This window comes from Janibacter sp. CoH_79_TC_3 (genome assembly GCF_058197955.1).
Window position 1 is genome coordinate 57672 of record NZ_JBXWIV010000009.1, and the last position, 43733, is coordinate 101404.

The 43733-nt window shown below is 43.3% G+C and carries 32 protein-coding genes, 1 other RNA gene and 1 pseudogene; 13 read left to right on the plus strand and 21 right to left on the minus strand.

Going from position 1 to position 43733, the window contains the following annotated elements:
* Window positions 1-9: 9 nt before the first annotated feature.
* Both AC2FA3_RS09180 and AC2FA3_RS09185 read left to right on the plus strand, forming a co-directional pair.
* Complete coding sequence (locus AC2FA3_RS09180; protein WP_490509308.1) at window positions 10-2259, plus strand: neutral/alkaline non-lysosomal ceramidase N-terminal domain-containing protein; 2250 nt, start codon at window positions 10-12, stop codon at window positions 2257-2259.
* 338 nt (window positions 2260-2597) lie between these two features.
* Window positions 2598-4025, plus strand: coding sequence for an adenylate/guanylate cyclase domain-containing protein (locus AC2FA3_RS09185; RefSeq protein ID WP_490509309.1), 1428 nt, complete (start codon window positions 2598-2600; stop codon window positions 4023-4025).
* Between the two features lie 152 nt (window positions 4026-4177).
* Here AC2FA3_RS09185 and fdx read toward each other — a convergent pair whose 3' ends face one another.
* From fdx to AC2FA3_RS09225, 8 genes are all read right to left on the minus strand, one after another.
* On the minus strand, window positions 4178-4516 hold the full coding sequence (fdx, locus tag AC2FA3_RS09190) for an ISC system 2Fe-2S type ferredoxin (protein ID WP_490509310.1): 339 nt from the start codon (window positions 4514-4516) through the stop codon (window positions 4178-4180).
* 118 nt (window positions 4517-4634) lie between these two features.
* Window positions 4635-6512 carry a Fe-S protein assembly chaperone HscA gene (hscA, locus tag AC2FA3_RS09195; RefSeq protein ID WP_490509311.1) on the minus strand — a complete coding sequence of 626 codons (1878 nt, stop codon included), beginning with the start codon at window positions 6510-6512 and terminating at the stop codon, window positions 4635-4637.
* A gap of 268 nt (window positions 6513-6780) precedes the next feature.
* Window positions 6781-7374 carry a Fe-S protein assembly co-chaperone HscB gene (gene hscB / locus AC2FA3_RS09200; RefSeq protein ID WP_490509312.1) on the minus strand — a complete coding sequence of 198 codons (594 nt, stop codon included), beginning with the start codon at window positions 7372-7374 and terminating at the stop codon, window positions 6781-6783.
* A gap of 140 nt (window positions 7375-7514) precedes the next feature.
* The gene (iscA, locus tag AC2FA3_RS09205; protein ID WP_490509313.1) at window positions 7515-7835 is read right to left on the minus strand and encodes an iron-sulfur cluster assembly protein IscA; all 321 of its coding nucleotides are present in this window, start codon (window positions 7833-7835) and stop codon (window positions 7515-7517) included.
* Between the two features lie 303 nt (window positions 7836-8138).
* A complete protein-coding gene (gene iscU, locus AC2FA3_RS09210; protein WP_201609523.1) occupies window positions 8139-8549 on the minus strand; it encodes a Fe-S cluster assembly scaffold IscU in 411 nt (136 codons plus the stop codon).
* A 230-nt stretch (window positions 8550-8779) separates the two neighbouring features.
* Window positions 8780-10006: an IscS subfamily cysteine desulfurase gene (locus tag AC2FA3_RS09215; RefSeq protein WP_490509314.1), complete on the minus strand. Its 1227-nt coding sequence runs from the start codon at window positions 10004-10006 to the stop codon at window positions 8780-8782.
* Entirely contained in the window at window positions 10003-10515 is a 513-nt protein-coding gene (locus AC2FA3_RS09220; protein ID WP_490509315.1) for an Rrf2 family transcriptional regulator, read from the minus strand. The genes AC2FA3_RS09215 and AC2FA3_RS09220 overlap by 4 nt, the downstream gene beginning before the upstream one ends.
* 553 nt (window positions 10516-11068) lie before the next feature.
* Window positions 11069-11716, minus strand: a complete 648-nt coding sequence (locus tag AC2FA3_RS09225; protein ID WP_490509316.1) for a hypothetical protein — start codon at window positions 11714-11716, stop codon at window positions 11069-11071.
* Window positions 11717-12329: 613 nt separating this feature from the next.
* Here AC2FA3_RS09225 and AC2FA3_RS09230 point away from each other — a divergent pair.
* Both AC2FA3_RS09230 and AC2FA3_RS09235 read left to right on the plus strand, forming a co-directional pair.
* The gene (locus tag AC2FA3_RS09230; RefSeq protein ID WP_068404475.1) at window positions 12330-12602 is read left to right on the plus strand and encodes an HU family DNA-binding protein; all 273 of its coding nucleotides are present in this window, start codon (window positions 12330-12332) and stop codon (window positions 12600-12602) included.
* Window positions 12603-13079: 477 nt separating this feature from the next.
* Window positions 13080-14954, plus strand: a complete 1875-nt coding sequence (locus AC2FA3_RS09235) for a SurA N-terminal domain-containing protein (RefSeq protein WP_490509317.1) — start codon at window positions 13080-13082, stop codon at window positions 14952-14954.
* Window positions 14955-15108: 154 nt separating this feature from the next.
* On the opposite strand, the gene purH is transcribed toward AC2FA3_RS09235, so the two are convergent.
* The 6 genes from purH to mrcB form a co-directional block, all read right to left on the minus strand.
* Complete coding sequence (purH, locus tag AC2FA3_RS09240) at window positions 15109-16689, minus strand: bifunctional phosphoribosylaminoimidazolecarboxamide formyltransferase/IMP cyclohydrolase (protein ID WP_490509318.1); 1581 nt, start codon at window positions 16687-16689, stop codon at window positions 15109-15111.
* A 205-nt stretch (window positions 16690-16894) separates the two neighbouring features.
* A complete protein-coding gene (gene fis, locus AC2FA3_RS09245) occupies window positions 16895-17254 on the minus strand; it encodes a DNA-binding transcriptional regulator Fis (RefSeq protein ID WP_490509319.1) in 360 nt (119 codons plus the stop codon).
* A 273-nt stretch (window positions 17255-17527) separates the two neighbouring features.
* Window positions 17528-18967 (minus strand): MJ0042-type zinc finger domain-containing protein, encoded by a 1440-nt coding sequence (locus AC2FA3_RS09250; protein ID WP_490509320.1) that lies wholly within the window; start codon window positions 18965-18967, stop codon window positions 17528-17530.
* Window positions 18968-19051: 84 nt separating this feature from the next.
* Complete coding sequence (prmA, locus tag AC2FA3_RS09255; RefSeq protein ID WP_490509321.1) at window positions 19052-19978, minus strand: 50S ribosomal protein L11 methyltransferase; 927 nt, start codon at window positions 19976-19978, stop codon at window positions 19052-19054.
* 321 nt (window positions 19979-20299) lie between these two features.
* The gene (locus tag AC2FA3_RS09260; protein ID WP_490509322.1) at window positions 20300-21205 is read right to left on the minus strand and encodes a tetratricopeptide repeat protein; all 906 of its coding nucleotides are present in this window, start codon (window positions 21203-21205) and stop codon (window positions 20300-20302) included.
* 30 nt (window positions 21206-21235) lie between these two features.
* Window positions 21236-23725 (minus strand): penicillin-binding protein 1B, encoded by a 2490-nt coding sequence (mrcB, locus tag AC2FA3_RS09265; protein WP_490509323.1) that lies wholly within the window; start codon window positions 23723-23725, stop codon window positions 21236-21238.
* Between the two features lie 390 nt (window positions 23726-24115).
* Between mrcB and AC2FA3_RS09270 the strand changes: the two genes are divergently transcribed.
* Window positions 24116-26950, plus strand: coding sequence for a heavy metal translocating P-type ATPase (locus tag AC2FA3_RS09270; RefSeq protein WP_490509324.1), 2835 nt, complete (start codon window positions 24116-24118; stop codon window positions 26948-26950).
* A gap of 109 nt (window positions 26951-27059) precedes the next feature.
* Here the strand turns inward: AC2FA3_RS09270 and AC2FA3_RS09275 are convergent, their stop codons facing one another.
* Window positions 27060-27782 carry a Bax inhibitor-1/YccA family protein gene (locus tag AC2FA3_RS09275; protein ID WP_490509325.1) on the minus strand — a complete coding sequence of 241 codons (723 nt, stop codon included), beginning with the start codon at window positions 27780-27782 and terminating at the stop codon, window positions 27060-27062.
* A 318-nt stretch (window positions 27783-28100) separates the two neighbouring features.
* Between AC2FA3_RS09275 and AC2FA3_RS09280 the strand changes: the two genes are divergently transcribed.
* Window positions 28101-29102, plus strand: coding sequence for an NAD(+) kinase (locus tag AC2FA3_RS09280; RefSeq protein WP_490509326.1), 1002 nt, complete (start codon window positions 28101-28103; stop codon window positions 29100-29102).
* 63 nt (window positions 29103-29165) lie between these two features.
* A complete protein-coding gene (locus tag AC2FA3_RS09285) occupies window positions 29166-29477 on the plus strand; it encodes a YeaC family protein (protein WP_490509327.1) in 312 nt (103 codons plus the stop codon).
* A gap of 94 nt (window positions 29478-29571) precedes the next feature.
* On the opposite strand, the gene AC2FA3_RS09290 is transcribed toward AC2FA3_RS09285, so the two are convergent.
* From AC2FA3_RS09290 to AC2FA3_RS09310, 5 genes and pseudogenes are all read right to left on the minus strand, one after another.
* Entirely contained in the window at window positions 29572-29946 is a 375-nt protein-coding gene (locus AC2FA3_RS09290; protein WP_490509328.1) for a HopJ type III effector protein, read from the minus strand.
* A gap of 169 nt (window positions 29947-30115) precedes the next feature.
* Window positions 30116-30283: pseudogene (gene csrA / locus AC2FA3_RS09295) on the minus strand (carbon storage regulator CsrA); the annotation flags it as partial.
* Window positions 30284-30678: 395 nt separating this feature from the next.
* Complete coding sequence (locus AC2FA3_RS09300) at window positions 30679-31965, minus strand: aspartate kinase (RefSeq protein ID WP_490509329.1); 1287 nt, start codon at window positions 31963-31965, stop codon at window positions 30679-30681.
* 308 nt (window positions 31966-32273) lie between these two features.
* A complete protein-coding gene (gene alaS / locus AC2FA3_RS09305) occupies window positions 32274-34946 on the minus strand; it encodes an alanine--tRNA ligase (protein ID WP_490509330.1) in 2673 nt (890 codons plus the stop codon).
* A 260-nt stretch (window positions 34947-35206) separates the two neighbouring features.
* On the minus strand, window positions 35207-36793 hold the full coding sequence (locus AC2FA3_RS09310; RefSeq protein WP_490509331.1) for a DUF389 domain-containing protein: 1587 nt from the start codon (window positions 36791-36793) through the stop codon (window positions 35207-35209).
* 335 nt (window positions 36794-37128) lie between these two features.
* Between AC2FA3_RS09310 and AC2FA3_RS09315 the strand changes: the two genes are divergently transcribed.
* The gene (locus AC2FA3_RS09315) at window positions 37129-37347 is read left to right on the plus strand and encodes a hypothetical protein (protein WP_201543304.1); all 219 of its coding nucleotides are present in this window, start codon (window positions 37129-37131) and stop codon (window positions 37345-37347) included.
* 222 nt (window positions 37348-37569) lie between these two features.
* Here the strand turns inward: AC2FA3_RS09315 and AC2FA3_RS09320 are convergent, their stop codons facing one another.
* Window positions 37570-38946, minus strand: coding sequence for a L,D-transpeptidase family protein (locus AC2FA3_RS09320; RefSeq protein ID WP_490509332.1), 1377 nt, complete (start codon window positions 38944-38946; stop codon window positions 37570-37572).
* A gap of 442 nt (window positions 38947-39388) precedes the next feature.
* Here AC2FA3_RS09320 and prmB point away from each other — a divergent pair, with 442 nt between their 5' ends.
* The 5 genes from prmB to AC2FA3_RS09345 all read left to right on the plus strand — a co-directional run.
* Window positions 39389-40564: a 50S ribosomal protein L3 N(5)-glutamine methyltransferase gene (gene prmB, locus AC2FA3_RS09325; RefSeq protein WP_490509333.1), complete on the plus strand. Its 1176-nt coding sequence runs from the start codon at window positions 39389-39391 to the stop codon at window positions 40562-40564.
* 61 nt (window positions 40565-40625) lie between these two features.
* On the plus strand, window positions 40626-41729 hold the full coding sequence (gene aroC, locus AC2FA3_RS09330; RefSeq protein ID WP_490509334.1) for a chorismate synthase: 1104 nt from the start codon (window positions 40626-40628) through the stop codon (window positions 41727-41729).
* A 190-nt stretch (window positions 41730-41919) separates the two neighbouring features.
* Window positions 41920-42591 (plus strand): alpha/beta hydrolase, encoded by a 672-nt coding sequence (locus AC2FA3_RS09335; RefSeq protein ID WP_490509335.1) that lies wholly within the window; start codon window positions 41920-41922, stop codon window positions 42589-42591.
* Between the two features lie 85 nt (window positions 42592-42676).
* Window positions 42677-43055, plus strand: a transfer-messenger RNA (tmRNA) gene (gene ssrA / locus AC2FA3_RS09340).
* Between the two features lie 163 nt (window positions 43056-43218).
* The coding region (locus AC2FA3_RS09345; RefSeq protein ID WP_490509336.1) for a tyrosine-type recombinase/integrase at window positions 43219-43733 on the plus strand (515 nt) is incomplete at its 3' end.

Here is a 43733-nt window from a genome sequence, read left to right on the forward strand (position 1 = left end):
GGATAACAGATGGCTACTTCCTCTATTGCATCCCCATTACTACGACCTTCTATGTTACTCATCTCTATTTGTACCGCCGCTCTCGGTTTAACGGCCTGTGATACGGATTCCACTGAAGCTGCTTCATTACAGGCTGACTCAATACAGTCAGCATCCGTGCAATCCGATTCAGCGAAAACCATTACCGAAAATACAACCTCCTCATCGGACAGCTCTGTTACGTTAAATCATAGTGCCTCTGCCATGTCTATGAGAGTAACGCCGACAAGTCAGTATCTTGTGGGTAGCGGTAAGGCAGACATCACTGGTGCGGCTGCCGAAACTGGCATGTTTGGTTATGCTTCTGGTCAAGTGGTGCAAGGTATTAACGACCGCTTATACTCTCATGCTTTTATTATCGGCGAAGATGCGAATAGTCAAAATCAGGGCAAACGCGTCGTATATGTATCAGCGGATATGGGCGCGATGTTTACCGCGGTAAAGCTTGAGGTCATCAAACGCCTGCAAAAGAACTATGGCGAGCTATATAACGATGATAACATCATGCTTACCGCCACTCATACTCATGTGGGCAATGCCGGTTACTCGCATCAACAGCTTTATCAAATTGCCAGTACTGATGATACGCTATCAGGCTATAGCAGCCAAAACTTCAATGCTATTGTCAATGGCATTGTCACCTCGATTAAGCGTGCTCACGATACTCTAACGCTAGGAACGCTATCTTTGGCACAAGGCGAGCTAAAGGGTGCAACGCTCAATCGCTCAGAATTTGCCTATAACAACAATGTTGATGCAAAAGACTTTGATAGTAATGTCAATGAAACCATGACTCAGTTGCGTCTAAATGCTGCTGATGGCACGCCAGTGGGCTTGATTAATTGGTTTGCACTGCATCCAACCAGCTTTAGTAATCAATTTATGCATCTAAGCGCTGACAATAAAGGCTTTGCCCAGCGCGGCGCAGAAAAGATCTTTACTGGAAAATCAGACAAGCCGTTTGTCGCAGCTTTTGCCAATGCGGATGAGGGTGATGTACTGGCCGCAGGTGGCAATGCCAACTCAAAACCCGGCTATCAAGGTAGTGACAATGAGTGGGAAAATGTCAGGCGTGATGGGCAACTGCAGCTTGATAAGGCGGTCGAGCTTTGGAATCAAGGTGCGCCCGTTGCTGGTCCAGTAGACGTACGCGCGCGCTGGGTTGATTTAAAGGGCTACCAAGTCGATGGTAAATTCACCAATGGCGTGGGCAATAAAGTTCTATGTATGCCAGCTCGTGGTTATTCCTTTGCTGCTGGCGGCGAGAATGGCCCATCGAACATACCCGGTATGTATGAGGGCATGACACGAGAAAACTTCCGCATTAATGATGATATTAATAAAGTGGACCAATCCTTTTTAGGAAGCTTAACACGCGGCGCGTTCGGCATTGTTTCAACTGTCAGCCAAGATGACTGTCAGGCTGAAAAACAAGTATTATTGCCAACGGGTAGTTGGGGCTGGATTAATACTCAGCAACCTGTTCAGCTGATGCGTATCGGTAATATCGCCCTCGTTGCTATTCCTGGCGAGCCAACGACCATGGTAGGACGACGGATGCGCGCCGCGGTGTTAGCACAGCTAAAAGACTCAGGGGTCGATACCGTTATTATTAATGGTTTGGCGAATAATTATAGCGGCTATTTAAGTACGCGCGAAGAATTTGCCACCCAGCATTATGAAGGGGCGTCTACTGAGTATGGTCCTTATCAAGCCGCTGCTTATATACAAGAATATACGCAACTGGCCGAAGCGCTGCGTGATGGTATCGAGGTTTATGACGATGCCACACCGCCTGATCGCTCAGGTAAATCGTTTAATGAGCGCCCAGGCGTGGTATTTGACGATAAGCCTTTAAAACAAAGTTGGGGGCAAACCCTTACTCAGCCCAAAGTCAGTTATCAAAAAGGTCAGGTTGCCACAGCCGTATTCCGCGGCGCTCACCCTAAAAACAATCTACGCACCGAAGATAGTTTTTTAAAGGTGCAGCGTTTTGAGAATGGTCAGTGGGTCGATTATTTAAGTGATAGTGATTTTGATACCACCTATACTTGGAAGCGTGAAGGGGCGGCTTATAGTAAAGCCATTATTGATTGGCGAATCAGTAACGATACCCCAGCGGGTACTTATCGATTGATCCATCAAGGCGACTGGAAAAATGGTTGGACGCATAAAATCAAGCCGTATTCAGGCGTTTCTAATAGCTTTATCGTTCAGTAACCAATTTTTATAGCTTCATTTTCCATTTAATCTTTACATATAAAAAAGCCAGATAGCAATTATCTGGCTTTTTCATTTTTGTCACTGTTATTCGCTTAAATCATCTCTATTAACCGTTAACTTTAAACCGCTCTTCAAACCAATAAGCGACCAGTGGTATGCTTTTTCTTATCAGTAACCTAGGTTCGATGGGAATAAGGCAGTATAATGTATAGATTTACTATTTACTTATATTATCAATGGTTTATAAAGACAAGTATTGTCTAAAGCACGAATGATGATATAAACCTTATTTTTATTTAAATTCCTGACGGTTTTTCTTTAGGCGAATATCGACCATGGCACTTGTAGAAGCATCACGCCCAAAGACTCCTGTAAAGGATAGCGATAGTAATACCTATCAGTTCGATTATCCAGAAATCTTCGTTTTAATACTGACAGTCATCTTGCTCGCTGTGCATTTTAATTTTAGTGCAACTTCAATGGCGCTGGCTGTCATTGTCTGTCTGCCTAGTTTGATGATTTTAATTTATAACTATCGTCGCCAAAGCAGTTTTTGGACGTCTAATATTGTCATCATTTTATTGTCAGCGGTCATTGGTTCGATACAGTTCTGTGCTGTGATTGCACTCAGTCTAGCAGCACTCATTGGTCTGCGTGTTATTCTCAGTCGTCCTGAAAATCATCTAAAGCTTATTGCTGTCTCAGTAGTGACGATGATTGTTTTTTATTATGTCAGCGTCACGTTAAGTAGCGCGGAGATCGATTGTCACGACAGCTTAATCACGCCTGTCGTCTTATTGGCCAGCATGATTGTGATATTGTGTCATTTTCGCCACGTTTATCATGATTATATAAACTATGAAGCTCGAGCGCAGCAAGCGGTTGGGCGTCTAAACACTATGGTTTCTGTGATTAATAAATTGACGCGTTTTGTCCCGCCGCAAGTTTGGGAGCCAATCGTCAAATCTGATAGTCCCGTTAGCGTCGAAAATAAACGTGCCAAGCTGACGATTATGTTTTCAGATATTGTTGGCTTTACTGAATTGTCTGATAGTTTAAGCGCAGATAATTTGGCGGATATTTTAAATACTTATATGCACTGTATGACGTTAATTGCCAATAAACATGGAGCGGTACTGGATAAGTTTATTGGCGATGGTATGGTATGTTTTTTCGGTGAACCAAATAGCCGTGGACCGCGTCAAGATGCGCTGGACTGCGTAGCAATGGCGATAGATATGCGCCGTGAGATGCGTACCTTACGGCAAAAATGGCGTCTATTGGGCTTTGAGGGTTTGTATATCCGTATTGGTATTACCACTGGCTACTGTCATGTCGGTAACTTTGGTAGTAATAATCGTCTAAGCTATACGCTGATTGGTAAAGAGGCCAACCTTGCATCGAGGCTTGAGGCCGTTGCTGCTAAAGGGCAGATATTCATTAGCGAAAGCACCCATGACTATATATCGCACGATTATGACTGTGAATATGCGGGTGCTTTCCAGCTCAAGGGTTTCGATAATAAAGTAAGCGCATGGCAAGTACTTGACCCTGATGAAAACAAAGGTCATTTATCAAAGTGGGTTGACCATACGCTACCAGGTTTTAATTTGCACCTAAACTTTCGAGACATGCAAGATAACGATTATCAAGACATTCGAGATCGTCTAAATCTTGCGCTCGAACGTATCGAACAACAAGAGAAAGCAGTCGCGCTTGAGATAATAGCAGCAAGTAAGCAAGAAAATTCTAGTCATAATTAAGCAAAGATTGATTTCGACTTGGATGCATTTATAGAAAATGAACATTTAAAAAAGGCGAGTTAAAATTGCGCGCAGAATGTCACACTTGTAAAAAGAAAAATCCAGTTATGATGAATAACTGGATTTTTTAGTTTAGATTTATACGTTATTATTTAGTGATTTTCTTTAGCATGGTTTAATGTGTATTTAGGAATTTCGATAGTTAGGTCGTCATCCTCAAGTATCACTTGGCATGATAAGCGTGAATCAGGCTCTAAGCCCCAAGCACGATCTAGCAAATCGGCTTCGACATCGTCCATCTCATCTAAGGTGTTAAAGCCTTTACGGACCACGACATGACAGGTGGTACACGCTTTTGACATCTCGCAAGCGTGTTCAATTTTAATGCCTTTTTCTAGCAAAGCTTTACATAAGTTGCTGCCTGCTTCTAGCTCGACTTCGGTGCCTTCAGGGCAAATTTCATGATGGGGTAATATCGTAATTTTTGGCATAAGTTATCTGTCCGCTGCTAATCAATTAAAAAATAAAAAGGATAAAATTAGTACAGTTACTAAATAAGTTTCTTAAGCGTCCATGTTGCTTGAACGCACATAGTATCAACGCTATCTACTACCAATCTTGCGCACTGGTGCCTGCCATGCTGGCTTTGACACTTTGATTCATAATGCGGGCAGCAAAGGCATCACTATGTGGTTTCAATTTGGCTTGTTTGGCTTCTATTATGGCTAAATCGTCAGTGCTGAGCGCAGCTTGCAGCCCTTGCATAGTTTGCGCTAATGACTGCTGCTCTTCAGGTGAGATTAGCGCTGCAAACTCATTAAGCGCCGATTGTAGTGCCAATAATTCACGTTCTGCTTCTACCTTGGTCTCAATTAAAGAGCGCGCATTTTTATCTTCTTCAGCGTATTTAAAGCCAGCTATCAATAGCTGCTCTTTTTGTTCATCAGATAACCCATAAGACGGCACAATCTCGATTTTACTTTCAGTCTTAGTAGTGGTTTCTTGCGCACTGACGGTTAGCTGTCCATTAGCATCAATACTAAAGGTCACTTCGATACGTGCAAAGCCGGCTTTCATTGGTGGGATACCATAAAGCTCAAAGCGTCCAAGTGAGCGGCAGTTATCGACTGTTTCGCGCTCGCCTTGTACCACATGAATGACCATACCGGTTTGACCGTCTTGATAGGTGGTAAATACTTGGCGTTTTTTGACTGGAATAGGGGTATTGCGTGGAATAAGGACTTCAACCAACCCGCCCATGGTTTCTAGGCCGAGGGATAGCGGCGTGACGTCAAGCAATAATAAGCCATTGTCACTATCGCCATTGACCAATTGATGCGCAGTTTGTGCTGCCCCTAAAGCGACTACTTCATCTGGATTTAAACGGCAAAGCGGCTCTTTAGCAAAAAATTCTGTAACCACTTGCTGCACCGCAGGCATACGCGTAGAGCCACCGACCAAAATTACTTCATCTAAATCAGCGGCAGATAACTTGGCATCGCGCAGGACTTGCTCACAGACGCTCAATGTGCGACGACTGACAGGCTCTGCAATAGTCATCAAATCTTTAAGGTTTAAAACACCTTGATAAGATTGCCCATTGACGACAATATCGATATCAACTTGCTCAGCATCGGTCAATGCTTGCTTATAAGCTTTGGCTTGTTGGGCAAGTATTGATTTGTCATGCAGGCTTACGTCTTTAGGGTCGATGTTTAATTGCTTAATCAGCCAATTGGTTAATAAGCGATCAATATCATCACCGCCAAGCGCGCTATTGCCGCCCGTAGCCAATACTTCAAATACGCCATCGCTGAGTTTTAAAATAGACACATCAAAAGTACCACCACCTAAATCGTAGATTAAGTAGTAGTTTTCAGTATTGTCACCGGTAGGTTGGTCGAGACCGTAGGCGACGGCCGCAGCGGTAGGTTCATTTAATAGGCGCAATACATTGATACCGGCTGCCTGTGCCGCATCTTTAGTGGCTTGGCGCTGCGCTTCATCAAAGTACGCTGGCACAGTAATCACCGCGCCTTGTATGCTATCATCGGGCAAAGCACTTGCGGCACGTTGTTCTAACGCCGCTAAAATACGCGCTGAAACCTCAACAGGAGATACTTCCCCTTGCGCCGTCACAAACGCTGGCATCGCATCTTTGCTGCCACTTAATTCATAAGGATGGGAGAATTTAATATCTGCTTGGCTACGACCCATAAAGCGCTTAGCCGAGATAATCGTATTTTTTGGATCATCTGCTAAGTGGGCAAGTGCATCATAGCCAACCACTGGCTTGCCAGTGCTTGGATAGTAAACCACAGAAGGCAGTAAAGTATCTGTCTTTGTCGCTGCTTTCAAAACTTGCGCCTTGCCTGAGCGTACCACTGCAACCAGTGAGCGCGTGGTGCCAAGGTCAATTCCTAGACCAAAACGATGCTGGTGAGGTTGGGTACTTTGATTGGGTTCGGCAATTTGCAATAAAGACATAAGAAAACTCAAAGATAAAATGAATAAGTGAAATGGAACAAATACAATATAAAGATGACTATCATTTAACCGCTGTATTATTAATTGCTACTAATAATTAGAAATAATTGAACATCGGCGTTTGAAAATATATGGATTTAGCAAGCAAGAGTAAAAATGGTAAAAGCATTTAATATTCGCAATTATACGGGATAATAGCTGTTATTTTAACCATATCCTCATATAAACTCTTCAGTCTTAAAGTTAAACCGTTTTAATTAGCATGACGTTAAACATATAAATCATCGTCATCTGAATGTTCAGTAGAGGCCACTGTATCAAGCCCTGTGGTCACATCGGCATCTAACTTTACTAAGAATTTTAACTTTTGCGTGGCATCAATCGCGGTTTGCCAGTCTTGGCTTTGATAAGCGGTGTTAAAGCGCTCAGATTGTTTGGCTAAACGCTCAGTAATCTGCGGATGTAATTGCTTTAGCGTTGCTATGTCTTTACCACCAATAGCGTCGTCCAAATCTATACGCATTTCCATCGCATCTTCTAAAAAGTCTAAATCGGCAATAGAATGTTCTAAATTTTGGGCTTGACCTGCGATATCTAATAAGTAGCTGGCACGACTATCGGGCACACTTAGCGTTTGATAAGCTTGGTTAATAAGTGCTGATGCTTGTTCTGATTGCTGTTTAGCTTGCGCACTATCTGCCGCATTTTTAGGATTTGCTACCGATAGATTATCCGGATGATAGCGTTTTTGTAGCAGACGCAGCTGCTGATCAAGATGCTGTTGATTGACCGCAAATTGTACAGGCTGTTCAAATAGGGCAAAGAAGTTATCAAACTGTGCTTCTGAAGTGAGGTCTATCATATCGTCTGCCTTCATTTTTATTTATTATTGTCAGGACTTTACTGTTTTGATGGTTGCGTTAAATAGCGATTTTTAAAAAATCAGTACTTAAGCGCTAAGCGTTTGTATGTTAATCGTTTAGCGCACTCTCGTTTAAATTTTTAAACCGTAAACGATTCACCACAACCACATTCACCTTTTTGATTGGGATTAGTGAATTTGAAGCCTTCATTAAGACCTTCTTTTTCATAATCCATCAATAAGCCATCTAAATAGACCAAGCTTTTAGGGTCAATAAAAATATTAACGCCAAGACTTTCATAACGGGTATCATTTTCGTCAGGTGTGTCAACAAACTCTAGGACATAAGCCAAGCCTGAGCAACCCGCTGTGCGGATACCCACTCGAATGCCTTCACCTTTACCGCGATTGTCCAAAAAATCTTGAACATGCTGAGCGGCGCGTTCTGTCATTTCAATCATGCCAACTCCCATTGACTATCAAAAGTCGATAATAATAATTCACGTAAAATGCTTTTCTTGTATAAACCATGATACTAATAACATAGTGCTAATAAAGCGTTGTGAATAATATTCTGTAAATAAAGCATTAAAAAATAAATAAAAGGTGACAATTACATGAGCGTTATTGTCACCTTATTAGCGTTAGTAGCTTCTAACGTTACTGCTCATGGCTTTTGCTAAAATACTGCTATTAAAGTATTGCTACTAAAATTTGGCTACTAACGCTTATTACATTAATAAACGCATACGCTCTAAATTAGCTTAGCTGGTTGCTTCTTCTGTTACCGCAGCAGCGTTATGCTTACCTTTATAGTCGCTAATCGCGGCTTTAATGGCGTCTTCTGCAAGTACAGAGCAATGCACTTTTACTGGTGGCAATGCCAATTCTTCAGCAATGTGGCTGTTCTTAATCTCGCCAGCTTGATCCAAGCTTTTACCTTTTAGCCACTCGGTGACGAGTGAGCTTGATGCAATTGCTGAACCGCAGCCATAGGTTTTAAAGCGTGCATCTTCGATGATACCGTTATCATCGACTTGGATTTGTAGACGCATCACATCACCACAAGCTGGGGCTCCGACCATACCAGTACCAACGTTTTTGGCGTTTTTGTCAAGATTGCCGACGTTGCGTGGGTTTTCGTAATGATCAATAACTTGGTCACTATAGGCCATGGGGTTTTCTCCTAGTTAGGTGATGAGTAGGTAGTTAGACGATGAAAATGAATCAGTCACTTACTAACGCTAAATGGTTATCTACTCATCGATAATTGGGGTCAAACATGTCGTTCATAAAACTGTATTTATAAAAACTAAATGTATGATTGTCTAATTAATGGTTCAGCTAATGGTTATATGTGATAACCATTAGACGTTTTAACTATTAAAAGTTTTACTGGTAAATATTAATGCTCAGACCACTCTACCGAGTCTAAATCAACGCCTTCTTGATACATATCCCAAAGTGGTGATAGGGCACGTAGCTTATCAACCGCTTCATGCATCTGCTTGATAACTGTATCGATGTCTGCTTCAGTGGTATAACGACCAAAGCTAAAGCGGATTGAGCTATGCGCCAATTCATCTGGGCGACCAATAGCACGCAATACGTATGATGGCTCAAGCGTGGCTGAAGTACAGGCAGAGCCCGATGATACTGCTAAGTCTTTTAGCGACATCATGAGCGACTCGCCTTCAACGAAGTTAAAGCTGATATTTACAATATTTGGTACACTGTTTTCTAAATCACCGTTTAGATAAATCTCTTCGATATCTTGTAGACCGTCCCACAGCTTTTGACGTAATTTTGCCGCGTGAGCATGGTCTTCTTGATAGCGCTCATTTGCCAAAGCAAATGCCGCACCGAGACCAACGATTTGATGCGTCGGCAATGTACCTGAACGCATACCGCGCTCATGACCACCGCCATGCTGTTCCGCTTTTAGGCGAACACGTGGTTTACGGCTAACAAATAATGCGCCGATACCTTTAGGACCATAAGCTTTATGACCTGAGAAACTCATTAAGTCAATTTTCATCTCTTGGAGATCGACCAATACTTTACCAACTGACTGCGCACCATCGACATGGAAAATAACGCCCGCTTCGCGAGTAATCTCACCAATCGCCGTAACATCAGTAATGGTACCAAGCTCATTATTCACCATCATCAATGATACTAAAATCGTATCATCACGTAGGGCTTCTTTCACTTGCTCTGGTAAAATCAAACCCGTGCTTGGCTGCGGCTCAAGATAAGTAATCTCGAAACCTTCTTGCTCAAGCTCACGGCAGGTATCTAATACGGCTTTATGCTCAATCTTACTGGTAATAATATGCTTACCACGAGACTGATAAAAATGTGCTGCGCCTTTGATGGCTAAGTTATCTGATTCTGTCGCGCCAGAGGTAAAGACGATTTCGCGTGGATCCGCATTAATCGCTTCAGCCACTTGCTGACGAGCCGTTTCTACCGCTTCTTCCGCTTGCCAGCCATAGCCATGTGAGCGTGATGCTGGGTTACCAAAGATGCCGTCTACCGTCAGATATTCGCTCATCTTTGCAGCGACTGACTTAGCAACTGGCGTGGTGGCGGCATAATCTAAGTATATAAGGTTGTTATGTTGGCTCATGCTGGGTTTGCCTCGCTGGTCGATAGAGTAATAGTATTAATGTCTTTTGTAGAGATGTCTTTTGGAAAAGAAATATGCTGACGGTCTGAGACCGACTGCACGTGTTCCATGTCTAATAATTGCGCCAATGTTATATTTTTCAAGTACTGTTCGACATGATTTGAAAGGGCACACCATAAATCATGTGTTAGGCACATTGTACCACTTTGGCAATCGCCGCGTCCTTCGCACTGCATAGCATCCACAGATTCATCGACGGCAGAAATAATGCTCATCACATCGATTTCATTAAGTGGCTTAGCTAGGTGGTAACCGCCTGCTGCGCCGCGAATACTGGTGACTAAACCACGCTTACGAAGCTTTGAGAATAACTGTTCAAGATAAGAGATAGATATCGATTGCCGCTTAGCAATGTCTGATAAAGAGACGGCGCTGTCTTGTTGGCTGGTTTGCAAAGCCAAGTCAAGTAAAGCGGTCACGGCGTATCTGCCTCGAGTAGTCAAACGCATGTGTTATCTCCAAACCTTTTAAGGATAAATTTATTTAACAACGATCTTAGTCATGTCGTATTGTTAGAAGTGCATCGCTAGCGATAAATAATGAAAGTCTGTAAGTGCTTTATTAACCGCTGACCATTAGTAATTAATACTATTAAATAACTAACTGATATTGAATAACTAATGCTATCTACACTTCTATTAAGGGAAATCATCTATGGACTAAGTGGTGTCTTGTCGCTATTAAACAGCAGATGGTTTACCCGATGTGTGCAACGATAGAGTCATTATAATCAATCCTGAGTAATTTAGTCAAGATTAAAGTGTGGTTGAATGGTGAGTGCGACTGATTGCCGTTATTGATAAAAACAATGATAGGGAAAGTAGGCAGATGAGGAAAGTTAATACTTGAGTAAGAGCGCTGAGTTCGTGACTCTAGTTTATGACTTGAAGCGTTGATAAAAGCGTTGATAAAAGCGTTTAATAATTTTGAGTTTATTAAACGCCAGATAAATAATAGCAATGACTTTAAAAACACGTTACTAATGAATTGGGCCGCTATAAATCAGGTCATTATAAATAGAGCGATGATGGCAGCGATAGCGATAACAGCAGCAATAACTGTGGTAATCATAAAGGTCTTTTGCTTACTTTGTAACTCTTTTACCGTGGTTTCAAGCTCACGGTTTTTGATGGTCAAGGTAGTGATTTGAGTTTGCTGCTCTTTAATACGTAGCTTATAGCTCTCTTTTTTATCAGCCATTTCTGCTTCAGTAGGCTTGGGCTTGCTTTTGCCACCCTTAATCTTTTTAATCAAACCTTGAATTAAGCTACCAAGACCTAGCTGCATAATAAATTGCTTTACCAACTGCACTTGTATCGACTCGCCACGCATTTGCAGCTTATCAGTGGTTTCGCTGTCATGGGTGATGATGGCATTAATGACTTGAATACTATAAGCATTGATAACAACGTCAGGCTCAGTACGCCCGATAGGCAGGCGGTCATCCAACAATACGCCCTTGGTGCTAAAAGTAGCAAACACTTCTACATGCGGTAAGTACAACCTTAGCGCGACGACAGTCTCTTGCTTGGCAAGCGGATAAGCGGCTTTACGGAGTTCTGGGTCTAAGCGTAACAGCAGGGTCAGCGCCGACTCGATAAACACTAAGATGATATTAAGCAGAGAGTGAGACAACGTAGAACGCTTCATGTAAATAATCCGTTTTTATCGTGTAAGTAAAAGAGAAAAGGACAAGCAAGGATCAAAATCGACAATAGAATGGCGCTTATAGTAACGCCTTTATAATAAAAAGTAACGCCCGTTTCTGTCAGTTGGTAAATTATTACCTTACAATTTGCCAGTCAATAAAGACACTGGTATTTATGACTGACAATGTACTAGTATGGCTTGGCAGCTATTCATTATGGGAAAACCTGATTTTTAGGTAGCGAAGTTAGCAATTTACATTTCGTACTGAAGCCTATACTGAATATCTGATAATGCTGTCATGAACCTATATAGGTAAACCACCGATATAACGATACATAGCTAAACCAACGATACTAAACTGTCTAAGATAAAGTAGCGATTTAGTAGAAAAGTTGCAGCAGTTTTAAGTAACATTGGGTGTCAAATAAGTAGCACAGTGGACAAAAATATGTAAAATCGCTTGCGCTCCTTATGCGGCCTTGATATAAAGACGTTAACAAAGCGAAACCTGTTTATGCGTGAGGCCAGTGGTTTTTATTGCTTAAGTAGTCTGGGAGCGATACAATACTTGGCGTGAGCGTTTTTTTACCCCCTAAAACTTGAAGGAAATTTTATGAATAAGTCAGAATTAATTGATAGCATCGCCGAAAAAAGTGGTCTAAATAAAACTCAAGCTGGTGAAGCTTTAAATGCAGTAATGGAAAGTGTTGGCGAAGCTCTAGAAGCTGGCGATAGCATCTCATTAGTTGGTTTTGGTACTTTTAGCGTAAAAGACCGTAAGGCTCGTACTGGCCGTAACCCTAAGACTGGTGAAGAGCTTAGCATTCCAGCAAGCAAAGTACCAAGCTTCAAAGCCGGTAAAAACTTAAAAGAGCGTTTAAACTAAGTCGTTTAAAGCAAACCGCTTTATTTAAGCCCTTTAATCTATTTTATGCTACACAGATGCTCGTTGACGACGTGATATACGAATACAAACAGCGTTTGTTGGTAATAAATTGATAATCGCAACTCATGGTTTAAAGTACAATCAAAGCACAGTCTAAGTCATGAGTGATGTAGCAAAAAAGCACCTAGAGATTAGGTGCTTTTTTTAGTGCTATCGTTTGTATCAATTAGTATGAATAGTAGCGTGAATATTTTGAGTATATCTTAAAAATCACGTATCATAGGGCGCGCGATAGCTGTGTTGTTTAAACAAGGGGTTTTAAAAAACCTTGTCATAAGCTTCATCAATCAGCCTTGTTTTACAACGATAAAATGCATACGTTCTTTTTCTTACCATTGCCTGCTTATACAGCGTTGATATTATTAATAGTATTACAATGGTCTTTCATCAATATAGGTTAATAAAGCAGAGATAACTATGGATAAATTGCGCGATTTCTTAAAAAGTTGGCCGGGTCGCATTTTATTGATTCTATGCCTATCGCCGCTCGCTCTATTGGGTGTCGAAAGCTACTTTGGAGGCGGGGTCGATCCCAACCAAATCGCTCAAGTGGGTGAGGCAAGCGTGGGGATGTCCGAGTATCAGACGGCGGTAAATAGTCGCCGTAGCGAGCTTTTAGACCAAGTTGATGATGCCAGTTTATTAAATGAAGATGTGCTACATGAGCAAGTCTTAAAAGGCTTGATTGATCGCACCTTACTAGAGCAGCAGGCTGGCAAGCTTGGTATGACGGTTTCTGATGACACCATCAATCGCTTGTTGCGCCAAGAAGAAATCTTTAAAGATGCGGAAGGTAACTTTTCTAACGAGCAGTTTTCAAACTTTTTACGTCAGCGCAATATGACCAAAGACCAGCTATTCGCAGAGTTTCGCAATCAGTTAAGCCTAGATCAGCTCAATGCCAGTATAGTAGGTACCGCAGTTTATCCAATGCAAGCGGTCAGTCAATTGATTGACCTGCAGCTAGAGTCGCGCAATATTTGGCTGCATCGTTTTAATTGGCAAGACTATGCTGAACAAGTAAAGTTGAGCAAGGGTGATATACAAGCCTATTATGATGCCAATAAAGACAAGCTAAAAAGCGCGGCCATGGTGGATTTGGCTTACTTGCAACTGAGCCCGCAAGCGATTGAAGTTAATGAAGTCAGCAAAGAAGATGTTCAGCAGCAATATGAAGCCTATAAGCAAAGTCTTGCCGTGGTTGATGAGCGTAAAATCAGCCAAATTTTGTTAACGGGTAAAGATGCCAAAGCGCGCGCTGACAAGATTAAAGCCCGTCTTGCTAAAGGTGAATCATTTGCTAAGCTAGCCAAAACCGAGTCTGATGATCCATCAGGAGAAACAGGCGGGGCTATCGGTAGCTTTAATCCAACAGTATTTGGTAATGATGCGCCAGCAGTTGAAAAAGCGCTTGAAGGCTTAAGTACTGGTGATGTTAGTGCGCCTGTAAAGACCAGCTTTGGTTACCAGATATTTACCGTAACCGAGGATAATGGTAGCAAAATACCTAGTCTAGAAAGCATGCGTGCAGAGCTAACGGCTAAAGCCAAAGAGTATAAGCGTCAGGAAATGTATGCCGATAAAGTCACAGCGATTAACGATCTAGCGGCAGATGGTTTTAGTATTGAAGACATCGCTCAGCAAGAAAATGTGGCACTGAAACGTATCAAAGACTATCGTAAAGAAAATAATAAATCTGTTTTGGCTCAGCCTGCGGTGATTAAGCAAGCGTTTGATGAATTCACGATTCAAGATCAAGCAGTGACAGCAGGTATTGAAGTCGGTAATAGTACGGTATGGGTACAGCCAAGTAACTATCGTCCAACGAAGACGCTATCTTTATCAGCGGCAACGCCAAGAATTACGCAGATATTACGTCAACAAAAAGCCACTGAACTGGCCCTAAAAGAGGCGAAAAAGCTAGCAGCTGGTATTAAGACGCCTGCTGATATCGGCAAGCAGCCAGTTAAGCTACAAGCTTTAGGTGAAGTGAATCGTCAGACCACGCAATTGACTGAAAAAGAGCGAGGCTTAGCCTTTAGTCAACAAGCAGCAGCAAATGGTGTCGTAGCAGTAGCGAGCGAGACTGAGATGGGTGCAACGCTATTGGTAGGTGATCGCATCAAAACAGAGCAGCAATCGCCATTATCATCAGCACAAAGAGCACAAACCGCTGCCATTATTCGTGATAATTTGGGTCAAGATCAGCTGCAAGACTATCTAGATTATCTGCGCATGGTCTATAAAGTTGAGATTAACGAAGCCAATATGGCCAATGCGCAAGGACGTTAAGCAACCTATAAGACATTTATTAAAATATTAGTCTTAATTAACTTTATTAAATCTTTACTAAAAAAAGCCACTATTGATAGTGGCTTTTTTTATGCAGTACGATTTTTATTTATTCTTAACGCTTTTGTCTTAACAGCATTATTTTAACTGCTGATTAATGGCGGAAATGACGCATACCAGTGAATACCATGGCGATACCATGCTCATTGGCGGCAGCAATTGTTTCGTCATCACGCATAGAGCCACCCGGTTGAATGATAGCAGCAATGCCGACTTCGGCTGCGTTGTCGATACCATCACGGAACGGGAAGAAGGCATCTGATGCCATTACCGCGCCTTCGGTAGCAAGACCGGCGTGCTCAGCTTTAATAGCGGCGATACGCGCTGAATTTACGCGGCTCATTTGACCTGCACCCACGCCGATAGTGCGTTGACCTTTAGCATAAACAATCGCATTTGATTTGACATACTTAGCGACATTCCAGCTAAATAACAAGTCAGCAATTTGCGCTTCCGTTGGCTGGACGTCCGTAACGATCTTTAGATCATTAGCGGTAATTAAGCCCAAATCTTGCTCTTGCACCAATAAGCCACCGTTGACGCGTTTATAATCAAGCTGGCTTTCGCGTTGCTCAGGCGTTGGCAATTCACCGCAAATTAATACGCGGACGTTTTTCTTGCTCGCAGTTGCCTCAAGAACGCCATCTTCAATACTTGGCGCAATAATAACTTCGACAAATTGATTGTCAATAATGGCTTTGGCAGTAGCAACGGTTAGTGGGCGGTTAAAGGCGATAATACCACCAAAAGATGACTCAGGATCGGTACTAAAGGCTGTGCGATAAGCGGCTACTTGATCGTTATCTACTGCGACACCGCAAGGATTGGCGTGTTTTACTATCACACAAGCTGGTGCACTAAAGGCTTTAACACATTCAAGCGCTGCGTCGGTATCAGCGATATTGTTATAAGAGAGCTCTTTACCTTGCAGTTGCTGTGCGGTTGCAATAGACGCTTGCTTGCTTTTTAGGGCATGATTTTCGACATAAAAAGCAGCGTTTTGATGGGGGTTTTCACCGTAGCGTAGGTCTTGTACTTTCTCAAGTTGGACGTTAAAGGTACGGGAGAAATTCTCTGGTTCTTGAGTCTCATTCACTCGGCTGCCCAAGAAATTTGCAATCATACCGTCGTATTGTGCCGTATGCTCAAAGGCTTTGACGGCTAAATCGTAGCGTAAGGCATGGGTTAGGGTAGTCCCATCACCTAAGGCTTCGAGTACGCGCATATAGTCAGCAGGATCAGTCACAATACCGACATGGGCGTGGTTTTTTGCTGCTGAACGCACCATAGTAGGACCGCCAATATCGATATTTTCGATCGCATCGTTCATAGTCACATCAGCACGAGCAATGGTTTGTGCAAACGGATAAAGGTTGACGACGACCAAATCAATACGCTCAATAGCGTGCTCATTCATCACGGCGTCATCGGTACCACGGCGCCCTAAAATCCCGCCATGAATCTTAGGGTGCAAGGTTTTAACACGACCGTCCATCATTTCAGGAAAACCGGTATAGTCTGATACTTCGGTGACAGCGACGTTGTGCTCGGTCAGCAAGCGGTAAGTGCCACCGGTCGATAGTAATCCAAAACCTGCTTTCAGCAGACCTTGAGCGAATTCAACGATATTAGATTTATCGGAGACTGATAGTAGGGCAAGCGGAGTTGTAGTCATAAAAAAATTTCCATAAAAAAAGCCTGACGTAAACGTCTGGCAAGGTAATAATGGCAAGCAGTGCAGAGCATATCGGCTTTGATAAGATCATAAACTATAAACATGCCATACATATTGAATGTCAGTTAGAAATGGTGATAAGGGTGGTGAGCGCTATATTTGATGAGATTAAGAAAAAGCAGGTGGCATAAGGTACTAAGCCGTCCTACATCAAACCATAGGTTTTTAGCTTTTTGCGTAGTGTACCGCGATTGAGACCTAAAATTTGCGCACACTTGGTTTGATTGCCACGGCTCTTTTCAAGTACCACAGACAACAGCGGTTGCTCTATCTCTTTTAAAATAAGATTATACAAGTCCGTTGGCAGCTCATCATCTAACATCGAAAAATACTGCCGCACCACACGCTCTACGTGTACCCGCAATGGTTCATGAGCATGCATGCTGTTGTTTAAAGTAGACTCAACCTCGTGAATGGAGCGATGGTAATCCTCTTTATAGTAATCAGTAGGATTCTCAGTATTTTTATCAAGATGAGTGGCATTATACTGTGCATGTGTTGCCATAAGATAATGTCCTTGAGCGTAAAGAAAAACCATTAGGCGTTTAAGCGCTATTATATCAAAGCCAGCGCCTATCAGAGTAAGAGATTGGATATTAATGTAGGCTTGAGGCTACTTATTTTATCTATTATTACCGAGTTAGCGTGATTGGCTTAAATGTGATTGGATAGCATCGTGTTTCTGATAAAAGAAGCCCTTACTAAGAGCTGTCTTTTATAAAAGATAATTTTGCATAAATCATGTGGCTATTAACGGTGTTTTCAATAAACGATATTTTTAATAAACAGGCTCGACGCTCACTTTGTTGATTTGAGTATTAGCAACCGGTACGGTGAACAAGAGCTGTTTGCGACTTTGCGCGCCTAATTGACTTTGCGTGCTCAATAAATAATCCTCTGGCGCTGCGATAAATGCTCCAATAAGCGCATTGTCCCCATAGACACTCACTTTTACGTGAGGAAGTAGTTGTGCTTGTGCGCTTTGATTGTTTAAAGTGATGCTGATGTCGCTAAATGAGCTGGCAGTTTTAATACGACTGGTCTGGTGCTTAATATCGCTTGTGCTCAAAGCTGCTAAATTGGCGCTAGGCAGGCTACAAGCGGCGATGGCACATACTTTTTGCAAACGCTCGGCATGGGCAGGATTTTTAACCAAGTCATCTAAGTTAAAAATGACATACTGAGCAAAAAGTAGCAGCGTTAAGACCAAACAACCGAGTGTCCATAGCAATGAGGCAATAGACCGCCTGGCAGGCGTTGGTGAAAACTTGTCTTGGGCCTGCCGTTGTTTAACACGTAGCGCATTAGTATGGTCTTCGTCTTTAATTGACACACCCATACTGGCAAGCAGTTCTGATAAGTCTGTCTGATCTTTTGTGGTATCTTCGCTTTGATTTTGCTCTTTTAGTAGTTTTTCAAGCCATGATTCATCAGCATTGCCATCAATATTGGCATGAATATCGTTGGCGGCAGCTGAGCTGAGAGCAACGTGTGTAGCTGATGAATCCTTGTTTAAGGAAGTTTTTACTAAAGAAGCGTTTTCCACTGGGCTCACAGATAGATGAGAGCTTTTATCTAATGTCTTAGAATTATTTTTTGCTGAATGAATGTTTTTATCTTTAATAGCAGTAGGATTGTTATCTGTTGCTTGAGTCAACCAAGCATCCATACTGTCTAGTGAGCCGTATTCTAAATCTTGCTCTTCAAAATCCTCAATATCCATATCGTCATGAATCAACTCATCATCCATTAAGCCATCATCTATTAAGTCATCATCTATTAAGTCATCATCAAGCATATTATCATGGATGAGAATGTCTGCTTCTGCTAGCTTTGATGTGATATTTGGTTTTGTTAGGGTTTTTGATTCTGGCGAAACAGTGGAATTTTGCTTATCAATAGAAATGTTAGAAGTACTAATGGCAGCAGTTTTATTTTCAACCACGATATCATCAGTCTTTTGTTCTGTAGCAGCGGTGACAATGAGATTGTTATTGACCAAAAAACTTTGCTGACAATGCTCACAGCAGACAGTAGCTGTTTTCTGGTCTAGTTGCGTTTTATTAATATTAAAAAGAGCATGACAATGAGGGCACTGGGTTTTGATTGGCGTAGTCATAGGGTCGGAATCCAAAAAGGTATAAGTATTAATACCGCATAGCCACTCGCCAACCTTTGCCAATGATTCTAATGTCCATTTAGATATACTAAATATCATAACTTACAGGCAGCGATAGAGCAGCGTCAAATACACAACATTATTTAACTGCTCCTCTATCGTAACAGATGTAATTAAATGTTGCTAGCCTGTAAATGTACCAGATAAACGCTGCCAATGCTGATCTTCTTGCGCGGTAAAAGCGTGCTTAGGATCAAGGTCAAAATAGGGCTGATAGGCTTCAGTTACTTGCTCAGTTTGCGATTCAATCAAACCTGCTAACACGATACGACTTTTAGGTGCCATTAGAGTCGCAAAATAAGGCGCTAAGCCAATAAGTGGCTTGGCTAGAATATTGGCAACCATCACTTCTACGGGTTTAATATCATTTTGTTGCCAGTAGTTATTGAAGTCTTCTGGCAAAAATGCTTGCAAGCGATCATCGACGTCATTACGCGCTGCATTTTGATTGGTCGCAAGCACCGCTTGTGGGTCAATATCAACCGCATAAACTTGAAGGGCGCCCAATAAAAGCGCGGCAATGCCTAAAATACCTGAGCCACAGCCATAATCAATCACGACTTTATCGGTTAGGTCTTGCTCTGTAAGCCAATCAAGGCATAAACGGGTAGTGGCATGGTAGCCGGTACCAAAAGCCAACCCTGGATCCATAATAATATTGGTAGCGTCAGGGTTTGGCGGTGTCAGCCAATTAGGCACAATCCATAAGTCGTTGGCGCACTCAATCGGCTTATAATTAGACATCCATTCACGTTCCCAATCCTTATCATCGACAGCGCTAACCCACGTACGGCTAGCTTGTACTTGTGCGCCGATTTCATGACTTAATTGCTCAATTGCCTGACGATTGCCCGCATCAGTGCTGGCATCGAACAAGCCTGTGAGTATGACTTCATCCCATAGTGGCGATTCACCAGGTAAGGGTTCAAATAAAGGCTGATCGCCTGCGTCATCTAAAGCGATTGAGAGAGCGCCAGCTTCTAATAACAGTGCTTCAGCGAGATCGACGTTATCTTTTTCACATTGTAAATGCAGTTGTTGCCATGCCATAAGGGTTACCTTTGTTCAAAATAAAAGTGGATAATTAAGGTGATATATAAAATAATTATTAAAATGAATAAAAAAATTAACGACTAACTATATAAAGCTATTTTAGCGCTTATATAGTTAGTCGTCATAATAAATACGAGGGCGTATCCTCAACTCAATTGATAAGCATCTAAATGAACTAAAAATGGCTAAATTTTGCCAAACGTCGTCAAATAGCTGGTTAATATCTCGATATTATCTGCGCTATTTTTATTGTTTGACTGCAATTAATCTCATTTTTATCTCCATTTTAAAATGAGGATATGCCCTAAAATTATGCTGTTAACGCAAAGCTTGTTTGGCTTCTTTTATCACGCGGGCGTTGCCTTGTGCTTGGCCTGATTGCAAGATGATTTGCCATAGCGCGCGGCGACGATTGCTATCTTGAGCGACGGTCAGACCACGGCGGGCCATTGCTTCAGCTTTACGTGGTTGGTTCTTTTTAAGTGCTACTTGTGCCAAGTAAAAATAAACTGCTGATGATTTGGGTGCGAGTCGCTGCGCACGCGTAAAGCTGCTTTCAGCACCATTTAGATTGCTAGCTTTTAATTGCTCTGTACCCACTTGCATAAGGTTACGAAAGGCTGGCAGGTTGCTATTATTGGCTGTACTTTGCTGAGTGCGCTGCTGTGAGTTCTGCCGTGCCCGCTCCAATAGCTCACTATGTGAGGGTAACGATGGTTCAGGTATCATGTAATCTTCGCGAGAAGGCGTAAGGATTATGGCATCATGGCTATCAGGCTGAGTGACTATAGGACTTTGCGTAGACGGCGTATAGACAGGCATTGCTTCGGTTAACGGATTTGTCGCCGTGGGCTGCTCAGGCGGTGTATAAGGCTCAATAGTATAAACATCACCTTTATAGTCATTGCTTTCATTAGTACTGTTTTCAAGGACAGGTGCTTGAGTCGCCGTTATCTTTTGAGTCTTTGCTTGTTGTGCCGTTGACTGCTTGGCCGTTGGCTGTTTTGAAGTGGCTTGCTGCGCAGTTGTTGGCTGAGTTATTGATGGTAACGTTTGTGCAGAAGAGGTTTTAATTGCCGTGGGCGCTGTTTGGCAGGCACTTAGGCTCACCATGCCGATAAGCGTACTTACGGTAAGAATGGTATTAATACGCTTAGCCTGTGCTCTAGACGGGGCAGTAATAGCCTGTTTAGCGGTGACAGTTTGCTGCATCAATAATGCCATGTTAAAACCCCTTTTTAAGTTTTAAAAACGCTAGAACCATTCAACGGCGCGATCATACCAAGTATCGGCACGATTGCTTGACTCAGCCTCTTGGTCAGCGTTGTTGTCTTCGTTATCCGCATCAACCGCTTCGCCATTAGGAATATCTAAGCCTTCACGGCGACGCTGTTGATTGATAGAACCTTGCTCATTTTGCCATTGCATCTGTTCACGGTCACGATCTTGCTGATACAGACCCATCGCGCAACTGCTGGCTTCTTCGGGTAAATGTGCTGACATCACAGGCAGGTAGCGCGCATCGGCACAGCGCTCATTAGACAGCTTGCCTGAGTTGTTCTCTAGCCACAACCATTCAATACCTTCGGGCTCTGGTAGCGCCACCGGTGTCAGTTTTAGACGGTTCATATAATCGACCCACACTGGTAAAGCGCCACTACCACCGCTCAGACCAATCGGCTTATTGTCATCACGGCCGACCCAAACCACGCTGACATAGTTACCACTGTAGCCGGCAAACCAAGCATCACGGTAATCGTTAGTGGTACCCGTTTTACCCGCAAGATTTAAATTACTGCCAAGCGATTGTATGCGTCTGGCCGTGCCGTTTTTAACCACGTCTTGCAGGGCATAGTTAATCAAAAAGTTAGTCTCAGGCGGGATACTGCGCTGAGTATTTAAACCCGTACGCTGTAAGATACGCCCACGATCATCAATCACGCTACGAATACTGTGGATAGGCGTGCGGAAACCGCCGGTAGCAAACACTTGGTAGACCCCGAGCATATCCATCGGGCTAAGGTTAACCGAGCCTAATAAAGCCGAAGGATAAGGCGGGATTTTCTCTTTAATCCCCATACGCTGCAACTGCTTAACAAAGGTAGGAACGCCAAATTCCATGCCTAAACGTACCGCACTGTGATTATAAGATTGCGATAAAGCAGTGGTAAATGGCACATAACCGTGGTCACGATTGTCGTAGTTTTTGGGATTCCACTGAGTACCGTCACTGAGATTGACCGTAATCGGTGAATCATCGACCGAGCTTGCCAAATTATAACGTCCGCTTTCAAGCGCAGTCATATAAATAATTGGCTTTAACAATGAACCAACTTGGCGTTTGGCATCGACAGCACGGTTAAAGCCTGTGAATTCACTACCACTACCAACCACTGCCACCAGCTCGCCTGTTTCAGGGTTGGCGCTGACCAATGCACCTTGTAAATCCTTGGTCTTGCTGCCTCGACGGCGCAGCTCACCAAGCTTTCTCTCAACCGCTTTATCGGCTGCTAACTGGGCGATAGGGTCTAAGGTGCTGATGATAATTAAACCTTCGTTTTTTAGGTCATCAGAGTAATAAACTTTGTTTAATTCGCGTTTAACAATATCTAGAAAATCAGGGAACTGGCTTTTGCCTTCGACAGGTTTATCAACCACACCAAGTGGCTGCTCGATAGCTTTATCGTAGTCTGCTTGACTGATTTTTCCTATCGCTAACATATTGCTCAGCACTGTATCACGACGCGCTTTTGAATCGTTTGGATGGCGACGCGGGTTATAAACGCTCGGTCCTTTTGCCATTCCGACCAGCAGTGCTTGTTGGTCTAAACGCAGCTCTTTGAGCGGTTTGTCAAAGTAAAATTGCGATGCTAAACCAAAACCATTAATAGAGCGGTTACCGTTTTGACCCAAGTAAATCTCGTTCAAATAGGTTTGCAAAATCTCATCTTTACTATAATGCAGTTCAAGTAGTACCGCCATCAGCGCTTCGTTGGCTTTACGCTTCATCGTCCGGTCAGAATTGAGATAAAAGTTTTTAATCAGCTGCTGGGTGATGGTCGAACCACCTTGCCTAGGACCGCCAGTAAAGTTATTCAATACGGCACGAGCGATACCACGTATCGATACGCCTTTATGCTCATAAAACCCGCGGTCTTCTGTGGCAATTAGGGCGTCAATCAATGGCTGCGGTACTTCATCTAGCGCCACCACCATACGATCTTCGTTGCTGTCTGGGTAAATGCCGCCGATATTAACTGGCTCAAGACGAATAATGCCGGTTTTGGCTGGCTGTGTACTTTGTACCGACTCAATCTTATTGCCAGCAATGGTCATTTTGATGACTTGCTCTTTATCGACATCATTGGCGTTATAAGTAAAGCCGCGTGTATGGATAAAGTAGGTATTGCCAGATTTATGGTATGTGCCCGTACGGTCATAAGACTTGTTGCTTTGATAATTGAGCAGCTCAAGCCACTTTTTCATCGTGTCTGTATCGACGCTAGCGCCTTGATATAGCTCTAAAGGCTGTGAGTAAACTTTGGCAGGAATATCCCAGCGTTTACCCTCAAATTTGGTGGTGATGGTGCGATCAAGTTTGACCAAATACAGCGCCAACAGCACCATAGCGGCGATAATGACAATTAATAAAATACCACTAAACACCATGCCGCGCTGCTGTGAAGGTAGCGTATTAATAGCAGGCTTAGACGACTGTGGTCGCTTAGAATTAGATTTTTGCACTGATGACACACCATTTTGGGATAAAAAACTGCCTCATAATGACGCAAATTGACAAATTTTTCAATCTATCATCGTCAACGCACGCATTCATTGAGTGCCCATTATACATTTATTACACGTGGTTTAGAGGGATTGAGAGAGTGCGAGGAAGGGTTGTGCTGCTTAGCGCACCTGCTTGTAGTATAATGTTTATCTTACTATTTAGGTCTATAGCAACAGATGTTCCATAAAGCGTTTGCTACTTTTAATAGATTTTATAGATGCCATATATGTAAAGCAAAATTCATGGTAAAAAGTTTGTTACATAGGGATTGACTTTAGTTAATCATAGCAAGTTTGCTGAAAGCCGGTCGGCTGCAAGTAAACTTGTCGAAAGGAAATAGCGCGATTATGTCCAGTATCCCCTCATCCATGCCATCAAGCAGCAACCGTCATTATCAAGACCACTCGATTACTGAGGGTTTGGTGCTGCCGCTTGCCGGTCACTGTTTTCATTGCGGTGATCCTGTGCCGCAGCCGCCGTTTCATACGGATATTTTAGGCCAGTCACGCGAGATGTGCTGTATGGGCTGTCAGTTGGCGTCGCAAAGTATCGTCGAGGCAGGACTTGAGCAATATTATCTTGACCGCTCGGAGATTAACCGTACGGCAAGCTTACCCACGCAGCTGACTCGCCTCGAAGCTTATGATCACGATGAAATAAAGTCGCAGTTTGTCTACGCCCAAGATGGCATGTCGGTAGCCGAGCTGTCGGTAAATAACCTGCGCTGTGCCGCTTGTACGTGGCTGATTGAGTCGCGTTTAGATGAGTTAGATGGCATCAGTCAATGTCAGGTCAATTTAACCAATCAGCGCATGCGGGTAATCTGGGACGAAGATAAGCTGCCGATTAGTCGTATTTTGGGCGTTATCAATGAGATTGGCTACGAAGCCAAGCCTTATCGGCAAGATACCCATGAAGCCATGCTGGCACGTCATAACAGTCAGATGCTATTGCGCCTTGGTATCGCTGCGCTCGGCTCGATGCAGGCAATGATGTATGCTGTCGCGATTTACTTTGGTGAATATAGCGACATGCTGATTTTTCAGCGAGATTTTCTACGTTGGGTGTCACTATTTGTGAGTACACCGGTATTCTTTTATGCCGGCGTGCCGTTTTTTACCTCAGCATGGTCAGCGATTCGTGCTCGTCAAGTCAATATGGATGTGCCGGTTAGTATCGCCTTAGTAGTGACTTTCTTTGCCAGTCTTTACGCTACCATCACGGGGCAAGGTGAAACGTACTATGATTCGGTGAGTATGTTCATTTTCTTCTTATTGGCTGGGCGCTATATTGAGCATAATGCACGTTTAAAAGCAGCAACCATGGCCAATGATTTGGTGGTGGTCGAGCCTGTCTTGGTACAAAAAATTGCTGAAGATAAAGACGCAGCTGAGCGTATCTTACAGCTACTAGAAAAAAATGCCCTTGCTGATAATGGCGCTGAACAAGCGACCAATCTAAGTAATAATTTAGCGGAAAATGGCACAAATACTGTATTAAAATCGATGCCTAACTTTATGCAAAGCATGGATGCCAATATCCGACAGTTGACCTTAAGTATCGCTCAAGATTGGCAGCAATCCAATAATACACCTTCGAGTCTCTCAAAAACGGAATATACGTTAAACAACAAGCCAAAAGACAAGCAAATGGTGACCGCTCATAGTTTGCAAGTGGGTGATATCATCATGGTGGAGGCCGGTTCTGAGATTATCAGCGATGGTATCTTACTCAGCTCCACCGCTACTGTCTCGCAAAGCTTGCTGACAGGCGAGGGCGATTTAATCATCAAAACCCAAGGCGATTATATCGTTGGCGGCGCACAAAACGACAGTCAGCCGTTTGAAATGCTCGTGACTGCATTGCCAGAAGACAGCCAGATAGGTCTGATTGACAGGCTGATGAACCGTGCTATGAGTGAGAAACCAAAACTCGCTCAGCAAGCGGATAAGTTAGCACGTTGGTTTGTGGCACGGATTTTAGTATTGTCAGCTTTGGTATTTATTGGCTGGTATATCGTTGACCCAAGCCAAGCGATTTGGGCGACGGTTGCGGTATTGGTGGCGACTTGTCCTTGTGCGCTGTCATTAGCGACGCCGATTGCGCTGACGGTAGCGACCAATCGATTAGCAAGTTATGGCTTTTTAACCACGCGTGGACATACTCTACAGACGCTGGCTGAGATTACCCATGTGGCATTTGATAAAACCGGTACGCTCACTTATGGTAAGCCCAATTTATTAAATATCGAGCTATTGGCAAGCAATGATGCGACGACAGATAAAATAGATATAAACGATGCTGGTGATAAAAAAGACCATCTATTAGCCATTGCAGCGGCGCTAGAAGTCGGTAGTCGCCATCCAATTGCTCATGCACTGCTCACTGCTGCCTATCAATTACACTTGCCAGCTACGCAAGCGCTGCAGCATTATCCAGCAGGCGGGGTTGAAGCTATGATTGATGGCGTGTTATATCGCATTGGTCATGTAGATTTTGCCTTGGATAAAGCGAATGGAGCGAATAACAATACTAAGGCGGATAATGATTTAACCATTGATTTGGTTACGCATCGTGCCAGCTCGGCCGTAGTATTATCTTGTCAGAACATTCAATCGAATGTATGGCAAGCACTGGCGTGTTTTTACTTTAACGATAAGATACGTGATAGTGCACCATCAATGCTTAAATCCCTAAAAGAGCTCGGTATTGAGCCTGTCATGCTCACAGGCGACCCAAGCCCGCAAGCATTGGTGCTGGCTGAGGATTTAGGCATGAAAGCCGCCTATAACGGTTTATCACCCACCGATAAAGTCAATCATATTCAAGCGCTACAAGCAAAAGGCGCGGTTGTACTCATGGTCGGTGATGGTATTAATGATGCGCCAGTATTGGCAGCAGCCGATGTATCAACCTCAATTGCGGGCGCGGCAGACTTGGCACAAGTATCGAGTGACAGTATTATTCTAAATGGTCAAATCGAAGCTATCACTGCGGCGAAGCGTATCGCTGATAAGACCAAACGTATTATCAAGCAAAACTTGCGCTGGGCGCTTATTTATAATAGTAGTGTCTTGATACCGGCGGCTTTGGGCTATGTGCCACCTTGGCTTGCTGCCATCGGCATGTCATTAAGCTCCTTGTTTGTGGTATTAAATGCGTTGCGTCTAAAGCGTGCTTAGCTTAAACCAGTTTAAAATTATTTAAATAAACCTTGAAAATTACCCACAAAAAAACCGCCTTCATAAAAGACGGTTTTTTTATTTAAATGACTGCTAAATAGTATTTAGATTAGTCTTGTAGGTAGCTGAGCAGACGCATAAATTCGATATACATCCATACTAGCGTGGCAAGGATACCAATACTAAATAACCATTCGTAGTCTTCTGAAACGCCCATCGCCACGCCGCGATCGATATTGTCAAAGTCTAATAACAGAGTAAAAGAGGCGATAACAATCACAAATAAGCTAAAGCCGATAGCGATAGCGCCACCTTCAAATAAGAAAGGTAAGCTCGAACCGAACGCTAAAGACAGTACCCACTGCGCCACATAAACAAGCATGATGGCAATCAATGCTGAGGTGACGATTGAGCGGAATTTTTCAGTGACTTTAACCAAACCTGAACGGTATAGTCCTAGCATCACAGCTGCCGTGACAAAGGTCGCACACATCGCAGTGACTGGCACGCTTGGGTACATGCGCATAAAGAACAGCGAGATACCGCCTAAAAAGATACCTTCTAATAAAGCATAAGGTACGGCAAAGGTTTTGGCTTTTTGTGGTTTAAAAGTGATGAAAATAGCAAGACCAAAGGCGGCAAACATACTACCAAAAGCCGCCATGGTAATAAAACTTTGTGATAAACCTGCCATCAACGCATAAAAGAAAAATCCAATACCAGTAATCGCTGATAAGCCAAGCAATAAACTGGTTTTTTGAATCACACCCTTCACCGTCATCGGCGTGCCGCCAACGGCAAGCTCTGCGCGACTGACAATAGGATTGGCCATAAAGTTGTCCTTAATAAAATATAGATAAATTAGATGTCAGCTACTTTAGCAAAACAGCCATTATTGTCAACTGTGTTTACGTGACGGCATACAAGGCTTGTAGCGACTATTGCGCCACTTATGAACCAGTATATGTAGAAACAGTTTGCGTAATTTGTGTCAATGGTAGCTAAACAAATTCGCCTAAAAGTGGCGTATGATAGAAGATATATGGGGACTATTACGACAGTTAACAACGAAAATTGATAAACATGCTAGTCTAAGCGCTGATTTCTCGTTATCATTGCCCTGTAATTTACCGTTAAGCCGAGTCGTTTTATGGAAAACTCAGCGCAGTCCGCACGATTGCCGCATTTACATGAATCAGAGCTGTTCCACGCTATCAAAAATCCTGCTTTCAGGCGTATTGGTCTGATGGGCCGTGCGGGAAAACGTAGTGTCACCCAAACTTTAGTGCAGATTGCCCAAACCATCAATGATATGAATCTAACATTGATTATGGATGTGCAAACGGCCAATTTACCGACATTAAATCTTACTGAGATTGAGGTAGTTAAAATCGTCAAGCGTAGCTTGATTGGCGAGATTTGTGACTTGGTCATTGTCGTTGGTGGTGATGGCTCAATTTTGCATGCCGCTGAAGCACTGGCGCGCTATCGCGTGCCTGTTTTAGGCGTCAACCGTGGTCGTCTGGGTTTTTTAGCCGATGTGAAGCCTGATGAAGCCGCCTTTAAGTTACGCCAAGTATTGATGGGTAATTATCAGTTAGATCACAGGTTTTTGCTCACCATGGAGATTCGTGAAGGCCGCAAGATTATCCACGAAGATATGGCGCTCAACGATGTGGTGCTGCATGCCGGTAAATCGGTACACATGATTGATTTTCAGATGAAAATTGACGGTCATGATGTTTATCGCCAGCATAGTGATGGGCTCATTGTGGCGACGCCAACGGGTTCGACCGCCTATGCACTCTCTGGTGGTGGTCCTATTATTCATCCGAGTATGGATGCGATTTGTTTGGTGCCCATGCATCCACATACCTTGTCTAGTCGCCCGATTGTAGTCAGTGGTACAAGTGAGATTTGTATTCGCATCCATAAAGATAACCGCACTCAGCCGCAGGTAAGTGCCGACGGCAAGCCTAGCATAGCGCTAGGGCAAGAGCAGCGCCTTTATATTCGCAAGCATCCCGATAAGCTTACCTTGTTGCATCCGCCAGGGTTTGATTTTTATGAGGCTTGCCGCACCAAGTTGCACTGGAACGTCCATGCCGAAGAGTTCAGTATGGATGTCGATGATGATATTATAGAAGAATGAATCTAGTGCTACATTTCTCAAAATAGCGCTGTGTTATAAAAATAGTAGTGGAGAGTAGGCACGATGGACAAACAAACGATATTAGCAAGTGTGACCCCAGAAGTGGTCGATCAATTCCGTCTAGCGATTGAGCTGGGTAAATGGTCAGATGGTCGTAAGCTCACGCCTGAGCAGCGCGAAACTTGCATGCAAGCAGTGATGGTTTGGGAGCACGAGCATCTACCACCAGCCGAGCGTACCGGTTATATTCATAAACCTGTAAGAGAGGATGGCTCTATTGTGGGCGCTGAATGTGATGTTGAACATGAGCATCATTACCCCAATATGCCCAATCCTAAAGGGGCGGTACAACCGGTTAAATTTCACAATAAATAGACTAACAGCAAAATTTTTGATAAAAACTCACGCACAGAAAAAAGCCACGCTATTATCATAGCGTGGCTTTTTTTAATGACTTAAAATGATTTTATTAAAGCGCTGTGGTATCGACACTTGGACGTGGCGTTAATGGATTTTTTTCCATCAAAAACCCTTGCCAGCCCCAATGTAAAAAGTTACGGATATTGGCATGGTCCGTACCCTTAGGGGTCGCTTGAACCTTAGCATAATGCTCGCCAAACAGCTTTAGCGTGTCTAATTGATTTAGACCATGGTGCTTGGCAAAGCCAAAAATCTTGGCGCTGCCTTCGTTTTCGCCCGAAGCATTATGGACCATGCCATTAACAAAAGGCGCTGGCGCATAGCGATAAAAATCATCAATAAAGCTGATGACATCATTGAATCCAATGGCTTTTTTATTCAAACCATTAAGTAGAGCCGATACATCTGATTGGCGGATACTCATAAATACATGACCTCAGAGCAGATTAGAAAGCAAAAATAGGGTGCTTAATTTATGCTCAATGATTATTGATAGTTAGATAGTAAGCAACGACTTAGCGATTAAAATAGTCTTCATCATCGAATGAAGGCGCAAAGCTGCCTTGTTCAAGATGTTGCATTTGCGATTGTACCGTGCGTTCATGCTGAATACGCTGATAAATCTCTTCACGGTGTACGGCAATATCTTTTGGCGCATTAACGCCGATTCGTACTTGATTGCCTTTGACACCTAGCACAGTCACACTGACCTCGTCGCCAATCATTAGCGTTTCGCCCACGCGGCGTGTCAAAATTAACATGCGTCACACTCCTTATGTCGCATCAAGAGATTATTACTCATCAGATTGCGTCTCAATTACAGGACATCACCGCAGCACTAGATAAGCAAGGTATTTATCATAAAAACAATGCTTAAGGCGGTGCTAATAGCGGTAATGATAGGTAGATTCATTTAGCCCAAATGAAAGCCCCATTATAGGGGGCATAACAGATACTGTCACGGGTTTTCACAAAACTATTAGGTATATACTTACCTGAGCAATAGTAATAAAAGAAAATAGAGCCTAAAAAGACTCTATTTAATGAATAATTTGTTAAAATTAACCAATCGCTATTTGCTTAATAAATGTGCAAGCAATGTGGATTTTTATTAATTTGCTAACATTTATAACTTATATGCGCCAGCTATTAAATATTATAACCCAGCAATTTTGCTATCACCGTCTTCACGGTCAAGCCCAAAAGCAGTATGTAGTGATTTGACTGCTTTTTCTAAATACTGCTCTTGGATAAGGACAGATACTTTGATTTCACTGGTCGATATCATTTGGATATTGATGTTGTTTTCGGCCAAAGTCTGGAACATAAGACTAGCAACGCCAGCGTGCGAGCGCATACCAACACCAACCAATGACACTTTAACCACTTCGTTGTTGGCCAATACCTCTTTGGCACCAATCTCATCTTTGACTTCGCTTTCTAGCACTTTCATGGTTTTATCCATGTCAGAACGGTTGACGGTAAAGGTGAAGTCAGTGGTGCCATTGGTTGATAGGTTTTGAACGATCATATCAATTTCGATATTGGCGCGACCGATAGGGCTTAAGATGGCGGAGGCGATACCAGGGTGATCAGGTACGCCGCGCACGACTATTTTTGCTTCGTCGCGATTAAAAGCGATACCTGAGATGATTGCCTGTTCCATGTTGTCTCCTTCGTCTATCGTAATTAGGGTGCCGACATTGTCTTGAAAGTCTTGGTCGAAGCTACCATCGTTGTTTTCATCAAAGCTAGATAATACGCGTAGTGGCACGCCATATTTGCCAGCGAACTCTACTGAGCGAATCTGTAAAATCTTAGAACCAAGACTTGCCATCTCAAGCATTTCTTCAAAAGTGATTTTTTCAAGTTTTTTGGCTTTTGAGGTAACGCGAGGATCAGTGGTATAAACGCCATCGACATCGGTATAGATTTGGCATTCATCAGCGCCCAGTGCTGCAGCAATCGCTACACCAGTAGTATCAGAACCGCCGCGACCTAGCGTCGTTGCATTGCCTTCTTCATCGATACCTTGGAAACCTGCCACAATAACAACGTTGCCCGCATCTAGTTGCTCACGGATGTTTTTGTCATCGATGCTTTCGATACGCGCTTTATTGTAGGCGCTATCAGTTTTAATGGCGACTTGGCGACCAGTGAATGAACGTGCGCCAATACCCAGCTCTTTAATCGCCATGGCAAGCAAAGAGATAGAAACCTGTTCGCCCGTTGAGACCATTTGGTCGTATTCGCGTGGGTCAGGCTGGCTGCTGATTTGGCGGGCTAAATCGATCAAACGGTTGGTTTCGCCGCTCATGGCAGACACCACCACAATCACTTGATGACCGTTGTCATGCCAGCGCTTGACTCGTTTGGCGACATTTTTGATGCGGTCGATACTGCCCATCGAGGTGCCGCCATATTTTTGTACTATTAACGCCATAAAAATCTACCTATTATTCACCAATGGCCATCTGTTACTTATCGACATCAATCCGTCAGGGAACTGTTTGTTAATTCAGTGTAAGATTAATTTTAATAACGATAAAGCCGGATTATAAAAACTGCGCCCTTTTCTTTACTCTCTGCGGTTTTACTATTGATAGCTAGTGACTTGATATGCTCACCTTTGTTTAAGCGTGTTACTTTATACCATATTAGCGACATAACTTTAAGTACCAGTAGGCATTAGATATATGGCGATTGGTTATAACTGCTATAACCAATCACGTATTATCCTAAGCTTCAGGTCTAAGCAAGCTTTTCTGCAATCCAAGCAGGGAGGGCGGCGATAACCGACGCGCTGTTATTGGATTTTGGCGCACCACCTTGGGCATAGTCGGGTTTACCGCCGCCTTTACCACCAAGCTCACCTGCCAAATGACGAATAATATCACCGGCTTTGACGCGATCGGTCACAGATGTATCGACGCTTGCTGCTAATGCTAATTGCCCATCTTTATCACCAATCAACACAATGACACTGTACGGCAGTTTTGATTTAACATCATCCATCAGCGTACGGACTGATTTACCATCAACGCCGCTTAAGGTACTGATAAGTACTGGCGTACCTGCGATGGTCTGCACGTCATCAAGCAATTTTGCGGCTTGGGCGCTGGCGATTTTTTGCTCTAAACGCTCGAGCTGCTTCTCTAACTCACGCTGCTTATCCGCCATGGTACGCACACGCTGCGCAACCTCTGGACGTTTGACTTTTAGCTGGCTAGCAAGCTCGCTAAGCTGTTGCTCACTTTGCTGCATGTTTTTAATGGCATTCATACCGGTGACCGCTTCAATACGACGGATACCCGCAGCAATACCTGATTCACTGGTAATTCTTAACACCCCGATATCGCCAGTACGCTGTACGTGTAGACCGCCGCATAGCTCAATAGAGAACGGCTTACGTTGACCATCGACAATGATATCGGTACCCATGGTTAGGACACGAACGTCATTACCGTATTTTTCACCGAACAATGCCATCGCGCCTTGTTTCATCGCTTCGTCGATAGACATATTCTGGATACGAGCAGGAGTATTGGCTTGAATTTGCTCATTGACCATACGTTCGATACGCATAATTTCAGCGCCGCTGACTGGTTTATCATAGGAGAAATCAAAACGTAACACTTCGCTTGAAACTAATGAGCCTTTTTGTGTGACTTCCGCGCCTAATACTTGTCTTAATGCGGCATGTAATAGATGCGTGGCCGAGTGGTTTTTGGCACTAGCTGCACGCATGCTTGATAATACTTGTGCATCAGCCTTTTGCTGGGCGTTAATTTCGCCCATGGTGACCACGCCATAATGAATGATGGCTTGCCCTGATTTTTTGGTATCTTGCACTTCAAAAACGCCCGTTGCGCTGCGAATTTCACCCAATTCACCTACTTGACCACCGCCTTCCGCATAAAATGGCGTACGGTCAAGGACAATAACGCCTTCCATACCTTCAGCCAAACTCTCGACTGGATTGCCATCTTGATAAAGGGCATGAATGATCACGCCATCTTCTTCAAGCTGCTCATAACCGATAAAGGTGGTTGGATTTTCTACTTGAATAACGCTGCTGTAATCGACATCGAATTTACCCGCGTCACGCGCACGTTCACGCTGCGCTTGCATGTGCTCATCAAACTCGGCTTCATCAATCACAATACCGCGCTCACGGGTGATGTCAGCGGTCAAATCAAGCGGGAAGCCGTACGTATCATACAGTTTAAATGCGGCTTCTCCAGAGAGCGTATCGCCGTCTTTTAGACCTTCAAGTTCACTGGCAAGTAAACGTAAACCTTGCGCTAAGGTTTTAGCAAACTGTGCTTCTTCTTTTTGAATGGCATTTTCAATCACGCTCTGTTTAGCAACAAGCTCAGGGTACGCAGCGCCCATCTCTTTAACCAATGGCGCGACCATTTGATAAAAGAAATCGCTATCCGCACCAAGCTTATTGCCATGACGAACGGCTCGGCGAATGACACGGCGTAGTACATAACCGCGACCTTCATTACTTGGGGTGACGCCATCAGCAATCAAAAATGATACCGCGCGAATATGGTCGGCGATGACTTTTAATGACGACTGTTGCTGATTTTCAATACCTAAAATCTCTGCAGCAGCATCCATTAGATGGACGAATAAATCTATCTCATAGTTGCCGTGCACGCCCTGCATAATGGCACTGATACGCTCAAGCCCCATGCCGGTATCAACACTTGGTGCTGGTAGCGGTAACATAGTGCCATCTTTTTGACGGTTAAACTGCATAAAGACGCAGTTCCAAATCTCGATATAACGGTCACCGTCTTCTTCTGGCGTACCCGGCAGACCGCCTTCGATATCAGCGCCGTGATCATAAAACACTTCGGTACAAGGACCACAAGGACCGGTATCGCCCATCGTCCAAAAGTTGTCTGATGCGTAAGGCGCGCCTTTATTATCACCAATGCGGATAATGCGCTCGCTTGGGATACCGATGTCTTTATGCCAAATATCAAAGGCTTCATCATCAGTTTCGTAAACGGTCACATATAGGCGGTCTTTATCGATTGCTAGCCACTCATCTGAGGTTAGAAACTCCCAGATATATTCAATACCAGCTTGCTTAAAATAATCACCAAAAGAGAAGTTACCAAGCATCTCAAAGAACGTATGATGGCGCGCTGTGTAGCCGACATTGTCCAAATCATTATGTTTACCGCCAGCACGTACACATTTTTGCGAAGTCACCGCACGGGTATAGTCACGCGGCTCCATGCCCAAAAAGGTCTCTTTAAACTGATTCATACCGGCATTGGTAAATAGCAATGTCGGGTCGTTATAGGGAATCAAGCTCGACGAGGCGACGGGGGTATGCTGCTTGCTTATGAAAAAATCGATAAAAGCTTGACGAATATCGGCTGAGCGAAATGGCTGGCTCACAGCGGCTCCTTACTGACGGATGTATTAAGTAGAATAAGTAAAATAATTTTGCAAGCGATTTTAGCACAAACGTGCCAAGGGTGTTGAAGATTCATAAGCAAACACACGGTAAATACGGCTTAACTTCTTTTATGAAGCAGGCGCTTACATTGAGTGCCTGCTATTTTTAAACGATATGTTTTAAATAAATATTTTAGAGTTTATAGAAAGATTGTTGCGTTATAGTGAGTGCATTAAACGAATAGGGTTAGTTAGATAATTTAATTGGTTAAAATAGTCACATCGGTTTTATCGAGCTTATCTTGAATGAGTGGATGCGACTCAATCACCTGGACGGGCATATAGCGTAGCTGTAGCTTAATGGGTAAATAGCCGGGGAAGTTATCCGCCATATCTTGCTCGATAATCGCTTCGATTTTACGGACGTCATAGGAGCTCGGCGTCGTCTCGCCGCGAATCACCGCGCGCACGACTTGGTTGGTATCACTTTTATCAAACTGCGTATTGGTCAGCACGTTGCCCTTATCGCTAAAGTAGCTATTAATCGTCTCTTTGACATTATTTTCAAAGCCTTGTTGTTTAGCACTGGTTTGTAGATTGATAGACAAGTACGTTCCCAAACCGCCCAATAATAATAAAGTCACCGCATTACGGCGTAAAAAGGTCAAATAGGTTTTGGATTTATAATCGTCATCGACCAAACGGCGAAAACCTAATAGCCATAACACTAGCGCGTTGGTAAATTGAATGGCGATAATATTGGTCAACGCCAATAGTAAAGCACCAAGTCCCATCTGCATCTCGCCATTGGCAAATAAAATCCCACTAGCGGCAAGCGGTGGCACCAATGCAGTAGCCACTGCGACCCCAACTACAGCAACCGACAGATGCGGCGAAACCATCGCATAAGCACCGGCGGTACCACCAGCAAGGGCGATCATTAAATCCATCGAAGTTGGCTGTGTGCGCGATAATATCTCGACGGTTAGCGGCTGGTCTTTGTGTAGCCAGCCAACGATAAAACCAACCAATACTACCAAAGAGATGCCAAGAAGCACGGTAACCAGTGATTTGCGTAGCAGCGGCATGCGGTGATCGATGATCGCAAGTGCGATTCCAGTGATAGGCCCTAACATCATAGCGACCAGCATAGCGCCAATGACCACCGCGGCTGAGTTGGTTACCAGTCCATAGCTTGCAATAATAGCTGAGAGTATGTTCATGATGAAATACATTTTACTCGGCAGCGCATTGGCCTCGATCCTAACGCGCACTTCCGGATAGTCTACTTTTTTATTACTAAACTGCTCGGCGACAAACTGCTTATAAGATTCAAGTTTGGCTTCCTTTTTTTCTTTGATCTCTTCGCCTTCTTCGTTGTCTTTTTCTTCATCGACTTCTTTGTTATCTTTTTGATCGCTTACTTCTTTAGTGTCACCCGCTTTATCTTCGTTTTTTTCGTTTAAGGTTTCCGGGCTTTCTTTAACTGCATTAGTAGAGTCTTTTATCTCGTTTAATGATTGTTGATTAGAGTCGGTTCTATTGGCTTCTACGCTCACTTCGGCAGCAGACTGGTCCTGAAAGAAATCTTCCTCGGTGCTAAGAAGTTCAGATTCTGCATTTTCGTTTAAGGACTCATCCATAGGTTGAGAATCTGCTTCAGTTGTTTCTAATGAAGCAATCACCACATCAGGCGCTACGGTTTCCATCTTTATCTTTGCTTCAGGTACTTGCGCAGCTGCTGACTCTTTTGCCGATTCCCTATCTCTATTATCATAACTGCCATCATTTGGCGATTTATTGACAGAGCTTGAATCATTAGAGGTTTTAGTCGTAGGTGAGGTCATATAAGAAGGCTTTGTTAGTTAGTGAAGACAGACAGCTAGACGTTGGCGAATACAAGAAACTAAAGAGTATGAAGAACTAACTATTGTAATGATAAATGCATTATAAAATATGATTCTTTTGCGATTAAATAGCGAGGTGTTGAACGGATAAAAATAGTTATTGTGATGGTATTCTTAGCACTAAAAACACAGGATACAAACCAATAATTATAATATGGCTTTGAATATGAATCACTTGCTATAAATGGGCTGCGGGTCTATAAGAAAACACTTACTTTTTGTGTGGATTTAGTGTATAAAGTAGTTATACCCACACGAAAAACGAGGAATACATCATGAACTGGCCACTATTTTCTGTCATCTATTCAATAGCCGCAACCGTGACCATCGGTGTATTCATGATTGCCGCTTTGGTCACAGGATTCAACCAAATTCCGCACATTCAAATGGCGGTCGCCGCAGGTTTCCTAGTCTCCATTCCTGCCGCCTTATTCTTCACCAAAAAAGTTGGAAGTATTACTGGTAACGAAGAAGGCTATAAAACGCAATCCTAAAGATAAGTTATCAATAATAACAATAAATAATGCTTATTCTTAAAGTGCCTATTATTAAAGTGCTTAGCCTTTCATTGTGTATAAAATAAAAAACAGCCCTTGATAAAAAGGCTGTTTTTTTTATTGGCTTATAATTTATATTAAGAGTTTGTATTATTTTAAGCAAAAAAAGACCTTGATTACGCATCAAGGTCTTTTTTATTCGCTAGCATGAACTACTAACTATTTTAGCTCAACGGTTGCGCCATTCTCAATATTGGCATAAACCTCTAACACGTCCCAGTTGGTCAGACGTACACAGCCTGCTGAAGCTTGACGGCTAATACCTTCAGGCTTTGGTGAGCCATGAATACCATACGATGGTTTAGATAAGCCCATCCATACCACACCGACAGGGCTGTTTGGGCCTGGTGGTAGCATATGGATTTTTTTATCTGCGCCATTACCGACGGTGGCTTTATACCAAGGCATTTTTACCTTATTAATGATTTTAAATGACCCTTGCGGTGATGGCGTGGCATCACTACCAATGGTGGTTGGATAAGTGGCGACCAATTTATCATCGTTATAAGCATATAAGGTTTTGTCGGCTTTATTGGCGACCACGCGGTTGATACGCTGCTTAAGTGGGGCACGGGTATTCAAAACGGTGATGGTTTCGCCCGCTTTATACTGCTTGTTTTTATTCAATTTATCTAAATAACGCACATCCATATGGAAGCGCTCACCAAACATCTCTTTGATGTCTTGATAGTATAAGCCTTTCATTTTTGACTTGGCTTCTGAACCTGCAGGCGTGGTAGCAAAGTTAGTATTTACATCATCTTCAGTGATGGTATAAGTTACTAGCACAGGCTTATTGGCTGGAATGTTTTTATTTAAAGCATCCCACGTTTTCTGATCCATTTTACCAGTCGCTGGCAAGCCTTTCATGGTTTGAAAGTTAATCAGTGCTTTTTTACTGTTCATACCCCAGCCGCCATCGATAGCACCGGGAGAGGCATGGTTCCAATCCAATAGCGCCTGCATTTTGATGGTCATTGCCGAGTTGACTTTCATATTCGGCGACCAAGTGGCACCGTTTACTTGCTTGGCGTAATCCGATAAGTTCAGCGTGGTATGCTTTTTACCATCCACATCTTCGATACTTTTAATAGAAGTGTCGTTTGCGCTATCAGTACTTGCTGCGCTAGGAGCAGCGACGACTTGACCATCACTGATGTCATCAGTGCTATCCGACTGCACATCTTTACGAGCGAGTTCTTCTACGCTCATATTGTCAGCGCTGACGGCTGCTGAATCTTCTTCTGCTTCTTGCTTTGCGTCAATCAGCTGGGTCATACGATCAGCTGGCTTGGCTTGGGCTTTATTGGCAGTCGGGGTCGAGGTAGCAGTACCACCATCAAGTGAGCTGCTGCGATTTTCTTGCACATCAAGGCTGACTTTTTTGACAATGCTAGGCTGACTAATAGTAGGCATTGAGTCAGCTTTACGTACTGGCAAGGTACGCGTCGTGTCGGTAGGTGCGGCAACAACGCTAACACTGGCACTAACGATAGCAATTGATATAGCAGTGATAAGGGGCTTCATTTTCATCATATTGGGATACTTATGGTTATAACTAATGGGGCTATTATGCGCATAATTTGAATGCTTCGCAAACTTTTGACACATCTTTTTTCGTTTAGGGCTTGCTAAACGTCAACGGTTGACGTATTCACTACAGTTGGGAAATAGTTTAGTCATGCTGGGTATAGAGTTGCTGTTAATTTTTACTAACATGGCCAACTTTCTACTTTATATTTAAATGTTATCGTATTACCCAATCTCACTTTACCAAATACCTAAATCTAACAGAATCAAAGGTAGGCAAATTTTTTTGCCATAAAAAATATAGTAGTAACAAACACAGTCATTGGCGCAGGATGATGTTTGCGTCTATAATGGCTGACAAGTTTTTATTTAATAAATCAGCTGCTAATTGACAGTGATTTAACCCATACGCATGTAGTTAGTGAGCATGTAATCAGCAAGGTGTGATATGTCAGAAGACCAAACCATGAGCGCAGAAGAGTTTCAGAATCAATATTTTAGTGATGAAGACTCACAAGGAATTGATGGCGAGATGGAATACGATTTAAAAACAGGGCTGCTCGTTGAGCACGACGAATTTGCCACCTTGCGTGCGGAGCTTGAAGAAGCACGTGAGCAGTTGGTCAGTATCCGTGATTTTATTCGTTTTGCAGTCACGCAATTACGCAACTATGATGTGGTGGTAGCCCAAGGAACGACAGATGAGTTCGCTGAAGCCTCTGCGATTGTGTTGCATTCTTTGTCTTTAGATTGGGCTGCCAATGAGCAGATTTTGGATTGTCGCCTGACCACATCAGAGAAGCAGCTTGTCTTAAACTTGCTAGAAGAACGTATTGCTGAGCGTAAGCCGTTAAGTTATCTCATTAATCTATCGTATTTCTGTGACTTGCCTTTTTATGTTGATGAACGGGTTTTAATTCCGCGCTCGCCTATTGCTGAGTTAATTCGTCAGCAGTTCCATCCATACTTTGAGATTAGTGAGTTGGCAAAACCAGTTGGCACTAATGTCAATAATCAAACGCCTGCGTTTTACGATCATGGTTTAGAGATTAAGCAGTTGTCACAGCCTGAGCGTATTTTAGATTTATGCACCGGTTCTGGTTGTATTGCTATCGCGCTGGCGACCCGTTTTGTTGATGCCTTGGTTGATGCCGTAGACATTGATAAAAGCGCGCTAGAAGTTGCGATGGTCAACGTCGATCATCATGACCTAGGTCATCAAGTCAATGTGATTGAATCTGACTTATTTGCTAAGATTCCTGCCGAACATCAATATGAACTGATTGTTACCAATCCTCCGTATGTCGATGCCGCTATCATGGCAGATTTGCCACCTGAGTTTTTGTATGAGCCTGAGCATGCGTTAGCTGCCGGCCAAGATGGACTGGACTTGGTACATCGTATTTTGTTTGAAGCAGCAGATTATCTGAGCCCTGAAGGCTTGCTAGTTTGTGAAGTAGGCGATAGCGAATGGGCGTTAAAGCAAGCTTATCCTGAGATTCAGTTTGATTGGTTAAAGTTTGCCCATGGTGGTCATGGTATTTTTGCGATTACTTATGATGAGCTGATGAGCTATCGTCCATTATTTGCCAATTACGTACAGTTATTAGATAGCAATCAATAAATCAAGATTGACACAATAGTCAAAATAATCAAAGATCGACTTCAGTTATTTAAGGATAAATATGGCAGGCAATAGTATTGGACAGCTCTTTACCGTCACCACCTGCGGCGAATCGCATGGTGCAGGTCTTATGGCAATCGTCGATGGCGTGCCACCAGGTTTAGCCTTATCTGAAGCTGACTTGCAAATAGATTTGGATCGCCGCAAGCCAGGTACTTCTAAATACTCGACCCAACGCCGCGAGTCTGATGAAGTTGAGATTATCTCTGGCGTCTTTGAGGGTAAAACGACAGGCACCTCTATCGGTCTGCTGATTCGTAATACCAATCAAAAATCTAAAGACTATGGCGAAATCAAAGATACTTTTCGCCCCGGTCATGCCGATTACACCTATAGTATGAAGTATGGCTTCCGTGACTATCGTGGTGGTGGGCGTTCATCGGCGCGTGAGACTGCCATGCGTGTCGCTGCTGGTGCTATTGCCAAAAAATACTTACAAGAGCGCTTAGGTGTGCAAATCCGTGGTCACGTAACCCAAATCGGTAATGAATATAGTAATGTCGTAGAGCCAAGTAAAATTGATTGGGATTTTGTGAACAGCAATCCGTTTTTCTGTGCCGATAAAGAAGCAGTCAGCCGCTTTGAGACCTTGATAGACAGTTTGCGCCGTGAAGGTACGAGTTGTGGTGCCCGTCTTGAGATTATTGCAAGCGGTGTGCCAGTCGGGCTTGGTGAGCCGGTATTTGACCGTTTAGATGCAGATATTGCTCATGCCATGATGAGTATTAATGCCGTAAAAGGCGTTGAAGTAGGTGATGGTATGGCTGTAGCTGGACAGTTTGGTCATAGCTCGCGTGATGAGATGACGCCAGACGGTTTCACGGCCAATCATGCAGGTGGTATTTTGGGCGGTATCTCATCAGGACAAGATATCCGCGTCAGTATTGCACTTAAGCCAACCTCTAGTATTACTACCGCTGGCAAGAGTATCAATACAGATGGGGAAGCGATTGAGATGTTGACCAAAGGTCGCCATGACCCTTGCGTAGGTGTACGCGCGACACCTATTGCTGAAGCGATGCTAGCGATTGTATTACTGGATCATTATCTGCGTCATCGTGGTCAAAATGCTGATGTTAAACAGCCAATGGAATCGATTACTTAGAGATTCATCGTAATTTTATCTACCCTTTATCGCATCTACTGCTGGTCTATTAGATACGCTAGAGGGTTTTTTTTATGCATGCTCAACAAGTTAATCATTCAGGTTATAAAGTCTAATTTAAATATTGTACGTCTTGCTTAATCAAACAAAAAAATCTGGTTTTATTTGTCAGTTAAAGGAACTTAAAAATATGAGTAACTATTTAGATGCCGTTATTGTCGAACATAATCCATCACAAAAAAAGATAGATAGAGCCGTGATTTGGCTACATGGATTGGGTGCTAGTGGTCATGATTTTGAGCCAGTGGTACCACAGCTTGGTTTAGCGGACGATATAGCAGTGCGTTTTATTTTTCCGCATGCGCCAAATATTCCAGTGACAATCAATGGTGGCATGGTAATGCCAGCATGGTATGACATCTTGGAGATGAGTCTTGAGCGTAAAGTTGATGTGAATCAGATTGAAGAGTCTGCGCAGCAAATACAGGATTTGATTACTCGTGAGATTAAGCGCGGCGTGTCACCAGAACATATTGTGATTGCAGGATTTTCGCAGGGCGGGGCAGTGGCGTATCATGTGGCACTCGGCTATCCACAGCACTTGGCGGGATTGATGGCGCTTTCTACCTATTTTGCAACTAACGACAGTATTAACTATAGTGCTGTTAATCAAGACATGCCGATTTTGATTGAGCACGGTACGCATGATCCTGTCGTCCCAGTTATCTTAGGTGAGCAGGCTCAGCAGTTATTATCAGCGAAAGGCTATAATGTTGCATATAATACCTATCCGATGGCACATCAAGTATGTATGCCGCAGATTCAAAATATCGGTAAATGGTTAAATAAAGTATTGGATTAAATGATTCAGCTGTAACGTAATGTAATACGGGCGTCTAATAGGTTGCAAGCGGACGTATATATGCTATATAATCATCGACCTTATTGGGGATGTTCTGGCTTCGACGCTGGTGATGAAACTCAATGATGCATGTCGAGAGTATATGTCCTCTCGTTAATCAAACATATATTGTTATAGTCGCAAACGACGAAAATTACGCTCTAGCAGCTTAAACCCTGTTTACATGGTTTAAATCCTGTTTACTTAGTTGCTGATCACCTACAGTTGGTCAACTAAGTTGAAGCGTCCGCATGTAGGATCGCCACAAGGGATTGTCTCAATCGCTTGGGTTCAAAAGTAGAGAATCGGCTAATCCATCCTGACTGTCGGATCGGTGCAGACTAAAATTAAAGACAGAAACTAAACATGTAGATTCATGAGCGTAATGCTGGCGGACGCGGGTTCAACTCCCGCCATCTCCACCAAACAACGATATAGGGTAGACCGTCATAGACTGTCTGCCCTTTATTTTGGGCGTTTTTTAGGTTTTAAGTTCTATCCCGTCCTATGGCGTTCCGTATAGAATGTTGGTATTATTGTTGGTATTGAGCAGTACCAACATGGACAATACCAACAAAGGATAGGACCATGCCTTTAACCCATACCGCTATCAATAAGCTACAGCCCAGTAGCACGTCTATTGATACAAAGCGACCAGACAAGCACAGTGATGGTAACGGACTACAGTTATGGGTTCGTTATACTGGTGTTAAATCATGGATCAGTGCCTACCGCTGGCAAGGTAAGCAGCAAACTCTTACTATTGGCACCTATCCAGTAATGAGCCTTCAAAATGCACGCCAGCGCAATATTGAGATTAAACGCTTAATAGCGGATGGTGTGAACCCTAAAGACCATAAAAAAGAGCAGCAAGCCAACCAAGATGGTAAGAAGATATTTGATACAGTCGCCCAAGACTGGTATGCCGAACGTAAAACTTATCTAGCAGAAAGTACTTTCTCTCGCAATTACTCTGCATACATGCGTGATGTTAAACCTTCTATTGGCCATAAAAATATAGATGATATAACCGCGCCTGATGTCTTAGCTATTGGTAAGGCAGTAGAAGCACGCGGCGCTGGTGAAATGGCCAAGCGCACTAT

What these genes read in the sequence shown, in the direction of transcription:
- AC2FA3_RS09180 (WP_490509308.1), top strand. Translation starts at nt 10, where the DNA reads ATGGCTACTTCCTCTATTGCATCCCCATTACTACGACCTTCTATGTTA.
- AC2FA3_RS09185 (WP_490509309.1), top strand. Translation starts at nt 2,598, where the DNA reads ATGGCACTTGTAGAAGCATCACGCCCAAAGACTCCTGTAAAGGATAGC.
- fdx (WP_490509310.1), bottom strand. Translation starts at nt 4,516, where the DNA reads ATGCCAAAAATTACGATATTACCCCATCATGAAATTTGCCCTGAAGGC.
- hscA (WP_490509311.1), bottom strand. Translation starts at nt 6,512, where the DNA reads ATGTCTTTATTGCAAATTGCCGAACCCAATCAAAGTACCCAACCTCAC.
- hscB (WP_490509312.1), bottom strand. Translation starts at nt 7,374, where the DNA reads ATGATAGACCTCACTTCAGAAGCACAGTTTGATAACTTCTTTGCCCTA.
- iscA (WP_490509313.1), bottom strand. Translation starts at nt 7,835, where the DNA reads ATGATTGAAATGACAGAACGCGCCGCTCAGCATGTTCAAGATTTTTTG.
- iscU (WP_201609523.1), bottom strand. Translation starts at nt 8,549, where the DNA reads ATGGCCTATAGTGACCAAGTTATTGATCATTACGAAAACCCACGCAAC.
- AC2FA3_RS09215 (WP_490509314.1), bottom strand. Translation starts at nt 10,006, where the DNA reads ATGAGCCAACATAACAACCTTATATACTTAGATTATGCCGCCACCACG.
- AC2FA3_RS09220 (WP_490509315.1), bottom strand. Translation starts at nt 10,515, where the DNA reads ATGCGTTTGACTACTCGAGGCAGATACGCCGTGACCGCTTTACTTGAC.
- AC2FA3_RS09225 (WP_490509316.1), bottom strand. Translation starts at nt 11,716, where the DNA reads ATGAAGCGTTCTACGTTGTCTCACTCTCTGCTTAATATCATCTTAGTG.
- AC2FA3_RS09230 (WP_068404475.1), top strand. Translation starts at nt 12,330, where the DNA reads ATGAATAAGTCAGAATTAATTGATAGCATCGCCGAAAAAAGTGGTCTA.
- AC2FA3_RS09235 (WP_490509317.1), top strand. Translation starts at nt 13,080, where the DNA reads ATGGATAAATTGCGCGATTTCTTAAAAAGTTGGCCGGGTCGCATTTTA.
- purH (WP_490509318.1), bottom strand. Translation starts at nt 16,689, where the DNA reads ATGACTACAACTCCGCTTGCCCTACTATCAGTCTCCGATAAATCTAAT.
- fis (WP_490509319.1), bottom strand. Translation starts at nt 17,254, where the DNA reads ATGGCAACACATGCACAGTATAATGCCACTCATCTTGATAAAAATACT.
- AC2FA3_RS09250 (WP_490509320.1), bottom strand. Translation starts at nt 18,967, where the DNA reads ATGATATTTAGTATATCTAAATGGACATTAGAATCATTGGCAAAGGTT.
- prmA (WP_490509321.1), bottom strand. Translation starts at nt 19,978, where the DNA reads ATGGCATGGCAACAACTGCATTTACAATGTGAAAAAGATAACGTCGAT.
- AC2FA3_RS09260 (WP_490509322.1), bottom strand. Translation starts at nt 21,205, where the DNA reads ATGGCATTATTGATGCAGCAAACTGTCACCGCTAAACAGGCTATTACT.
- AC2FA3_RS09270 (WP_490509324.1), top strand. Translation starts at nt 24,116, where the DNA reads ATGTCCAGTATCCCCTCATCCATGCCATCAAGCAGCAACCGTCATTAT.
- AC2FA3_RS09275 (WP_490509325.1), bottom strand. Translation starts at nt 27,782, where the DNA reads ATGGCCAATCCTATTGTCAGTCGCGCAGAGCTTGCCGTTGGCGGCACG.
- AC2FA3_RS09280 (WP_490509326.1), top strand. Translation starts at nt 28,101, where the DNA reads ATGGAAAACTCAGCGCAGTCCGCACGATTGCCGCATTTACATGAATCA.
- AC2FA3_RS09285 (WP_490509327.1), top strand. Translation starts at nt 29,166, where the DNA reads ATGGACAAACAAACGATATTAGCAAGTGTGACCCCAGAAGTGGTCGAT.
- AC2FA3_RS09290 (WP_490509328.1), bottom strand. Translation starts at nt 29,946, where the DNA reads ATGAGTATCCGCCAATCAGATGTATCGGCTCTACTTAATGGTTTGAAT.
- AC2FA3_RS09300 (WP_490509329.1), bottom strand. Translation starts at nt 31,965, where the DNA reads ATGGCGTTAATAGTACAAAAATATGGCGGCACCTCGATGGGCAGTATC.
- AC2FA3_RS09310 (WP_490509331.1), bottom strand. Translation starts at nt 36,793, where the DNA reads ATGACCTCACCTACGACTAAAACCTCTAATGATTCAAGCTCTGTCAAT.
- AC2FA3_RS09315 (WP_201543304.1), top strand. Translation starts at nt 37,129, where the DNA reads ATGAACTGGCCACTATTTTCTGTCATCTATTCAATAGCCGCAACCGTG.
- AC2FA3_RS09320 (WP_490509332.1), bottom strand. Translation starts at nt 38,946, where the DNA reads ATGATGAAAATGAAGCCCCTTATCACTGCTATATCAATTGCTATCGTT.
- prmB (WP_490509333.1), top strand. Translation starts at nt 39,389, where the DNA reads ATGTCAGAAGACCAAACCATGAGCGCAGAAGAGTTTCAGAATCAATAT.
- aroC (WP_490509334.1), top strand. Translation starts at nt 40,626, where the DNA reads ATGGCAGGCAATAGTATTGGACAGCTCTTTACCGTCACCACCTGCGGC.
- AC2FA3_RS09335 (WP_490509335.1), top strand. Translation starts at nt 41,920, where the DNA reads ATGAGTAACTATTTAGATGCCGTTATTGTCGAACATAATCCATCACAA.